At 73.8% G+C, this 56541-nt stretch carries 50 protein-coding genes and 1 pseudogene (1 of these 51 only partly in view); 29 read left to right on the forward strand and 22 right to left on the reverse strand.

Annotated features, from left to right (window positions below):
* Positions 1–112: 112 nt before the first annotated feature.
* The gene (locus ACGFIG_RS01865; protein ID WP_392998227.1) at positions 113–1774 is read right to left on the reverse strand and encodes a family 10 glycosylhydrolase; all 1662 of its coding nucleotides are present in this window, start codon (positions 1772–1774) and stop codon (positions 113–115) included.
* A 311-nt stretch (positions 1775–2085) separates the two neighbouring features.
* Between ACGFIG_RS01865 and ACGFIG_RS01870 the strand changes: the two genes are divergently transcribed.
* The gene (locus tag ACGFIG_RS01870) at positions 2086–3594 is read left to right on the forward strand and encodes an amino acid permease (RefSeq protein ID WP_392998229.1); all 1509 of its coding nucleotides are present in this window, start codon (positions 2086–2088) and stop codon (positions 3592–3594) included.
* 121 nt (positions 3595–3715) lie between these two features.
* Here the strand turns inward: ACGFIG_RS01870 and ACGFIG_RS01875 are convergent, their stop codons facing one another.
* From ACGFIG_RS01875 to ACGFIG_RS01885, 3 genes are all read right to left on the reverse strand, one after another.
* Positions 3716–4441: a methyltransferase domain-containing protein gene (locus tag ACGFIG_RS01875; RefSeq protein WP_392998231.1), complete on the reverse strand. Its 726-nt coding sequence runs from the start codon at positions 4439–4441 to the stop codon at positions 3716–3718.
* A 254-nt stretch (positions 4442–4695) separates the two neighbouring features.
* Positions 4696–5013, reverse strand: a complete 318-nt coding sequence (locus ACGFIG_RS01880) for a hypothetical protein (protein ID WP_392998233.1) — start codon at positions 5011–5013, stop codon at positions 4696–4698.
* Between the two features lie 38 nt (positions 5014–5051).
* On the reverse strand, positions 5052–6689 hold the full coding sequence (locus tag ACGFIG_RS01885) for an ABC-F family ATP-binding cassette domain-containing protein (protein ID WP_392998235.1): 1638 nt from the start codon (positions 6687–6689) through the stop codon (positions 5052–5054).
* Between the two features lie 241 nt (positions 6690–6930).
* On the opposite strand from ACGFIG_RS01885, the gene ACGFIG_RS01890 reads away from it, so the two are divergent.
* From ACGFIG_RS01890 to ACGFIG_RS01900, 3 genes are all read left to right on the forward strand, one after another.
* Positions 6931–7701, forward strand: a complete 771-nt coding sequence (locus ACGFIG_RS01890; RefSeq protein ID WP_392998237.1) for an ROK family protein — start codon at positions 6931–6933, stop codon at positions 7699–7701.
* 190 nt (positions 7702–7891) lie between these two features.
* Positions 7892–8260: a tetratricopeptide repeat protein gene (locus ACGFIG_RS01895; RefSeq protein WP_392998239.1), complete on the forward strand. Its 369-nt coding sequence runs from the start codon at positions 7892–7894 to the stop codon at positions 8258–8260.
* Between the two features lie 171 nt (positions 8261–8431).
* Complete coding sequence (locus ACGFIG_RS01900) at positions 8432–8686, forward strand: Smr/MutS family protein (protein WP_013736060.1); 255 nt, start codon at positions 8432–8434, stop codon at positions 8684–8686.
* Positions 8687–8775: 89 nt separating this feature from the next.
* On the opposite strand, the gene ACGFIG_RS01905 is transcribed toward ACGFIG_RS01900, so the two are convergent.
* On the reverse strand, positions 8776–9675 hold the full coding sequence (locus ACGFIG_RS01905) for an SdrD B-like domain-containing protein (protein ID WP_392998241.1): 900 nt from the start codon (positions 9673–9675) through the stop codon (positions 8776–8778).
* A gap of 146 nt (positions 9676–9821) precedes the next feature.
* A complete protein-coding gene (locus ACGFIG_RS01910) occupies positions 9822–12197 on the reverse strand; it encodes a M28 family peptidase (protein WP_392998243.1) in 2376 nt (791 codons plus the stop codon).
* Between the two features lie 262 nt (positions 12198–12459).
* Here ACGFIG_RS01910 and ACGFIG_RS01915 point away from each other — a divergent pair, with 262 nt between their 5' ends.
* The 7 genes from ACGFIG_RS01915 to ACGFIG_RS01945 all read left to right on the forward strand — a co-directional run bounded on the left by ACGFIG_RS01915 (position 12460) and on the right by ACGFIG_RS01945 (position 21246).
* The gene (locus ACGFIG_RS01915) at positions 12460–13677 is read left to right on the forward strand and encodes a PP2C family protein-serine/threonine phosphatase (RefSeq protein ID WP_392998245.1); all 1218 of its coding nucleotides are present in this window, start codon (positions 12460–12462) and stop codon (positions 13675–13677) included.
* On the forward strand, positions 13674–15431 hold the full coding sequence (locus ACGFIG_RS01920; RefSeq protein ID WP_392998247.1) for an ATP-binding protein: 1758 nt from the start codon (positions 13674–13676) through the stop codon (positions 15429–15431). The genes ACGFIG_RS01915 and ACGFIG_RS01920 overlap by 4 nt, the downstream gene beginning before the upstream one ends.
* On the forward strand, positions 15428–15880 hold the full coding sequence (locus ACGFIG_RS01925; RefSeq protein WP_311413128.1) for a response regulator: 453 nt from the start codon (positions 15428–15430) through the stop codon (positions 15878–15880). Before ACGFIG_RS01920 ends, ACGFIG_RS01925 begins: the two co-directional genes overlap by 4 nt.
* Positions 15873–16685, forward strand: a complete 813-nt coding sequence (locus ACGFIG_RS01930; protein ID WP_392998249.1) for an inositol monophosphatase family protein — start codon at positions 15873–15875, stop codon at positions 16683–16685. The genes ACGFIG_RS01925 and ACGFIG_RS01930 overlap by 8 nt, the downstream gene beginning before the upstream one ends.
* A gap of 192 nt (positions 16686–16877) precedes the next feature.
* Positions 16878–17921 carry a coiled-coil domain-containing protein gene (locus ACGFIG_RS01935; protein WP_392999386.1) on the forward strand — a complete coding sequence of 348 codons (1044 nt, stop codon included), beginning with the start codon at positions 16878–16880 and terminating at the stop codon, positions 17919–17921.
* Positions 17922–17957: 36 nt separating this feature from the next.
* Positions 17958–19511, forward strand: coding sequence for a fused MFS/spermidine synthase (locus ACGFIG_RS01940; RefSeq protein ID WP_392998251.1), 1554 nt, complete (start codon positions 17958–17960; stop codon positions 19509–19511).
* Between the two features lie 70 nt (positions 19512–19581).
* The gene (locus ACGFIG_RS01945; RefSeq protein WP_392998253.1) at positions 19582–21246 is read left to right on the forward strand and encodes a protein kinase; all 1665 of its coding nucleotides are present in this window, start codon (positions 19582–19584) and stop codon (positions 21244–21246) included.
* An 11-nt stretch (positions 21247–21257) separates the two neighbouring features.
* Here ACGFIG_RS01945 and ACGFIG_RS01950 read toward each other — a convergent pair whose 3' ends face one another.
* Positions 21258–21926: a potassium channel family protein gene (locus ACGFIG_RS01950; RefSeq protein WP_392998255.1), complete on the reverse strand. Its 669-nt coding sequence runs from the start codon at positions 21924–21926 to the stop codon at positions 21258–21260.
* The gene (locus tag ACGFIG_RS01955; protein ID WP_392998257.1) at positions 21916–23250 is read right to left on the reverse strand and encodes a TrkH family potassium uptake protein; all 1335 of its coding nucleotides are present in this window, start codon (positions 23248–23250) and stop codon (positions 21916–21918) included. The genes ACGFIG_RS01950 and ACGFIG_RS01955 overlap by 11 nt, the downstream gene beginning before the upstream one ends.
* Positions 23251–24011: 761 nt before the next feature.
* Between ACGFIG_RS01955 and ACGFIG_RS01960 the strand changes: the two genes are divergently transcribed.
* From ACGFIG_RS01960 to ACGFIG_RS01985, 6 genes are all read left to right on the forward strand, one after another.
* Positions 24012–25211, forward strand: a complete 1200-nt coding sequence (locus tag ACGFIG_RS01960) for a substrate-binding domain-containing protein (RefSeq protein ID WP_392998259.1) — start codon at positions 24012–24014, stop codon at positions 25209–25211.
* A 6-nt stretch (positions 25212–25217) separates the two neighbouring features.
* Entirely contained in the window at positions 25218–25961 is a 744-nt protein-coding gene (locus tag ACGFIG_RS01965; RefSeq protein ID WP_392998261.1) for an ABC transporter ATP-binding protein, read from the forward strand.
* A gap of 55 nt (positions 25962–26016) precedes the next feature.
* A complete protein-coding gene (locus ACGFIG_RS01970; protein WP_392998263.1) occupies positions 26017–26784 on the forward strand; it encodes an ABC transporter ATP-binding protein in 768 nt (255 codons plus the stop codon).
* Positions 26784–27674 carry a branched-chain amino acid ABC transporter permease gene (locus ACGFIG_RS01975; RefSeq protein ID WP_392998265.1) on the forward strand — a complete coding sequence of 297 codons (891 nt, stop codon included), beginning with the start codon at positions 26784–26786 and terminating at the stop codon, positions 27672–27674. Before ACGFIG_RS01970 ends, ACGFIG_RS01975 begins: the two co-directional genes overlap by 1 nt.
* The gene (locus tag ACGFIG_RS01980; RefSeq protein ID WP_392998267.1) at positions 27671–28798 is read left to right on the forward strand and encodes a branched-chain amino acid ABC transporter permease; all 1128 of its coding nucleotides are present in this window, start codon (positions 27671–27673) and stop codon (positions 28796–28798) included. Before ACGFIG_RS01975 ends, ACGFIG_RS01980 begins: the two co-directional genes overlap by 4 nt.
* 94 nt (positions 28799–28892) lie before the next feature.
* Positions 28893–29639, forward strand: coding sequence for an SDR family NAD(P)-dependent oxidoreductase (locus tag ACGFIG_RS01985; RefSeq protein ID WP_392998269.1), 747 nt, complete (start codon positions 28893–28895; stop codon positions 29637–29639).
* Positions 29640–29731: 92 nt separating this feature from the next.
* Here ACGFIG_RS01985 and ACGFIG_RS01990 read toward each other — a convergent pair whose 3' ends face one another.
* Positions 29732–30574: a hypothetical protein gene (locus ACGFIG_RS01990; RefSeq protein WP_392999388.1), complete on the reverse strand. Its 843-nt coding sequence runs from the start codon at positions 30572–30574 to the stop codon at positions 29732–29734.
* Positions 30575–30724: 150 nt separating this feature from the next.
* On the opposite strand from ACGFIG_RS01990, the gene ACGFIG_RS01995 reads away from it, so the two are divergent.
* A complete protein-coding gene (locus ACGFIG_RS01995) occupies positions 30725–32881 on the forward strand; it encodes a DEAD/DEAH box helicase (protein ID WP_392998271.1) in 2157 nt (718 codons plus the stop codon).
* Positions 32882–33257: 376 nt separating this feature from the next.
* Entirely contained in the window at positions 33258–34262 is a 1005-nt protein-coding gene (locus tag ACGFIG_RS02000; RefSeq protein ID WP_392998273.1) for a hypothetical protein, read from the forward strand.
* Positions 34263–34339: 77 nt separating this feature from the next.
* Here ACGFIG_RS02000 and ACGFIG_RS02005 read toward each other — a convergent pair whose 3' ends face one another.
* The 3 genes and pseudogenes from ACGFIG_RS02005 to ACGFIG_RS02015 all read right to left on the reverse strand — a co-directional run bounded on the left by ACGFIG_RS02005 (position 34340) and on the right by ACGFIG_RS02015 (position 38002).
* On the reverse strand, positions 34340–34756 hold the full coding sequence (locus ACGFIG_RS02005; protein ID WP_091627481.1) for a helix-turn-helix domain-containing protein: 417 nt from the start codon (positions 34754–34756) through the stop codon (positions 34340–34342).
* A gap of 237 nt (positions 34757–34993) precedes the next feature.
* Positions 34994–36148, reverse strand: a pseudogene (locus tag ACGFIG_RS02010) (class I SAM-dependent methyltransferase); the annotation flags it as partial.
* 183 nt (positions 36149–36331) lie between these two features.
* Positions 36332–38002 (reverse strand): DEAD/DEAH box helicase, encoded by a 1671-nt coding sequence (locus ACGFIG_RS02015; protein ID WP_392998275.1) that lies wholly within the window; start codon positions 38000–38002, stop codon positions 36332–36334.
* Between the two features lie 315 nt (positions 38003–38317).
* On the opposite strand from ACGFIG_RS02015, the gene ACGFIG_RS02020 reads away from it, so the two are divergent.
* Positions 38318–38995, forward strand: a complete 678-nt coding sequence (locus ACGFIG_RS02020) for a ferritin-like fold-containing protein (RefSeq protein ID WP_392998277.1) — start codon at positions 38318–38320, stop codon at positions 38993–38995.
* A gap of 60 nt (positions 38996–39055) precedes the next feature.
* Here ACGFIG_RS02020 and ACGFIG_RS02025 read toward each other — a convergent pair whose 3' ends face one another.
* Positions 39056–39283, reverse strand: a complete 228-nt coding sequence (locus ACGFIG_RS02025) for a DUF3107 domain-containing protein (protein WP_088960194.1) — start codon at positions 39281–39283, stop codon at positions 39056–39058.
* A gap of 65 nt (positions 39284–39348) precedes the next feature.
* Entirely contained in the window at positions 39349–39987 is a 639-nt protein-coding gene (locus tag ACGFIG_RS02030; protein ID WP_392998279.1) for a TetR/AcrR family transcriptional regulator, read from the reverse strand.
* 145 nt (positions 39988–40132) lie between these two features.
* On the opposite strand from ACGFIG_RS02030, the gene ACGFIG_RS02035 reads away from it, so the two are divergent.
* The 6 genes from ACGFIG_RS02035 (at position 40133) to ACGFIG_RS02060 (ending at position 48283) form a co-directional block, all read left to right on the forward strand.
* The gene (locus tag ACGFIG_RS02035; protein WP_392998281.1) at positions 40133–43138 is read left to right on the forward strand and encodes a hypothetical protein; all 3006 of its coding nucleotides are present in this window, start codon (positions 40133–40135) and stop codon (positions 43136–43138) included.
* A gap of 23 nt (positions 43139–43161) precedes the next feature.
* The gene (locus ACGFIG_RS02040) at positions 43162–44136 is read left to right on the forward strand and encodes an alpha/beta fold hydrolase (RefSeq protein ID WP_392998283.1); all 975 of its coding nucleotides are present in this window, start codon (positions 43162–43164) and stop codon (positions 44134–44136) included.
* 5 nt (positions 44137–44141) lie between these two features.
* The gene (locus ACGFIG_RS02045; RefSeq protein WP_392998285.1) at positions 44142–45149 is read left to right on the forward strand and encodes a DUF3152 domain-containing protein; all 1008 of its coding nucleotides are present in this window, start codon (positions 44142–44144) and stop codon (positions 45147–45149) included.
* 197 nt (positions 45150–45346) lie between these two features.
* Positions 45347–46072 carry a DUF3152 domain-containing protein gene (locus tag ACGFIG_RS02050; protein WP_392998287.1) on the forward strand — a complete coding sequence of 242 codons (726 nt, stop codon included), beginning with the start codon at positions 45347–45349 and terminating at the stop codon, positions 46070–46072.
* A gap of 110 nt (positions 46073–46182) precedes the next feature.
* Entirely contained in the window at positions 46183–47364 is a 1182-nt protein-coding gene (gene moeZ, locus ACGFIG_RS02055; protein WP_392998289.1) for an adenylyltransferase/sulfurtransferase MoeZ, read from the forward strand.
* A 28-nt stretch (positions 47365–47392) separates the two neighbouring features.
* Positions 47393–48283 (forward strand): prenyltransferase/squalene oxidase repeat-containing protein, encoded by an 891-nt coding sequence (locus ACGFIG_RS02060; RefSeq protein ID WP_392998291.1) that lies wholly within the window; start codon positions 47393–47395, stop codon positions 48281–48283.
* 84 nt (positions 48284–48367) lie between these two features.
* On the opposite strand, the gene ACGFIG_RS02065 is transcribed toward ACGFIG_RS02060, so the two are convergent.
* The 8 genes from ACGFIG_RS02065 to proB form a co-directional block, all read right to left on the reverse strand.
* The gene (locus tag ACGFIG_RS02065) at positions 48368–48883 is read right to left on the reverse strand and encodes an SUKH-4 family immunity protein (protein WP_392998293.1); all 516 of its coding nucleotides are present in this window, start codon (positions 48881–48883) and stop codon (positions 48368–48370) included.
* A 36-nt stretch (positions 48884–48919) separates the two neighbouring features.
* A complete protein-coding gene (locus ACGFIG_RS02070) occupies positions 48920–49543 on the reverse strand; it encodes a hypothetical protein (RefSeq protein ID WP_392998295.1) in 624 nt (207 codons plus the stop codon).
* Positions 49543–50127: a hypothetical protein gene (locus tag ACGFIG_RS02075; protein WP_392998297.1), complete on the reverse strand. Its 585-nt coding sequence runs from the start codon at positions 50125–50127 to the stop codon at positions 49543–49545. Before ACGFIG_RS02075 ends, ACGFIG_RS02070 begins: the two co-directional genes overlap by 1 nt.
* Positions 50120–50614 (reverse strand): hypothetical protein, encoded by a 495-nt coding sequence (locus ACGFIG_RS02080; protein ID WP_392998299.1) that lies wholly within the window; start codon positions 50612–50614, stop codon positions 50120–50122. Before ACGFIG_RS02080 ends, ACGFIG_RS02075 begins: the two co-directional genes overlap by 8 nt.
* A 25-nt stretch (positions 50615–50639) precedes the next feature.
* On the reverse strand, positions 50640–50966 hold the full coding sequence (locus ACGFIG_RS02085) for a WXG100 family type VII secretion target (RefSeq protein WP_392998301.1): 327 nt from the start codon (positions 50964–50966) through the stop codon (positions 50640–50642).
* Between the two features lie 2 nt (positions 50967–50968).
* A complete protein-coding gene (locus tag ACGFIG_RS02090) occupies positions 50969–51367 on the reverse strand; it encodes a YbaB/EbfC family nucleoid-associated protein (protein WP_392998303.1) in 399 nt (132 codons plus the stop codon).
* Between the two features lie 152 nt (positions 51368–51519).
* Positions 51520–52764, reverse strand: coding sequence for a glutamate-5-semialdehyde dehydrogenase (locus ACGFIG_RS02095; protein WP_392998305.1), 1245 nt, complete (start codon positions 52762–52764; stop codon positions 51520–51522).
* Positions 52765–52775: 11 nt separating this feature from the next.
* Positions 52776–53933 carry a glutamate 5-kinase gene (gene proB / locus ACGFIG_RS02100; RefSeq protein WP_392998307.1) on the reverse strand — a complete coding sequence of 386 codons (1158 nt, stop codon included), beginning with the start codon at positions 53931–53933 and terminating at the stop codon, positions 52776–52778.
* A 13-nt stretch (positions 53934–53946) separates the two neighbouring features.
* Here proB and ACGFIG_RS02105 point away from each other — a divergent pair, with 13 nt between their 5' ends.
* The 3 genes in view from ACGFIG_RS02105 to ACGFIG_RS02115 are tightly spaced (at most 32 nt apart) and all read left to right on the forward strand, a layout consistent with a single transcriptional unit that may run on beyond the window.
* Positions 53947–54261: an MGMT family protein gene (locus ACGFIG_RS02105; RefSeq protein ID WP_392998309.1), complete on the forward strand. Its 315-nt coding sequence runs from the start codon at positions 53947–53949 to the stop codon at positions 54259–54261.
* A 32-nt stretch (positions 54262–54293) separates the two neighbouring features.
* Positions 54294–55715, forward strand: coding sequence for an MFS transporter (locus ACGFIG_RS02110; protein WP_392998311.1), 1422 nt, complete (start codon positions 54294–54296; stop codon positions 55713–55715).
* 28 nt (positions 55716–55743) lie between these two features.
* Positions 55744–56541 carry the 5' portion of a pyridoxal phosphate-dependent decarboxylase family protein gene (locus tag ACGFIG_RS02115; RefSeq protein WP_392998313.1) on the forward strand. 696 nt of this gene lie beyond the right edge of the window, so the window shows 798 of its 1494 coding nt (coding positions 1–798); the start codon lies at positions 55744–55746; its stop codon lies off the right edge, out of view.

Below are 56541 nucleotides of genomic sequence, written 5' to 3' on the forward strand. Positions count from 1 at the left end.
AGTGTCGATCATGAATACGTGGGGGATACGGTGCCCGCCGACATTTGGTGGCAGGTGTCGAAACAGACGAATGCCCCGGGTGCCAGGGGCACCCGGGGCATCCGGTGGAACGTCAGCTCACGAACGCCGGCGGGCTGGCCGGGCTCTCGTTCGCCACTCGGTCGAGCGCGGTCACGTAGTAGGTGTACCGCTTACCGGCCTCGGCGGTGGTGTCCACCCAGGACTGCGTCCCGGTGCCAACCGCCCGGACCGTGTCGACCAGGTGCGCCCCGTCGGCGAAGTCGCACCGGCCGGCCAGGCCGACGCCGTCGAAGCGGTAGATCGCGTACGACGCGGCGGTGCCGAGCGGGCCCAGGCCGTCGGCCGGCTGGAGCCAGTTCAGCCGGACCCCGTCGGCCTGCCGGGCGGCCTTCGTGACGACCGGCATGAGCAGCGGCTTCTTCGGCAGGTGCGACATGGTCGGGATCAGCGCCGGGCGGGAGTAGTGCTCGGCGGCGTAGATGTCGGTCGCGCCGAGCCGGTTGGCCCGTACCTGCACGGCCGAGAAGTGGATGTTGCCCTGGACCTCCGGGTACGCCCGGTTGAGCGTCAGGTGGTTGGACAGCTCCTGCGGGTTCATCCAGAACGAGCCGTAGGCGGGGTCACCGCTCTTGTAGTCGGCCTGCCCGATGTAGAGCTGCACCTTGGTGCCCTTCACCACGTCCGCCCACCACGGCACGAGCCGGGTGTAGTCGGCGGCCGGGTACTGGCCCATGTACCAGTAGAGCTGCGGCACGATGTAGTCGATCCACTCCTCCTTCACCCACTTGCGGGTGTCGGCGGAGACGGTGTCGTACGCCTGGCTGCCGGTGGTGTCCGAGCCCAGCGGGTCGGCCGACTGGTTGCGCCAGATGCCGAACGGGCTGACGCCGAACTTCACCCACGGCTTCGCGGCCTTGACCTTGATGCCCATCTCCTGGATCAGCAGGTTGGTGTTGTCCCGCCGCCAGTCGGCCTTGTCGGTGAAGCCCCGGTTGTGCGCCGCGAAGGTGGCGTCGTCGGGCACCTGGTGGGTGCCGCTCGGGTACGGGTAGAAGTAGTCGTCGAAGTGCACGCCGTCGACGTCGTACCGCTTGACGGCGTCCATCATGGCCGTCTGCACGAACTCGCGGACCTCGGGGTTGCCGGGGTTGTAGTAGAGCCGGCTGCCGGCGACCCCGGCCGGCGGGTAGGCGAAGACCCAGTCGGGGTTCTGGCGCGCCGGGTGGTTCGGCGCGAGCAGGTTGATGTCGCCGCCGGCGCCGCCCGGGGCGGGCATGGAGACGCGGTACGGGTTGAACCAGGCGTGGAACTCGAGGTTCCGCTTGTGCGCCTCGTCGATGACGAACTTCAGCGGGTCCCAGCCCGGGTCCTGCCCGCGGACCCCGGTCAGGTACTCGGACCAGGGCTCGTAGGGCGACGGCCAGAACGCGTCCGCGGTCGGCCGGATCTGGACGACCACGGCGTTGTGGTTGAGCCGCTCGGCGAGGTCGAGCAGCTGACGGTATTCGGCCTGCTGGGTGGCGATGCGGTCCGGCGAGGTGTGGGATGCGCTGCTCGGCCAGTCGATGTTGACGACCGAGGAGATCCACATGGCCCGGAACTGCCGCTTGGGGGTGGCCGGGTTGGTGACGCAGGTGGTGGTGGAGGCGGCGGTGGTCGCCGTGTCGGGCGTCGCGCTCGCCGGGGTCGCGGCGACGAGCGCGCCGAGCAGTGCTGCGGCCAGCCCGGCGGCTCCGAGCCGAGTTGCCTTCATGCGGTGTGTCCCTTCGTTGGGGCTCCCGTGTCAGGGGTTCATCGCGGCGCAGACGGCAAGATTCGCCGTTGACAATCTTCCGCAGGTAGGAAATTTTCACACCTCACGGTTCTGCGCAAGAGTCTGAGCGGGATCCATCCGTCCGTCCATGCCGGCTCGTCCCTGTGGCCGGGGCCACGGGGCGCACCGTGCTGGAGCACACACGCCAGGTGGTGACCCGAATGACCTGAAGCGTGGTGATTGAGCAGGGTCCGCCCTGGGTAGCAACGCCGGTCACCGGTCGCCACGGAGGTGGTCCGGACGGTGGGGGGGTGACGGCCGTGTCCGTGCTGCGTACCAAGCCGATCGGCGACGTGATCGCGCAGAGCGAGGCCGACGGTGCCGACGGCGGACCGGGCCTGAAGCGGCGGCTCGGCGCCCGTGACCTCACCGGCTTCGGCATCGGCATCGTGATCGGCACCGGCATCTTCACGCTCACCGGCATCGAGGCACGGGACAGCGCGGGGCCCGGGGTGGTGGTCTCGTTCGCCATCGCCGGCCTGGTCGCCCTGCTCGCCGCCCTCTGCTACGCCGAGCTGGCCTCCAGCGTGCCGGCCGCCGGCAGCGCGTACACCTACGCGTACGCGACCATGGGCGAGATCGTCGCCTGGATCATCGGCTGGGACCTGCTGCTGGAGTTCGCCCTCGGCGCGGCGGTGGTGGCCCGCGGCTGGTCCGGATACCTGGCCGAACTCGTCGGCCTGCCCACCGCCTGGTTCGGCGAGGAGGGCAGCGTCGTCAACGTCGGCGCGATCGGCATCGTGCTGCTGCTCGGCGTCGTGGCGATCGTCGGCATCCGCGAGTCCGCCCGGGTGACCAACGTGCTGGTGCTGGTGAAGGTCGCCATCTGTGTCTTCATCGTGGCCGCCGGCCTGTTCTTCGTGAAGGCCGCCAACCTCACCCCGTTCGTCCCGCCGGCGGAGCCGGCCGGCGGCGGCGAGGACGGCATCAAGCAGCCCGTCACCCAGGCGCTCTTCGGGCTGGAGCCCTCGGTGTTCGGCTTCGTGGGCGTACTCAGTGCCGCCGCGGTGGTCTTCTTCGCGTACACCGGCTTCGAGGCGGTGGCCAACCTCGGCGAGGAGACGAAGCGGCCCCGCCGGGACCTCACCCTCGGCCTGCTCGGCACCCTGCTGATCTCCACCGTGCTGTACGTCGGCGTCTCGCTGGTCCTGGTGGGCATGGTGCCGTACGACGAGATCGACCGGGGCGCCCCCATCGCGGCGGCCTTCAACGCGGTCGGCGCCGAATGGGCCGGCATCCTCGTCTCCATCGCCGCCGTCGCCGGCCTGACCAGCGTGATCCTGGTCGACCTGGTCGCCATGGGGCGGATCGGCTTCGCCATCAGCCGGGACGGGCTGATCCCGCCGTCGATCGCCAAGGTGCACCCGCGCTGGGGCACCCCGTACCGGATCTCGGCCGTCATGACGGTGGTGGTCGCGCTGCTCGCCGGCTTCCTGCCGCTGTCGGCCCTGGCCGACCTGGTCAGCATCGGCGCGCTCGCGGCGTTCGTGCTGGTCTCGGTCGCGGTGCCGGTCCTGCGCCGCAAGCGCCCGGACCTGGACCGGCCGTTCCGGGTGCCGCTCTCCCCGGTGCTGCCGATCGTGTCGGCGCTGGCCTGCTTCTACCTGATGCTGAACCTGTCGGTGGAGACCTGGCTGCGCTTCGCCGCGTGGATGCTGCTCGGCGTGCTGATCTACCTCGGCTACGGCTACCGCCGCAACCGCCTGGCCCAGCGCCCCAGCCAGGCGGCGGCCCGCCCAACCGAACCCGCCTCCCCCTAACTGCTCCCCTCCCACCCTCCCCCGGGTTGCCCTCGGCTCCGTTGATCATGAAGTTGTTGCGCTCCGCCCCGGTGTGTCGCGACAACAACCTCATGATCAACGAGGAGGGGCGGGCAGGGGGTCAGGCGAAGAAGCGGGCCAGGTGGGTGGGGGTGGGGGGATCCGCGTCCGGGGGGAGGGGGGTCAGGTCGGCGAAGATGGAGGCGCCGTCGCAGCCGGCGTGCAGGGGATGCCAGCGCGGGGTGCCCGGCGGGCGCTGCACGCAGACCCCCTTGATCGTCTGTACGTCGAGCAGCCGGACGTGCGTCGGATCGGCGACGGCGTTCACGTGCCCCCACCACGGGCTCATCACGTGCAGCACCCCGCCCGGCCGGAGCACCCGGTGGCATTCGTCCACCAGCGGCAGGAAGTCGATCAGGTGCTCCAGGATGTGTACGGCGAAGAGCACGTCCACCGAGTCGTCGGCCAGCGGCAGCGAGCCGGAGAGGTCCGCCACCGCGTCCACTCCCGGGGCCGGGAAGATGTCCAGCCCCAGGTTGCCCGGCCACTGCTTGGTGGCACCGCAGCCGAGGTCCACCACCACGGGCGCCCGCCCACCGACCCCGACCCGGCACCACACCCCGAAGACTCCGGCCAGCCGGCCGACCAGTTCGCGGACCAGGCGCAGCTGCGCCGGATCGGCCACCTCGCCGCTGACGTGGGCCACCCCGCGATCGAAGCGCACCTCGACCGCGAGATCGCGTAGCCGGGCGTCGTGCCGGACCTGGTCGGCCCACGCCTGCGCGAGGAACTCATCGACCGCCCGCAGCCGCTCGGCCGAGGGCGAAGCCTGCGTCAACGCGACCATCGGCCCACCTCCCGCCGCCCGTTACCCGGATCCCCGTCCGGTATGCCTCCAATTGCGCGAGGCGCGTCAGGCTGGCCGCGCGGGCGAGGGCCCGGAGCCGGCGACTCAACCGGCGATCGTGGCCAGGCGGGCCACGGCGCCGGACGGTCCAGGTCCGGCCGAAGAAGGCCGGTCGGGGCCAGGCCAGGCGGGTCGGGCCAGGCCGGTCGGGGCCAGGCCACGCCGGGGCCGGGGAGGGCCGGGAGGCGGGACGGTCAGCCGGTGATCGTCCGCCGGGGGCGTCCGCCGCCACGCATCCGCTGCCGGGGCGGCGGTGCGGCCGGCTTGGGCCGCTTGAGGTGGTAGCGGTGCAGCTCGTTGTTGCCGGGCAGGGACGGGTCCTCGCTCATCGCGACCAGCTCCCAGCCCTGGTCGCCGGCCCGGTTGAGGTGGGCCAGCGCCGTGTCGCCGTAGGGCGTCACGTCGACCATCGAGCCGTCCGGGCCGTACCAGACGAAGACGACCTCCCAGCCGAGGTCGTTCGTGGCCGGCTGGCGGCGGCGGACCAGCAGCGCGTACTCCCACTTGAGCATGCCGTCATTCTCACCCGCCGCGCGCGGGTCGGCACGGATCAGTCCTCGGCGATCCGCCCGGCGTCCACCCGCAGCCGGCGGTTGGTGGCGACCGCGTCCAGCATCCGCCGGTCGTGGGTGACCAGCAGCAGCGTGCCCGGGTAGTTGGCCAGCGCCGACTCGAGCTGTTCGATGGCCGGCAGGTCCAGGTGGTTCGTCGGCTCGTCCAGCACCAGCAGGTTCACCCCGCGCCCCTGGAGCAGCGCCAGCGCCGCCCGGGTCCGCTCACCGGGCGACAGGGTCGCCGCCGGCCGCAGCACGTGCCCCGCGCGCAGGCCGAACTTGGCCAGCAGCGTCCGCGCGTCCGCCGGCGACAGGTCCGGTACGGCGGCGCCGAACGCGTCGATCAGCGGCGCGTCGCCGAGGAACAGCCCCCGGGCCTGGTCCACCTCGCCGACCACCACCCCCGGGCCGAGCGCGGCGTGCCCGGAGTCGAGGGGAAGCCGGCCCAGCAGGGCGGCGAGCAGGGTGGACTTGCCGGAGCCGTTCGCCCCGGTCACCGCCACCTTGTCGGCCCAGTCGATCTGGAGGGTCACCGGGCCGAGGGTGAAGCCGCCCCGGCGTACGACGGCGTCGCGCAGCGAGGCCACGACCGCGCCGGCGCGGGGCGCGGCGGCGATCTCCATCCGCAGCTCCCACTCCTTGCGCGGCTCCTCGACCACCTCCAGCCGCTCGATCAGCCGCTCGGTCTGCTTGGCCTTGGCCGCCTGCTTCTCGGTCGCCTCCGCGCGGAACTTGCGGCCGATCTTGTCGTTGTCGGTGGCCTTGCGGCGGGCGTTCTTCACGCCCTTCTCCATCCAGGCGCGCTGGGTGCGGGCGCGTGCCTCCAGGCCGGCGCGGGTGTCGGCGTACTCCTCGTACTCCTCGCGGGCGTGCCGGCGGGCCACCTCGCGCTCCTCCAGGTAGCCCGCGTATCCGCCGCCGTAGTGCCGGACCTGCTGCTGATGCAGGTCCAGCTCCAGCACCCGGGTCACCGTGCGGGTGAGGAACTCCCGGTCGTGGCTGACCAGCAGCGTGCCGGCGCGCAGCCCGGTGACGAACTGCTCCAGCCGCTCCAGGCCGGCCAGGTCCAGGTCGTTGGTCGGCTCGTCGAGCAGGAAGACGTCGTAGCGGCTGAGCAGCAGCGAGGCCAGCCCGGCCCGGGCCGCCTGGCCGCCGGAGAGGCCGGTCATCGGGTGGTCGAGGTCGACCGTGAGGCCCAGTTCGGCGGCCACCTGCTCGGCCCGTTCCTCCAGGTCCGCGCCGCCGAGGGCGAGCCAGCGCTCCAGCGCCTCGGCGTAGGCGTCGTCGGCGCCGGGCGCGCCGTCGGTGAGGGCCGCCGTCGCCGCGTCCAGCGCGGTCTGCGCGGCGGTGACCCCGGTGCGTCGGGCCAGGAAGTCGCGCAGGGCCTCGCCGGGGCGCCGCTCGGGCTCCTGCGGCAGGTGCCCGACGCTCGCCGTGGGCGGGCTGAGCGTCACGCTGCCGGCCTCCACCGGCAACAACCCGGCGAGGGTACGCAGCAACGTCGACTTGCCGGCCCCGTTCGGCCCGACCAGCCCCACCACGTCCCCGGGTGCGACCACCAGGTCCAGTCCGGCGAACAGCGCCCGGTCCCCGTGCCCCGCGGCCAACCCCTTGACGATCATCGTCGCGCTCATCAGTCCCCGACCCTATCCCGCCCCCGTGCCCGCCCGGCCCGCCCCCGCGCGTGCCCCCACCGCTGCGCGCTCCTGCCTTCGCCCGCCTGCCCGACCGCGCGCCGAGATGCCCGCCCCCGCGCCCCACCGCTGCGCGTTCCTGCCCTTCGAGTCCGGATGAAAGGGGCGAAGGGTGCGGCTGCCGGACTGGAAGTGCAAGATCGGTGAACGGAGTCCGGTCGGCACGCGGCACACTGCTCGGGTGGTGACCACTCTGGCGATCGACTGTGGCGGCGGCGGGATCAAGGCATCGGTGCTGGACGAGGCGGGCACGATGCGCGCCCGGCCGCTGCGGGTGCCCACGCCGTACCCCCTGCCGCCCTCGCTCTTCGTCAAGACGCTGCTGGAACTGGCCGGCCGGCTGCCCGCCGCCGACCGGCTCACGGTCGGCCTGCCGGGCATGATCCGGCACGGGGTGGTGGTGGCCACCCCGCACTACGTGACCCGCTCCGGTCCCCGCTCGAAGGTCGACCCCGGGCTGGTCGCCCAGTGGGCCGGGTACGACGCGCGGACCGCGCTCGCCGAGGCGTTCGGGGTGCCGGCGCTGGTGCTCAACGACGCCGAGGTGCACGGCGCCGGGGTGGTCGCCGGGACCGGCTGCGAGCTGGTGCTGACCCTCGGCACCGGGCTGGGCAGCGCACTCTTCGACGGTGGGGTGCTCGCCCCGCACCTGGAGCTGTCCCACGCCCCGGTGCGCTGGGGCACCACCTACGACACGTACGTGGGGGAGCCGGAGCGGCGCCGCCTCGGGGACGCGTTCTGGTCCCGCCGGATCCGGCAGGTCGTGGAGGGGCTGCGCCCGGTGTTCCGCTGGGACCGGCTCTACCTGGGCGGCGGCAACTCCCGGCTGATCCGGCCCGAGCAGCTCGCCCGGATGGGCGACGACGTGGTGGTGGTGCCCAACACCGCCGGCATCGTCGGTGGCGTCCGCGCCTGGGAACTGGCCGCCGGCCGGCAGGGCGCCACCACCTGACCCCGCCCGCGCGTTCCGTGCCCCGGCTCCGGCGAGGGGGCGCTGGCCGTCCGGGCGTTCTGCCCCGCCGGCTCTGCTGGCGCGGCGATGGCAGCCTGGGGTCGACGCGGTTCCCGGCCGGGAAGAGTCGCGGTACGGCGGGTGTTGTGCCAGCGTCGGGACAGTGGTGCGACACGAGGGGGTGGGTCGGATGGATCTTCTGGCCGAGTACCGGCGGGCGACCATGTTCTTCGAGGCCGGTGACCCGACCGGCGCCGCCCGGCTGCTCGAACCGATCGTGGAGGCCGAGCCGGGCAACGCCTCGGTACGGCAGCTGCTGGCCCGGGCGTACTTCCAGTCGGCCCAGCTCAGCCGGGCCGAGGCGCAGCTGCGGGAGCTGGTCGACCGGGACCCCGCCGACCACTACGCCCACCACGTGCTGGGCCGTACGCTGGAGCGGCTGAACCGGCACGCCGACGCGCTGCGGCACCTGCGCATCGCGGCGGCCATGCACAGCGGCAACGACGACTACCGCACCGCCCTGCACCGGGTGGAGACCCGGGTCGCGGGCGGCCGCTGACGGCACCCGCCCGAGTGCTCGCCGCCGGGAGACGGGCGGGGTGATCAGGACGCCATGGACCCTAAAACTGCCACGTAGGGTCCATGCCGTCCTGATCACCGGCCGTCGCCGTGGACGCCGCGGGACGCCTACCATCGGCGTCATGGGACGTGAGCTGCCGGCGGGTACGCGATGAAGCTGAAGCTGGACCTGCACGACATCTTCAACAAGGGCCACGACATCGACCGGGCCCTGCGCGGGATCATGGACGAGGCGGTGGCGAAGAAGGCCACCCTCGTCGAGATCATCCCCGGCAAGGGCTCCGGCCAGCTCAAGAAGCGGGTGCTGCGCTTCCTCGACCAGAAGGACGTCAAGCAGCTCTACCACCGGGTCGAGAAGGACTCGAAGAACTTCGGCCGCCTCTTCGTCCACTTCCGCTGGAAGTAGAAGCCCCGGCCTGGCACCGATCCGGTGAGTCGCGCCCCCGCCCGAGTCGCCTCGGACGGGCGGCTTGCCTCGGGCGGGCGGCGACGGGCTCAGCTCTGGGGGATCAGGCCGGCGTCGACCACGTACTCGCCGCCGTGCGCGGCGTGGAACTCGGCGCTGCCGACGAGCAGGGTCGGCTCGAACTGGTACGACGTCACCATGTCCGAGTCGGTGGCGTCGTCACCCGAGTCGGCTACGGTCCGACCGTACGCACTCGACGCCTCGAGCCGGACCTGGTACAGCAGTTCGGTGCGGGCGGTGATCGACCAGGTCCCGTCCGGGTTGACGGTCGTCGAGCCGCCGCCGATGGCCTGTCCCTGCCGAATCCACAGACTCACGTTCAACACGCCGTCCGGGCCGCCGGCGACGGCCGGCTCACCCTCCTCACGCTGCCCGTCCCGGTCGAGGTCGTGCCAGACGGTGCCCCGGATGACGCACGTGCCCGAGATCGCCACCGTGACGGAACCGGTGTTGTTGCCGGTGTTCGCCTCACGGCGCTGCGGGGTGATGCTCGTGGTGACGGGGACCGCGCTGCCCGGTGCCGCGCCGGCCACGACGAACGGCACATGCAGCCGGAACGCGCGACCGCCAGCCGCCAGTTCCGGATACGAGCAGGTGTAGCTCGTCGTGCTCGCCGTCGCGCAGGTCCAGCCGGCGTCGGGGGCGGGGGTTGTGGTCTGCAACCCCGGAGGCACCGAGACGGTCAGCGTCACCGGGTCCGATGCCCCGTTGCCGTAGTTCCGGACGTCGATCTCGGCGTAGAAGGTCTCGCCCTCCGCCGGGTTCAACACGTTGGTCATCATCAGGTCGACAGCCAGGTCGGGCTGGAGTTTTCCGGCCGCCACCGCGTCGGCCGGAGCGAGTGCCGCCGCGCCGCCGACGAGGGCGAGGGTGGCGAGAGAGTTGGCAAGGGTACGTCGGATCGAGCGGGACGGAGAACGAGGTCGCATAGCGTCCTTACGTCGCAGGTGACGGCTCGCCGTGACGGCGAGGGCACAGCCAGGTGTCAGCTGTCTCCACCTATCCGGCGTCGTCGATGTGGCTGGCGTTACGCACGCGGCGACTCGATGGAGAACATGCCCGCGACGGGGACTGGCTAGAGCGGATAGGTGCGTGCCACGGCCAGCATCTCCGAGGTGTGTGAGCCCTTGATCCCCACGTCGGGCGGGCGGGGCCGGAAGCCGGGCAGGGCGTCCAGGCCGTCGCTGGCGTCCATCGCGCGCAGCGCCACCTGGCCCGCCTTCGGGGCGACGGTCAGCGTCACCTCGATCCCCTCCGGCGGCGGGGCGTGGAAGACCAGGCCGAAGCCCCAGCGGCCCGCACCGGCCTCCACCGGCACCGGACGGCCGGCCACCTCCGCCCGCAGCACCGTCGCCGTCGCCGCCTCCACGTGCAGGGTCGTCAGCCGGACCTGGCGCTGGGGGACCAGCCGCAGACGCAGGGTGCGCTCGGCGCCGGTGGTGGTGTCGGCGAGCACCTCCAGCTTCGGGGCGGGCAGGTTCGCCGCCTGCGCCGGGCCGGCACGCAGTTCCGCGTCGCCCAGGCCGGGGAAGTCGGCCACCTCGGTCACCCCGTCGACGTAGCCGTCGGTCCAGGGCTGCGGATCCTCCTCGCGGCTGAGCCAGCGGGCCTGCCCGGTGCCGGCGTCGAGGGCGTACATCAGGTGGGTGGGGGCGGGGTGCGCGGCGTCGAAGCGGTCGACGGCGAGCCCGACCCCGGTGAGGACCACCGCCGTCAGGGCGGTGGCGGCGGCCGGCAGCGCGCCGAGCCGGCGCGCGCGCAGGGCGACCATCCCGCGCTGCCCGCCGGCCTGCGGGTGCAGCAGGTCGACCACCGGCAGCGCGGCCAGGCCGAGCAGCACCGCGACCAGCGCCGCCACCCCGCCCATCGCCATGCCGAGCGCCGGGAAGAGCAGGACCACCGTGGGCAGCAGGATCACCACGGCCACCGCGGCGGCCAGGGTCACCGCGACCACCGGCCACGGTCCGTCGATCCGCGTGGCCAGCGCGACCAGCCCGGCCAGCGCGCCGGCCAGGGCCGGGAGGGTGACGAGGTACGCCCCGCCGGGCACCAGCACGGCGAGCAGCACCCCGAGCACGGCCAGCCAGCCCAGCCCGCCGATGGCGAGCGCAGCCGGGCCGACCCGGCGGCGGGTGAGCGCGTACCAGGTGAACAGGACGGCGGCGGCGAGCGCCACCACGGCCAGCCGGTACCAGGTGGGCCGGTACGGGTCGAGCAGCTCGGCGTAGCCGGGCCGCAGCGCGGTGACCGCCGCCCAGAGCAGCTGCGCGGCGAGCGGGGCGAGGACGAGCGGCAGCAGCACCAGCCCGAACCCGGCGGCGAGCCGGCCGGCGGTGACGCGGCCCCGGCGCAGGGCGAGCCAGCCGAGGGCCGCCACGGCGGCGAGCGCCAGCAGCGCCAACGGCAGCACCAGCCAGCCGGGGTAGCGGACCAGCCCGCCCGGGACGGGGAAGTAGGTGGCGTCGTGCCCGGAGTCCAGCGCGGTCAGGTCCACCCGGCCGAACTCACGGGCGAGGCCGAGGGCGTTGTCGCCGTGGTGCTGGAGGCTGGCCCGGTCCATGGCGGCGGGGGTGTCCAGCGGGGTGTGGTAGATCGCCCCGCCGTCGATGTACGCCGAGTTGAGCCCGACGAAGTCGTTGTCGAGGAACGCCGTGAAGTCCGTGTCGTTGGGCATCGCCCGGTAGATCTCCACGGCGAACGAGGTGCCCACGGCGTGCGGCGCGGCCCGGCCGAAGACGTCCACCAGGGCGGCGTTGTTCCGCGACGTCTCGAACATGATCACCGGGCCGGTGGAGCCGCGCGCCTCCAGGTTGAGCACGACGCCGCCGTCGGCGGCCAGCGGGTGGCTGGACGCGAACGCCGCCGCCCCGCACAGGCACGCCTCCTCGGCGTCGGTGAGCACGAAGACGATGTCGTTGCGCGGCCGGGGGCCGGTGGCCAGCGCGCGGGCCACCTCCAGGATGGTCGAGGTGCCGGCGGCGTCGTCGTTGCCGCCCGGCCCGGACTGCACCGAGTCGTAGTGCGAGACGAGGAAGACCTTCCCGGTGGGGTCCGTGCCGGGCAGCCGGGCCACCACGTTGCGTACCCGGGCCAGGGCGGCCCCGCCGGCCGCCCCGCTGAGCTGGCCGGCCTCGGGCGCGACGGTGTCCTGCACCTCGGTCTCCAGGCCGAGACCGCGCAGCACCCCCTCGACGTGCGCGCGGACCTGGTCGTTCGCCGGGCTGCCCGCCACGTGCGTCCGCGCGGCGACGACGCCGACGTGCTCGTACGCCCGGGCGGCACTGAACTCGCCGGGCGGCGCGTCGGCCGGGCGCGGCGTGGGGGTACGCAGGTCGAGCAGGCTGCCGGCGCCGACGGCGACCAGCGCGGCGAGCGCCGCCACGGCGGCGGCGATCCGGCGGCCGGGGCGGGCCAGCGCGCGGTCGGCGGGGCGGATGGGGGGTGCGCCCACGGGGTCTCCTCGGGTCTCAGGTGGGCACCATCCTGCACCCCGGGGGCCGCCAGCGGGACTCCCGGTGGCGGCCGGAGGGCACACCCGTCCGTTTTGCCCGCCGGCGCGTAGTGATCAGACCCATGCCCGCGCATACGGAGCCCGTCGTGTTGTGTGCGAACGTTGTCTAATACAGGATCAGCAGGGCACTCGGAAGGAGCCCGACATCACCAGCGAACTCCCACGTCTCGCGGCGGTGACCCGGCCGTACCGGGGGACCGGCATGGCCGGTTCCTCCGTCGGACCGTACCCGCACGGCGGCATGGGACGGCATCCCAACCTGCCGCCGGGCGAGCGGCTGCGGGTGCTGCTGGTCGAGGACGACGAGGGCGACGCCTTCCTGGTCGGCGAGCTGCTCGCCGAGACCAACTCGATGATCAACCTGCTGGTGGCGACCAGCCTCAGCGAGGCGCGGCAGCGCGTACTGGGCGTCGACTGCGTCCTGCTCGACCTCGGCCTGCCCGACGCGCAGGGCCTCGACGGGCTGCGCCAGGTGCTGGAGATGGCCAGCGGCGCCGCCGTCTGCGTACTGACCGGCCGATCCGACGAGCACCTCGGCATCGTCGCGGTCGCCGAGGGCGCCCAGGACTACCTGGTCAAGGGCCAGGTCGACGGGGTGCTGCTGACCCGGGCGCTGCGCTACGCGGTGGAGCGCAAGCGCGCCGACGAGAACGCCCGGCGGCTGCGCGAGGTCGAGCTGCGCCAGGCCGAGTCGGCCCGACTGGAACGGGGCCTGCTGCCGCAGCCGCTGATGACCACCGACGTCGTCGCGGTGCACACCTTCTACCGGCCCGGCCGGCACGCCGCCCTGATCGGCGGCGACTTCTACGACGTGGTGCAGACCCGACCCGACCGGCTCGACCTGATCATCGGCGACGTCTGCGGGCACGGCGTGGACGAGGCGGCCCTCGGCGTCGAGCTCCGCGTCGCCTGGCGGGCCCTGATCCTCGCCGGCGTACCCGACGACGAGGTGCTCCCGGCGCTGGAACAGGTGCTGATGAGCGAGCGCCGCCTCCAGGAGATCTTCGCGACCGTCGCCACCGTGCGGCTGGACCTCGACGCCAACCGGGGCACCGTCCGGCTGGCCGGGCACCCGCCGCCGCTGCTGCTCGCCGGGGGCAAGGTGGTGCCGGTGCCGGCACCCGGCGGTCTGCTCCTCGGCGTACGACCCCGCCGGCCCGTGGCCTACGACCTGGAGTTCGACACCGATGACTGGTCCCTGTTGATGTACACCGACGGCCTGATCGAGGGCCGGATCGGCGAGGGCGACGAGCGCCTCGACGTACCCGGCCTCAGCGGACTGCTCGCCGACCCGGCGACCCTCGCCGTGCCGCTGTCCGAGCTGCCGGCCTGGCTGGTCGGGCGCGCCGAGCAGCTCAACGGCGGCCCGTTCGCCGACGACGTCGCCATGCTGCTGGTCAGCCGGGGCGGTGGCCGGTGACGGCCGTACGCGACTGGACCCTGCGCCGGAGGGTCGTCACGCTGCTCGTCGTCGTCGCCGTCCTCCTGCTCGGCCTGGCCGCCGGCGAGGTGGCCCTGGCGGCGAAGAACCGGTCGCACATCGACGCGATCCTGAACAAGACCGGCCCGCTGCGGGTGCAGGCGCAGGAGCTGCTGAACGCGCTGCTGGACCAGGAGACGGCGGTGCGCGGCTACGCGGTCAGCGGCAACCCGGCCGACCTGGCGCCCTACGACGCCGGGCGCAAGCGCGAGCAGGACCTGGTCGCCTCGATGCACCGGCTCGTCGCCGACTACCCGGAGCTCCGGCAGGAGATCCGGGTGGTGGAGGAACGGGCCGAGGTGTGGCGCCAGGCGGTGGCGGTGCCGGTGGTCACCACCACGGATCAGAGTGGCACCAGCGCCGCTCAGGCGCTCATCACGGACCAGGCCCGGGAACAGTTCAACGACGTCCGGGACGCGCTCGACCATCTCCAGCAGGAGATCTTCGAGACCCGGCAGCGCAGCGCCGCGGACGTGGAGCGGACCAGCAACCTGCTGGTCGTGCTGCTGATCGTGGCCGTCGGGGTGGTCATCGTCGCCGGCAGCATGCTGCTGGTCTCGTTGGACAAGATGGTGATCCGCCCGCTCACGGGGCTCGCCGACCAGGTCCGGGAGGTGGCCGAGGGCGACTACCAGCACGGCATTGTCGGCGCCGGCCCACCCGAGTTCATGCGGCTCGCCGAGGACGTCGACGCGATGCGGCGCAAGATCGCCAAGGACCTGGCGGAGGTACGGGAGGCCCGCGAGCGCATCGAGTGGGTCAACAGCCAGCTCCAGAAGCAGGCCGAGGAGCTCACCCGCTCCAACCGTGACCTGGAGCAGTTCGCGTACGTCGCCTCGCACGACCTCCAGGAGCCGCTGCGCAAGGTGGCCAGCTTCTGCCAGCTCCTCCAGCGCCGCTACGCGGGGCAGTTGGACGAGCGGGCCGACCAGTACATCGCGTTCGCGGTCGACGGCGCGCAGCGGATGCAGCGCCTCATCAACGACCTGCTCGCCTTCTCCCGGATCGGCCGGCTCACCACGGGTTTCACCGAGGTCGACATGAACAAGGTCATGGGCGACGTGGCCGGCCAGACCGAGGCGGCCCGCCAGTACGCCGACGCGGAGCTGACCTGGGGCGAGCTGCCGGTCATCCGCGGCGAGGAGCCGCTGCTGACCAACCTGCTGGCCAACCTGGTCAGCAACTCGGTGAAGTTCCGCCGCCCCGACGTGCCGCCGAAGGTGCACATCTCGGCCCGCCTCGTGGGCGACGAGTGGGAGATCAGCTGCCAGGACAACGGCATCGGCATCGAGCCCGAGTTCGCCGACAAGATCTTCGTCATCTTCCAGCGGCTGCACGCCAAGGACGCGTACCCGGGCACCGGGATCGGGCTGGCGATCGTCAAGAAGATCGTGGAATACCACGGCGGCCGGGTCTGGGTGGACACCGACGTCGAGGAGGGCACGGCGATCCGCTTCACCCTCCCGGCGCTGCCCGAGGACGTCGAGGCGGCGGCCGAGTCGACGGACGGGCCGGCCGACGAGCCGGCGGCCGACGAGGCCGTGACCGGGGACGGCGACGAGCCCGCCACGGAGGCCGGTACCGCCGCCCCGGCGCAGGTAGGCGGGCGTGCCGACGGGCCGGACGCCACGGATGGGCCCGACCGGGCACCGGAAGACGGTAGAACGGGTGACATGAGGGAGACGGTGGGATGACCGCGCCGGCGGACGGCAAGAGCCCGATCGAGGTCCTGCTGGTCGAGGACGACCCGGGTGACGTGTTGATGACCCAGGAGGCGTTCGAGGAGCACAAGCTCCGCAACCGGCTGACCGTCGTCTCCGACGGCGCCGAGGCGCTGGCCTACCTGCGGCGGGAGGGCCAGTACGCCGACGTGGTGCAGCCGGACCTGATCCTGCTCGACCTGAACCTGCCCCGCCGCGACGGGCGGGAGGTGCTGGAGGAGATCAAGAAGGACGAGCAGCTCTGCCGGATCCCGGTCGTGGTGCTGACGACCTCCCAGGCCGACGAGGACATCCTGCGCAGCTACCAGCTGCACGCCAACGCGTACGTGACGAAGCCGGTGGACTTCGAGCGCTTCATCTCGGTGGTCCGGCAGATCGACGAGTTCTTCGTCAGCGTGGTGAAGCTGCCGCCGCGTGGCTGACACCCTGCTCGACGACGTCGGTGGTCTGCTGCGCGAGACCGCCGACCAGGTCGTGCTTCCGCTGTTCCGCAAGCTCGACGACGCCGACGTCAGCGAGAAGGCGCCGGGTGAGCTCGTCACCGTCGCCGACCGCCGTGCCGAGGAGATCATTTCGGCGGCCCTGCGCCGGCTGCGCCCCGGCTCGCTGGTGGTCGGCGAGGAGGCGGTGGCCGACGATCCGACCCTGCTTGACCACCTGCGCGGCGCCGGCGACGTGTGGCTCGTCGACCCGGTCGACGGCACCTCGAACTTCGCCGCCGGCCGGCAGCCGTTCGCGCTGATGGTGGCGTTGCTGACCGACGGGGAGCCGGTCGCCGCCTGGGTGCTCGACCCGCTCGCCGGGACGCTGGCCGTCGCGCGGGCCGGCGAGGGGACCCGGCTCGACGGCCGGCCGCTGTGGACCGGCGACCGGGCGCCCGCGCTCGACGCGGTACGCGGCGCCGCGATGTCGCACGCGCTGCCGTCCGCGTCGCGGGCGCTGGTCGAGGCCGGCGGCGCGCGGCTGGGCGAGCTGCTTCCCGGCCAGCACTGCGCTGGGCGCGAATACCTGGACGTGCTGACCGGGGATCAGGACTTCGTGCTCTTCTGGCGGACCCTGCCCTGGGACCACGCCCCCGGCAGCCTGCTGGTGCGTGCGGCGGGCGGGGTGGCCCGGCGCTTCGACGGCACGGACTACCGTCCGGCGGACGAGGGCCACGGCCTCCTGGTGGCCGCGAGCGAGGAGATCTGGGCGCAGGTACGCGAGACGCTGCTCGGCGGTGCGTGACGCCGACGCGACACTGCGTCGACGTTGGCCGGCCCCGGCGTTCGCGGGCCTGGTCAATCGTGCTCCGTCCGGTATCCTGACCGCCGGTCTCTGCCAGCAGGCCGCCGACCGGCGCCCGGCAGGGGTCGCCGCCGCGCCGTGCTGTCGTCCGGGGCCGGTGGCCGACGGAAGGATGCTTTCGTGCGCAGGACCATGCCCGTCGGGCGTCACGGCCGCCCCCAGCTGACCGCCCCGTCCACCGGTGGGCGCGTCCGCCGCCCGCTGACCGCCCTGCTCCTCGCCGTGACGATGTTCTTCGCCGGCGGCGCGGTGCCCGCGTACGCGGAACCCAACGAGGGCGGCACCAAGAAGCTCCGGGACGCCCTGGAGGCCACCGCCAAGGCGCACATCGAGGCCAAGGGGAAGCTGGACAACTCCAAGGCCCGGCAGAAGCAGCTGGTCAAGCAGCTGGGCGAGGTGGAGGTCCGGCTGGTCGAGCTGACCGCGCAGGTCGGCGAGGTGGCCGCCCAGTCGTACCGGCTGGGCCGGTTGACGCCCACGTCGATGCTGCTCAACAGCGCCTCGCCGGAGGCGTTCCTGGAACGGGCGGCCAGCCTCGACATGATGGCGCAGCGCGACGGCAAGCGGCTGCGCAGCCTGACCGAGGCACGCGAGCAGGCCCGGCAGGCGAAGATCGCCATCGACACCGAGGTCCGTGAGCAGCAGAAGCAGCTCGCGGTGATGGCGAAGAAGAAGAAGGAGGCCGAGGCGGCGCTAGCGGCGGTCAGCTCGGGCAGCAGCGGCGGCTTCAGCGGCGCCAGCTCGTCCTCGGCGAAGCCGGCGCCCCGCAACTCGGACGGCTCCTGGCCGTCGGAGTCCTGCTCGGTCAACGACCCGACCACCTCCGGCTGCATCACCCCGCGCACGCTCAACGCCCTCAACCAGACCAAGGCCGCCGGCTACAAGCGCTACGTCTCCTGCTACCGCAGCGGCGGCTCCGGCGAGCACCCCAAGGGGCGGGCCTGCGACTTCTCGGCCGCCGCGGGCGGGTTCGAGGACAAGACCGCCACGGGCGGCGACAAGGCGTACGGGGACAGCCTGGCCGCCTGGCACGTGCGCAACGCCAGCCGGCTGGGCGTGCTCTACGTGATCTGGTACCGGCAGATCTGGCACCCGGGCACCGGTTGGCGGGCCTACAGCGGCAGCGGCAGTCCCGCCGCCGACCACACGAACCATGTTCATCTCTCGATGTACTGACCCGCGGGCCCAGTTTTCCTGCGTACCATCGCGCGGGTGAGCTCCGCATCCTCCGACGTCACGGTCCCGCCGGCCACGCCGCTGGCGACGACCGCCCGGGCCCTGCCCAACGGCCTCGCCGCGTTCCTGGTCTTCTTCTCCAGCGGCGCCGTCCTGGTGCTGGAGACCGTCGCGCTGCGGCTGGTCGGACCGTACGTCGGGGTGACCCTTCAGGTGACCAGCTCGGTCATCGGCATCGCCCTGGCCGCCATCGCCTACGGGGCCTGGACGGGCGGCTGGCTGGCGGACCGGCGCAACCCGCGCGTCCTGCTGGCTCCGGCGCTGGTGCTGGCCGGCATCGCCACGGCGGTCACCCTGCCCGTCGTCCGGTACGCCGGCGAGGTGCTGCGCGGCGGGGCGGCCTCGGCCATCCTGCTGCTCGTCGCGCTCGCCGTCTTCGTGCCGGCGGCCCTGCTCGCCGCGGTCACGCCGCTGGTGGTCAAGCTTCAGCTCGCCGACCTGCGGCGCACCGGCCAGGTGGTCGGCCGGCTCTCCGGCATCGGCACGCTGGGCGGGATCACGGCCACCCTGGGCACCGGGTTCGTGCTGGTGGCCGCGCTGCCCAGCACGGTCATCCTGTTCGCCCTGGCGGCCTCGCTCGGGCTCACCGGGCTCGGCCTCGGGGTGTGGCTGCGCCGCCAGGACCGCGCCGAGCTGCCCGGCCCCGCCCGCGCCAAGGCCGCCCTGGCGGTGCTGGGGCTCGTCGGCGCCGGGCTGACCACGGTCGCCCCGAACCCGTGCGACATCGAGACCGCCTACCACTGCGCCAGCGTGGAGGCCGACCCCGGCCGCGAGTCCGGCCGCACCCTACTGCTCAACTCCGCCCAGCACTCGTACGTGGATCTCGCCGACCCCACCCACCTGGAGTACGCGTACACGCGGTGGATCGGGGCGGTGGCCGACGTGGTGGCCCCGAAGGGGCAGCGGCTCGACGCGCTGCACCTGGGCGGGGGCGGGTTCACCGTGCCCCGCTACCTGACCGCCACCCGTCCCGGCACCGACAACGTCGTGTTCGAGATCGACGGCGGGCTGGTCGAGCTGGGCGAGCGCCAGCTCGGCGTACGCCAGGGGCCGGACCTGCGGGCGGTGGTGGGTGACGCCCGGCTGCTGGTCGCGGCGGAGGCCAGCGACAGCCGCGACCTGGTGGTCGGCGACGCCTTCGGGCACCTGGTGGTGCCCTGGCACCTGGCCACCCGGGAGATGGCCGCCGAGGTCCGCCGGGTGACCCGCCCCGGCGGCGTCTACGTGCAGAACGTCATCGACTACCCGCCGCTGCGCTTCATCCGCAGCGAGCTGGCCACCGTCGCCGCCGAGTTCCGGCACGTCGCGCTGATCGCCCCGGCGGCGGCGCTGGCCGGGCGGGAGGGCTCGAACTTCCTCATCGTCGCCTCCGACGCCCCGCTGCCGCTGGAGGCGGTCCGCGCCCGGCTGGCCGAGCTGCGGGAGGACGCCAGTCTCCTGGCGGGCGCCGACCTCACCGGCTTCGTCGGCGAGGCGCTGGTGCTGACCGACGACTACGCGCCGGTGGACCAGCTCCTGGCCACCGCCTGAACGGGTGAATCGGTGACCGATTCCGACCCTTGATGTGTAGCCGGGGCGGTCCGGGGCAACAACGATCCCCATGGGTGGAGGGATCCGGGACGGCGCACAACTGCTGGGTGAGCGGTACCGGCTGATCGAGCAGCTCGGCGCGGGCGGCATGTCCGTGGTCTGGCGCGGCTACGACGAGGTGCTGGGCCGCCAGGTGGCGGTCAAGGTACTCGCGTCGCGGCTGGCCAGCGACCGCGCGTTCCGGCACCGCATCCGGATCGAGGCGCAGGCCGCCGCCCGGCTGTGCCACCCCAACATCACCAACGTGTACGACTACGGCGAGTCCGAGCAGGTCGGCCTGACCGTCCCGTACGTCGTCATGGAGCTGGTCGACGGCGAGTCGCTGACCGGCCGGCTGCGCCGGGGCAGCCTGCCCTGGCGGGACGCGGTGACGATCGGCGCGGAGGTCACCTCGGCGCTCGCCACCGCGCACGCCCGTGGCGTGGTGCACCGCGACGTGACCCCGGGCAACATCATGTTGACCGCCATCGGCGTGAAGGTGGTCGACTTCGGCATCTCGGCGCTGGTGGGGGAGAAGGAGAAGGGGCCGGACGGTGCCCTGCTCGGCACGCCCGCGTACCTCGCGCCGGAGCGGCTCGACAACGGCCAGGTCTCCCCGGCCACCGACGTGTACGCCGTCGGCCTGCTGCTCTACCGGATGCTGACCGGCCGGCTGCCCTGGCAGGCGAGCACCACCACGCAGATGCTGCGCGCGCACATGTACAACGAGCCGGATCCCATGCCGCCGGTGCCGGGGCTGCCCGACGAGGTGCGCGAGCTGGTGGGCCGCTGCCTGGCCAAGCGCCCCGAGGACCGTCCCGCCACCGCCGAGGTCGCGCGGACGCTCGCCGAGGCCGCCGGCATGATCGCCCCGGTGCCGGTCTCTCCGGCGGGGCCCGTGGACGAGGCCGCGTTCGCCGCCGCCGGCACCACGATCCTGCCCTGGTCCGCCGCGACCGACGCGCTGCCGTTCTCCCGTACGCGCAACCGGCGCGCGGCGACCCGACGCCGGCGGATCGAGGCGGGGGTGGCCGCCGCCGGGCTGGTGGCGGTGACGGCGGCGTTGTGGGGGGTGACCTCGCACAGCCCCGCCAGCGGGGGCATCGACCAGCAGACGCAGGCGCGGATGGGCGCCCCGGTGCCGACGGCGCCGCCCTGCCGGGTCGCGTACACGTTGCGTAAGGACTCGGGCAAGGACTTCGCCGCCGAGCTGACCCTGACCAACGCCGGCACGCGGGAGTTGCGCGACTGGCGGCTCAGTTTCACCTTCCCGGGCCAGCAGACGGTGACGAAGGCGACGCCCGTGCCGGTGCGCCAGCAGGGCCGTACGGTGCTCGTGGCGGCCGGCCCGGAGCGGGCCGCGCTGGCGCCCGGCGCGTCGGAGAAGCTCACCCTGACCGGCCGCCACACCGGCGTGAACCCGCTGCCGCTGGAGTTCCGCCTCGGCGAGGAGACCTGCGGGGCGCAGGTCTCCGGGGTGGCCGGTGCGGCACCCAGCGTCGCACCCAGCAAGGCACCGTCGAAGGCGCCGGCCAAGCCCAGCGTCAAGACCCCGGCGAAGAAGGCCGGCACGTCCGCCGGCAAGGCGGGCGGCAACTCCGGCGGGCCGAAGGCCAAGTCCGACAACTCCGGCAAGGGAAAGGGGGCGGGTGGGGCAAAAAAAGCAAGCGAGGAAAGGGACGAGGACGATGACTGATCCTGCCGGGGTCAGCTGAGTTCCGCGAACCGTTGCACCTGCCCGATGTCCCCTTCGACGATCAGCATGCTGCCCGGCGCGATCACCGTGGCGTCCGTGGCGTAGCGGAAGCGTTCTCCGGGCAGTTTCACGCCCACCACCCGCACCCCGTGCTGCTCGGTGGGGGTCAGCTCCGCGAGCGGTCGGCCGACCATCGACTCCGGGCTGCACACCTTGGCGATGGCGAAGTCGTCGCCGAACTCGATGAAGTCGAGCATCCTGCTGACGATCAGGTGGGCCACCCGCTCGCCGGTCTCCGCCTCGGGAAAGATGACGTGGTGCGCGCCGACCGAGTCCAGGATCTTGGCGTGCTTCGTCGAGGTGGCCCGTGCCCAGATCTGCGGTACGCCCAGGTCGGCCAGCGCCAGCACCGTCAGCACGCTGGCCTCCAGCGAGGCGCCGATGGCGACCACCGCCCGGCCGAATTCCGCCACGCCGAGTTGGCGCAGCGTCCCCTCCTCGGTGGCGTCGGCCTGCACGACGCGGTCGAGCTGCGCCGACCACCGCTGCACCCGCTCCGCGTCGCGGTCGACGGCCAGCACCTCGTGGTTCAGCGCGGTCAACGCGCGGGACAGGTAGCAGCCGAACCGACCCAGTCCGATGACCAGGACGCTGCCCTCGTCCGTCTTCCTAGCCGACAATGGGTTGCTCCTCCGGGTAGCGGTACAGCCGCCGCCGGGTGTTCAGGGCGATCGCCGACCCGAGGGTCAGGGGCCCGATCCGGCCGACGAACATGAGGATGATCAGGGCGACCTGGCCGTTCTCCGGCAGCGACGCGGCGACCCCGATGCTGAAGCCGGTGGTGGTGAGCGCCGAGGTCACGTCGAACAGCGCGGCGTAGAGGGGGACGCCCTCGGTGAGGAAGATCAACAGCATCGTGCCGCCGGCCAGCAGCGCGACGCTGAGCAGCGCGATGGTGAGGGCCTGCCGCTGGCTGGCGGTGGCCACCCGGCGGTGCCCGACCGTCACGTCCGGCTCGCCCCGCAGTTCGGCCCACAGGACGAAGGCGAGCAGGAAGAAGGTGGCCACCTTGATCCCGCCGGCCGTGCTGGCGCTGCCGCCGCCGATGAACATCAGCGCGATGACCAGGGGGTAGCTCTCCTCTTCCATGCTGTTCACGTCGATGACGTTGAAGCCACCGGTGCGGGTGAACGCGTTCTGCGTGAACGCCACCAGGAGCTTCTCCGACCAGGCGTGGATGCCCAGGGTGCGGGGGTTCTCCCACTCGATCACCAGCAGGCCGAGGAAGCCCACCGTCAGCAGCGTCAGGCTCCCCCACACGGTCAGCTTCGTGGCGACCGCCCAGCGGGCCGGCTGTCGCCACTCCCGGACCGCCTCGAACAGCGCCGGGAAGCCGAGCCCGCCGATGATGGTGCCGATCGAGAGCGGCAGGGTGAACCACGCGTCGGTGGAGAAGCCGATCAGGTTGTCGGTGTAGAGGGCGAATCCGCCGTTGTTGAAGGCCTGGACGGCGTGGAAGACCCCGCCCCACAGGGCCCGGCCGAACGGGTAGTCGTAGGCGACCCACAGCCGGGCGGTCAGAATCGCGGTGATGAGCGCCTCGCAGACCAGCGCGAGGCCGGCGATGCGCAGCAGCAGCCGGCGTACGTCACCGAGGCCGAACTCGGCCGTCTCGGCCTGCACCAGCAGCCGGCTGCGCAGTCCCAGTCGCCGGGCCACCACGAGGATCACCAGGGTCGCCCCGGTGACGATGCCCAGGCCGCCGACCTGCGTGAGCACGGTGATCATCGCGAGACCGAACCCGTTCCAGTAGTGCGGGGTGTCCACGATCGTCATCCCGGTCACCGACACCGCCGAGGTGGCCGTGAACAGGGCGGTCAGGAACGGGGTCTGCCGGTACTCGCTGGTGGCCCAGGGCAGCATCAGCAGCCCGGTACCGACCATGATCGTCACCAGGAATCCGAACGGCACCAGCCGTACGGGGTGACGAAGGAGCCGGCGCACCAGACAATCTTCCTTTTCCACCGCGATCCGGGTGCGAGAACCGGCATCCCGCACGACTTCATCCCGCGTCAGACGCAGGCGATTCGGGGTGTGCCCGGATGGCTGCGCGGACGCTGTCGAGCTGATGTCGTAGACGATTCAGGCGTGCCGGAGTGCACCGCGCGGACGCTGTCGAGCTGCCCGTATATGGGGGGCGGGTCGAACCCGACGACGTCGTCATCCCGGCCGGCAATCAGCGGTGTGTCAGCCGGCGAACCCGGAGACCTTGGTACGAAACGGCCCCTTGAGGGGCACTTTCCTACCGAGATCTCCCGAGCGGTCCCGGTGTGCCGACAGAGGTGGCGTGGCGGTGCGGTTCGGCGTGGCGGCGGAAGCGCCTACGCGGTGGGCGGCTGCCCGGTGGGCCGGCTACGCAGCGGCGGCTGCCGAGGGCCGGCTAGGCAGCGGGCGGCTACGGTGACGGGGCCCGGTGTGCCGCCGAAGTGGCCGTGACGGACGCCGCCGCCCCTGGTGTTCCCGGCCGCTGGGTCTGTCGGCGGAGTCCGTTTGCGGTGTCCCCGTCAGACACACGAGGCGAGCCGGCGATGGTGGGTAGCGCCACCGTCGCCCCGTGCTTTCGGCGTCGCGTGCCGACGGCTGGTACGGGTGACCACCCCACCCCTGTTACTTGTGTGTTTCGGCCACATAGCCCGTGGGTGACGTCACTTCTAGCGTGGGCCGTCATATGAGTTCCTACCTCCGAGTCCTCACGTGGAGTCGCAATGACGGTCCGGACGACGCGGCGGGTGTTCCTGTCCGCCGCCACGATGATGGCCGCGGCGCTCGCCGCCACGGCCTGTGGTAGCCCGCAGGACACCGCCTCCGGCGGCGGCGACAGCGCCGCACCGGTGAAGGTTGGCCTGGTCTACTCCCAGTCGGGAGCCCTCGCCAGCTACGGCAAGCAGTACATCGAGGGATTCAAGGCCGGCCTCGACTTCGCCACCAAGGGCACCAACAAGGTGGGCGACCGGGCGATCGAGGTCACCGAGGTCGACGACGCGGGCGACCCGGCCAAGGCGGTCTCCGCGGCCAAGGACCTGATCGGCAAGGGCAACAAGATCATCGCGGGTTCGACGGCCTCCGGCGTGGCCCTCCAGGTCGCCCCGATCGCCGCGCAGAACAAGGTCCTCTTCATCTCCGGCCCGGCCGCCACCGACGCGGTGACCGGCGCGAACAAGTACACGTTCCGCTCCGGGCGGCAGTCGTACCAGGACGTGGTGACCGCCAAGTCGTTCATCGGCGACCCGGCCGGGAAGAAGGTCGTGGTCTTCGCCCAGGACGGCGCCTTCGGCGACGCCAACGAGGCGGCCGTGAAGGCCGTCATCGGCGGCGCGGGCGCGGCCGTCAGCAGCGTACGGGCGCCGGCCAGCGCCACGGAGTTCACCCCGTTCGCCAGCCAGATCAAGTCCGCCAAGCCGGACCTGCTCTTCGTCGCCTGGGCCGGCACCACCGCCCCCGCGATGTGGCAGACGCTCGACCAGCAGGGCGTGCTCTCCTCCACCACGGTCGTCACCGGCCTGGACATCCGGGCCTCGTGGCCGACCTTCGGCGCCGCCGGCACCAAGATCTCCTTCCTGTCGCACTACTTCGACGGGGCCTCCGACAACGAGGCCGTGCAGGCGCTGAAGGCCAAGGTCGGCACCGTCGACCTGTTCCACCCGGACGGCTTCGCCGCCGCCCAGATGGTCGTCCGCGCCATCGCCGAGGGCGGCGACGACGTCGAGAAGATGATCACGGCGCTGGAGGGCTGGAGCTTCGACGGGGTCAAGGGCAAGATGACCATCCGGGCCGAGGACCACGCGCTGCTCCAGCCGATGTTCCAGGCCAAGCTGTCCGGCAGCGGCACCGCGTTCACGGCCACCGCCCAGAAGGCGCTCACCGGGGACGAGTCCGCGCCGCCTGCCGTGGCGATGAAGGGCTGACAGCAGATGCTCACCACCCGCGGTCTGACCTGGCGGATCGGTGAGGTCGCCATCGTCGACGGCGTCTACCTCGACCTGGCGCCCGGGGAGTTCCTCGGCGTCATCGGGCCCAACGGCGCCGGCAAGACCTCACTGTTCAACCTGATCACCGGCGTACGCCGGGCCACGGAAGGTCGGATCACTCTCGACGGGCAGGACATCGGCTCCCTCCCGCCGCACAAGCGGGCCCGCCTCGGGCTCGGCCGTACCTTCCAGGCATCCTCGGTCTTCGGCTCGCTCAGCGTGCGGGAGAACGTCCGGCTCGCCGTGCAGGCGCACCGCGGGGGCTCGATGAAGCTGTGGCGGCGGGCGGCGGCCGACCGTGAGGTCGCCGCCGCCGCCGACGCGGCGCTCGACCGGGTCGGCCTCGCCCACCGGGGTACGGCGCTGGCCGGCACCCTCGCCCACGGCGAGAAGCGGAAGCTGGAGATCGCCCTGCTGCTGGCCGGGGAGCCCCGGGTCATGCTGCTCGACGAGCCGATGGCCGGGGTCAGCGCCGAGGACGTGCCCGAACTGGTCTCGGTGATCCGCTCGCTCACCGGCGACAGCGGCCGGTCGGTGCTGATGGTCGAGCACCACATGGACGTCATCCTGGAGCTGGCCGACCGGATCGCCGTGATGCACCACGGCGCGCTGCTGGCCTGCGACACCCCGGAGACGGTGATGGCCAACCCCACCGTGCAAGAGGCCTACCTGGGGGAGGCTCTGTGAGCGCGAGGAATGAGCCGGGTTTGCGAGTCCCGCAGTCGCGAACGAAAGGCGGCTCATGATGGAACCCATTCTCAGCGTGGAGAACCTGTCGGTCCGCATCGCCGGGCTGCACATCCTCCAGGGGGTGTCCTTCACGGTCGCCCCGACCGGCGTCACGGTCCTGCTCGGGCGCAACGGCGTGGGCAAGACGACCACGCTGCGCGCCGTCGTCGGCCTCACCCCGCCCGCCGGCGAGGTGCGCGGAACCGTCCGCATGGGTGCCCAGAGCCTGCTGGCCCGGCCCACCCACCGGCTGGTCCGCGGCGGGCTCGGCTACGTGCCGGAGGACCGGTGCGTCTTCGCCGGGCTCACCGTCGCGGAGAACCTCCGGCTCGCCGAGCGGCGGGGCAGCGTACCGGCGTACGACAAGGTCTTCGCGCTCTTCCCGGAGCTGGACCGGCGCGGACGGCAACGGGCCGGCTCGCTCTCCGGCGGGCAGCAGCAGATGCTCGCGATCGGCCGGGTGCTGCTCAACGACAACCGGCTGCTGCTCGTCGACGAGCCGACCAAGGGGCTTGCGCCGAAGGTGGTGACCGAGGTGGCCGAGGTGCTGGAACGGGTCGCCGAATCCGTGCCGGTGCTGCTGGTCGAGCAGAACCTGGCCGTGGTCCGGCGGCTCGCCCGGGACGCGGTCGTGCTGGCCGCCGGCCAGGTCGCCTGGACCGGCAGCGCGCAGGAACTGCTGCTGGAGACCGCCCTGACGAAGTCGCTGCTGGGCGTCGGCTCGGCGGAGGGACACCACCCCGCCGGTACGCCGGCCGCCGCGCGGAAGGACCAGCACTGATGGACACCGTCATCCTGTTGACGCTGACCGGGCTCGGCCTGGCGGCGCTCTACTTCCTGGTGGCCAGCGGGCTCTCCCTGGTCTTTGGCCTGGCCGACGTGCTCAACTTCGCGCACGGCGTCTTCCTCGGCGTCGGCGCGTACGGGACCTGGTGGGCGGCGCACAACCTGCCCGGCGCCGGCTCGGACGGCTTCGGCTTCGTGCTCGCGGTCGCCTTCGGGGTGGCCGCCGGCACGCTCGTGGCGGTGCTCGTCGAGCTGGTGCTGATCCGGCCGCTCTACTCCCGCACCATCGAGCAGGTGCTCGTCACCGTCGGCCTCTCGCTGGCCGGCGTGGCGCTGCTCCAGGCCACCTGGGGTGCGGACGCCCGGCCGTTCCCACGGCCCGAGTGGAGCCGGCAGGTCACCTCGATCCTCGGCGCGAACGTGCCCAACGGCGGCCTGTTGCTGATCATCGCCGCGGTGCTGGTGCTCGGCGCGATCCTGGCCTTCCTCCGCTGGACCCGCTACGGCCTGATCATCCGGGCCGGCGTGGAGAACCGGGAGATGGTCACGGCGCTCGGCATCGACGTGCGCAAGGCGTTCACCCTGGTCTTCGCGATCGGCGGGGCGGCGGCGGCGCTGGCCGGCGCGCTCGGCGGCGTCTACTTCGGCACCGTCTCGCCCGGCCAGGGCGGCTCGCTGCTGATCTTCGCGTTCATCGTGGTGGTCATCGGCGGGATGGGCTCGGTGACCGGGTCCGCGTACGCGGCCGTCGCGGTCGGCCTGACCCAACAGTTCGTCAACTACTACGGCACCTCCGGGCTGGGCGACATCTGCGTGGTCGCGCTGCTGGCCGTGGTGCTGCTGCTGCGCCCGCAGGGCATCGCCGGAAAGGTGGCAACGGCATGACCGAGGTCAAGAGCCCCGAGGTTCCGGCGCCGGCCGCGGCGGTACCCGACGAGCTGACGCCGGGGCGCCGACGGTGGCACGGGCTGCGCCCGTACCTGCCGCTGGTCGCGCTGGTGGTCGCCCTGATCCTGCCGTACTCCACGCTGCACCTGCCGGGCATCTTCGAGGGGGCGCTGAACTCCCCGGGCACCCTGCAACTGCTCGCCGTCTGCCTGGTCTTCGGCGGCCTGGCGGCCGGGTACGACCTGCTCTACGGGCGGACCGGGATGCTCTCCTTCGGCCACGCCCTCTACTTCGCCGCCGGCGTCTACGGCACCGACATCCTCGTCACCAAGGCGGGGCTGCCGCTGTGGCAGGCGGGACTGCTCGCGGTCACCGGCGGGACGATCCTCGCCGCGCTGATCGGCGCGGTGGCGCTGCGTACCGTCGGGATCGCGTTCGCCATGGTGACGCTCGCCTTCGCCCAGGTCGGGGCGATCCTGGTGGCCCGCGACTTCGGCGGGCTCACCGGCGGCGAGGAGGGGCTGCCGCTGGACGTGTCCGGGCTGCCCGAAGGGCTGGTCGGGGTCACCAACACCGTCAACCTCTACTGGTTGGCGCTGGCGTACCTGGTCGTGGTGGTCCTGGTGGTGCACCGGGTCTCCGGCTCGCCGACCGGGCGGGTGCTCGCCGGCCTGCGCGACGACGAGCGGCGCATCGGGGTGCTCGGGCTCGACCCGTACCGGTTCAAGCTGGTGGCGTTCACCCTGGCCGGTGGGCTGGCGGCGGCCGGGGGCGTGGTCTACGTCCTGATCGTCGGCGGCGCGTCGCCGCACATCACCTCCTCCGAGTGGACCCTGGCGCTGCTGGTCATGGTGGTGCTGGGCGGTCCGGGCACCCGGTGGGGCCCGGTGATCGGCGGGATCCTCTACATGTACCTGGACCACCGGCTGGTCGCGTTCGGCACGTCCGACGCGGTGGAGGCCCTGCCGGCATTCCTGAGCAACCCGCTGTCGCAGCCGCTCTTCGTGCTCGGCACGGTCTTCATCCTGGCCGTCTACTTCTTCCCCGGCGGCCTGGCCAGCCTCGCCCCCCGGGTGGCGCTCCTGCGGCACTCGCTGCGTCCCCCGTCCCGCCGTCCCTGACCGCGCAGGCCCTCCCGGCCCCGCCGATACGCAGTTGCCGCCACCTGGCGACGGCTGCATGATCGGCGGGGCTGCTGCGTGGAAGGGGATCACCATGGGTGAACGGCTGGCGGTCGTCAGCGGCGGGGGAACGGGAATCGGCGCGGCCGTCGCCCGGGCGCTGGTCGCCGACGGGTGTGCCGTGCTGATCGTGGGGCGGCGGGCGGACGTGCTCGCCGCCGCCGCCGAGCGCATCGGCGCCGAGTGCGGGCGGCCGGACGCCGTACGCGCCGTCGCCGCCGACCTGACCGATCCCGGGCAGGTGACCCGGGTGGTCGACGCCGTCGACGGGCGGGCGGTCGACGTGGTCGTCAACAACGCGGGCGGCTACCTGGGTGGTGACACCGGCACCCTGGCTGGAACGGCGGCGCACTGGCGGGCCAACCTGGACGCCAACGTGCTCACCGCCGTACTGCTCACGGAGGCGCTCCGGCCCGCCCTGCGCCGCCCCGGTGGGCGGGTCGTCCTGGTCAGCTCGATCGCCGCCCAGCGGGGTGGCGCCGGGGCGTACTCGGCGGCGAAGGCGGCGCTGCACGGCTGGGCGTACGACCTGGCGGCGCAGCTCGGACCGGAACAGATCACGGTCAACGTGGTCAGCCCCGGCTACGTCGCCGACACCGAGTTCTTCGGCGACCGGATGACCCCGGAGGGGCACGCGAAGCGGGTGGCGGCGACCCTGGTCGGCCGCGCCGGCATCCCGGAGGACATCGCCGAGGCGGTCCGCTACCTGGCCGGCCCGGCGGCCGGCTACGTCACCGGGCAGGTGCTCGGGGTCAACGGCGGCTCGGTCCTCGGCCGCTGAGCCGGGGCAGGCGGGAAGCGGCGGGGGCGTACGTGCCGGGGTCGCGGCCGTCTCCGCGCCGGCCGCGACCCCCGTCCCCGGTGTCCCCGCCGTCAGCCGTTCAGCAGCTCGTACGCCGAGGCCGGCGCCTTCTGCACCTGGCTGCCCGTCGGCTCGGTGACCTTCGGGGCCTTGCCGAAGTCGAAGTACTTGACGACGTACTTCGTGGCCTTGCGCTTGCCGACCGCCGGGATCTGAAGGGTGAGCGAGGTGAGGTTCCCGTCCGCCCCGACGACGGCCGTGAACGGGACCGCCTTCGCGGCCTCCCCGAGCGCGTCTACGTCCACGCTGTCCGTCATGGCCTGGCGTACGTGCTCGCCGTCGGTCAGGTCCACGGTGCCGGTGTAGGTCCCGTGCTGCTCCGTCACGGTGTCTCCCGCCGCCCGGAGGATCGCGCCGGTGTTGCCCGGGTCGGCGCCCTCGTAGTGCGGCACGCTGGCCGGGTCGGTGAGCTTCGCGTGGTCGAGTTCCATCCAGTTCTTCGGCAGCTTCAGCAGGCTGCTGAGATCGTCGGCGCCGTCGAAGCTCACCTTCATCCAGGAGCGCTGCTCGATCAGGCGGAAGGACAGCTTCATCGTGAAGTCGAGTTCCTCGTCCTTCTCGGTGACGGTGAGGTCCATGCCCTTGCCCGCCGGGTCCACCACGCCGGTGACGACGCCGGTCGGGTCGCTGCCGCTGAACCGGAAGGCCGGATCCTCCTCGGTCGGCACCGCGGCCAGGAGCGTGCTCTTCGGGTTGGCCGACGGGGACGCCGAGGGGGCCGGGGAGGAGGCCGCCGGGGCGTCCCGGGCGTCGTCGTTCCCGCACCCGGCCGCCAGGGAGGTCGCGGCCACCAGGGAGACGGTTGCCGCCGCGACCCGCCGGACCCTTCCGGCAGTGCCGATCTGCTGCGTGATTCGCATGGTTCTCTTTCGTAGCCGGACTGTTGCCGCCGCAGATCCTGGCACGCGACCGTGCCGGCGCGTTGCCCCCTGAGGCCCCGCCCGGACCGGTCCGCCGTGCTCGCGGGAGCGGGTGGTGTCCGGCGTAGCTGGTAGAAATGCCGGATGAGCCAGGATCGGACGGCGGTACGGGAGCGGGCCGAGGCTGTGCTGCGGCGGTTGGCCGGCGAGCACGCCCGGCTCCGGGAGGACCAGTGGCGGGCGATCGAGGCGCTGGTGGTCGACCGCCGTCGGGTGCTTTGCGTGCAGCGCACCGGTTGGGGCAAGTCGGCCGTCTACTTCGTGGCCACCGCCCTGCTGCGCGAGCGCGACGAGGGCGCGGCCTCCGCGTTGCCGCATGGGCCTGACGGCGTGGCCGGCCCGACCGTGATCGTCTCGCCGCTGCTGGCGCTGATGCGCAACCAGGTCGAGTCGGCGGCCCGCGCCGGCATCCGGGCCCGCACCATCAACTCCGCCAACCTCGACGAGTGGGACGAGATCACCGCCGAGATCCACGCCGGTGCCGTGGACGTGCTGCTGATCAGCCCGGAGCGGCTCAACAACCCGGACTTCCGGGACACCGTGTTGCCGAAGCTGGCCGCCACCACCGGCCTGCTCGTCGTCGACGAGGCGCACTGCGTCTCCGACTGGGGGCACGACTTCCGGCCGGACTACCGCCGGCTGCGTACGTTCCTCGGCAACCTGCCTGAGCGCACCCCGGTGCTCGCCACCACGGCCACCGCCAACGCCCGGGTCACCGCCGACGTGGCGGAGCAGCTCGGCGACGCCCTCGTGCTGCGCGGCAGCCTCGACCGCGAGTCGCTGCGCCTCGGCGTGGTCGAGCTGCCGAGCCCGGCGCACCGGCTGGGCTGGCTCGCCGACCACCTGGACCGGCTGCCCGGCTCGGGCATCGTCTACACGCTCACGGTCGCCGCCGCCGGGGAGACCGCCGAGTTCCTGCGCTCCCGGGGCTACGCCGTCGCCTCCTACACCGGCCAGGCCGAGGACGCCGACCGGCGGGCCGCCGAGCAGGACCTGCTGGACAACAAGATCAAGGCGCTGGTCGCCACCAGCGCGCTGGGCATGGGCTTCGACAAGCCGGACCTCGGCTTCGTCGTGCACCTCGGCGCGCCGCCGTCCCCGATCGCGTACTACCAGCAGGTCGGCCGCGCCGGGCGCGCCGTCGCGCACGCCGAGGTGCTGCTGCTGCCCGGCACCGAGGACGCCGCCATCTGGCGCTACTTCGCCTCGCTCGCCTTCCCGCCAGAGGAGCAGGTCCGCGCGGTGCTGGTCGCCCTGCACACCGACCGCCCGCTCTCCACCCAGGCCCTCGAACCGATCGTCGACCTGCGCCGGGCCCGGCTGGAGCTGATGCTCAAGGTGCTCGACGTCGACGGCGCGGTCCGCCGGGTGCGCGGCGGCTGGCTCGCCACCGGCGAGCCCTGGGTCTACGACGAGGCCCGGTTGCGCCGCGTCGCCGAGGCGCGCACCGCCGAGCAGCAGGCCATGCGGGAGTACGCGAGGACGCCCGACTGCCGGCTGCGCTACCTGCGCGAGTGCCTGGACGACGCCGGGGCCGCCGACTGCGGCCGGTGCGACCGCTGCGCCGGCCCGCTGTTCACCGCCGACGTGTCGGACGTCGCGCTGACCGCCGCGCAGACCTTCCTCGGCCGGCCCGGGGTGGAGATCGCGCCGAAGAAGCTCTGGCCGACCGGGCTGGAGGCGGTGGGCGTACCGCTGAAGGGACGCATCGCCCCGGCGGAGCAGGCGCTGCCGGGGCGCGCGGTGGGGCGGCTGTCCGACCTGGGGTGGGGCGGGCGGCTGCGCGACCTGGTCGGGCCGGAGGCGGCGGACGTGGCCGTCCCCGACGACGTGGCCGCCGCCGTGGTCGAGGTGCTCAAGGCGTGGGCGCACGGCGACGAGCGGTGGCCGCGCCGCCCGGTCGGGGTGGTCGCGGTCGGCTCGCGCCGCCGGCCCCGGCTGGTCGGCTCGCTCGCCGAGCGGATCGCCGCCGTGGGTCGGCTGCCGCTGCTCGGTGCGGTGACGCCGACCGGCGCGCCGGCCGGCGGCGCGCGCGGCAACAGCGCCCAGCGGGTACGCGCCCTGCACGGCGCCCTCACCGTGCCGGACGAGCTGGCCGACGCCCTCGCCGGGCTCGACGGGCCGGTGCTCCTCGTCGACGACCTGGTCGACTCGGGCTGGACGATGACGATGGCCGCCCGGGAGCTGCGCCGGGCCGGCGCCCCCGACATGCTCCCCCTCGCGCTGGCCGTGGCCGGCTGAGCCACCTGCCGGGCCACCCCGGGGACCGGGCTGCTGCGGAAGACTCCTGGCATGGTCGGCGGTCCTGCCCGGCCAGTGGGGGCGTGGGCCAGCCCGCCGGCGGGAGCGGTCTGCCGGAGCCCGCCGGGCCAGGGCCGCCAGCGCCCGGAAAGTTCCCGGCGGGGCGCGACTGCGAGCGGCGCCACGCCGCACCACCGGCGGGCCGGCGCCGTCCGGAGGGGCGGTAGCGTGGGTGACATGACCGATGAGCTGGCCGGCCGTGAGCGGGACGGCGGCGGTGCCTGACCAGGCGCCGGCCGCCACCGGACACGTGCCGCCGGGACCGGAACAGGGGCCGCCCGAGCGGGTCCCGGCCGCACCGGAGCAGGTGCCGCCGGTGTCCGAGCAGGGACCGGCCGCACCGGAGCAGGTGCCGCCGGCTTCGGAGCACGGGTCGGCCCTGCCCGAGGGTGTCGCCGGCGCACCGGAGCAGGTCTCGGCCGTGCCGGACGGGAGCACGGTCCGGCTGGCGCTGGTGGTCGGCGGGTTGGTGCTCGCCGTCCTGCTCGGCTTCGGCCTCGGCCGGCTGGACAGCGGCGGCCCGTCTGTGGCGGCGGGAGCCGACAGCGCCCTGACCGGGCACAGCCACGCGCCCGGAACGGGCGCCCACGAGCACGGCGCAGACCAGGCCGCGGCGGCGCAGGCCGGCGGCCTCTCGGTCAGCTCGGCGGGCTACACGCTGACCCCCGTGGCCGCCGCGTTCACCGCCGGCCGTGACGGCGAGCTGCGCTTCCAGGTACGGGACGCGCAACGCCGCCCGGTGACCCGGTTCGCGATCGTGCACGACAAGCCGATGCACCTGATCGTGGTGCGGCGCGACCTGACCGGCTACCAGCACCTGCACCCGACGATGGCGGCCGACGGCACCTGGTCCGTGCCGCTGACCCTGCCGCAGCCCGGCGTGTGGCGGGCGTACGCGGACTTCACGGCGCTCGCCGACGACGGCCGGCAGACCCCCGTGACCCTCGGGGTCGACCTGGCCGCGCCGGGCGGCTACCAGCCGAAGCCGCTGCCGGCGCCGGCGACCTCGGCCACGGTCGACGGGTTCACGGTCAGCTACCAGGGAACCCCGCAGGCCGGCGTGACCGTGCCGTTCACCTTCCGTGTCGACTCGGCCGGCGGGCGGGCGACGCTGGAGCGCTACCTCGGCGCGTACGGGCACCTGGTCGCCCTGCGCGAGGGGGATCTCGGCTACCTGCACGTCCACCCCGAGCCGCAACCGGTCGACGGCGCGGTGACGTTCTGGGTGACCGCGCCCGACCCGGGCCGGTACCGGCTCTACCTGGACTTCCAGGTCGCCGGCGTGGTGCGGACCGCCGAGTTCACGCTCACCGTCCCCTGACCCGGCCGGGCACCGTTTTTGTCCGGGCGAATACCAAGCCACGGCGGGACACGCCCAACCCGACGCGGGTGGGATGCTCAGCCGGCGCGGCGGATCGGGCGGCGGGCCAGGTAGCGCAGCAGGTCGCGGATGTGGTGCTTCTCCTCGGCCGGCACGGTGGGGTCGGCCAGCCGTTGCAGGATCACCCGGACGTCCGCCTCGACCGGGCCGTCGTCGACGCGCCGGCGTGGCGCGGGACCGGCGTCGGGCAGGCCGAGCGCGCGGAACGCGGCCGCGACCGGCAGATCCAGCGCGGCGCAGAAACCGCGCACCTTCGCCAACTCCGGGTAGTCCTGCCAGTCCCCGGCGAGCCAACGGAAGACGGTCGACCGACCGACGCCGGTGTGGGACGCCAGATCGGTGACGGTCCAGCCGCGTTCCTCGCGGGCGTCGTCGATGGCACGCCGCACGAAACGTGCGAAGGCCATCTGCGGCGAAACCTCTACGGAACCCATCCTGCGGGTCTTCCCTCCGACCGGCACCGGCGGTGCGACTCCGAGGGTAGTACGGAAAGCTAAGGAAAAGATTGACTGATCCACCAGACCGTCCCGTCGACGGGACCGGGTGCCCTAGTGAGCCGCCGCCACCTCGCCCGGCACCGGCCCCGAGTCGGGCTTCGGCGCCGGTCCGGCGTCCGGTTCCGGCACCGGCACCGGCACCGAGTCCGGCTTCGGCATCGGGCCGGCGTCCGGCGCGGGCGCCGGTGGCAGGAGTGCCTCCAGCCGTGGGGCGACCGCCCACTGGTCGACCAGTGCCCGGTACTCCGCCCGCTGGGCCACGGTCGGGGCGGCGCCGGTGCGGCGGGCCCGGATGAGCAGGTTGCGCGGGGTGTGCCGGGAGTCGACGAACTCCACCACCTCCGCCCGGTAGCCGTGCAGCCGGAGCAGCCCGGCCCGCAACGCGTCGGTGAGGACGTCCGCGAAGCGCTCGCGGAGGATGCCCTGCCGGGTCAGCAGCTCGTACGGGGCCGGGGCCGGGGCCGGCGCGGCTCGCAGCTGGGCCGCGACGTCGTGGTGGCAGCAGGGCGCGGCGAGCACCCAGCGGGCCCCCCAGCGCACCGCCCGGGCCAGCGCCTCGTCCGTGGCGGTGTCGCAGGCGTGCAGCGCCAGCACCAGGTCGGGAGCCGGCTCGACGACCGCGTCGGCGATCGTGCCGGCCACGAAGCCGACCCGGTCCGCCCAGCCCAGCCGCTCGGCCAGCTCGGTGTTGCGCCGCCGCTGGTCCTCCCGCACGTCGACGCCGACCAGCTCGACGTCGAGCCCGCGCCGGGCGAGGTAGCGATAGGCGGCGAAGGTCAGGTACGCGTTGCCGCAGCCCAGGTCGACCACCCGCAGCGGGCCGGTCAGGTCGTCCGGCAGGGTGGCCGCCAGGGCCCGCAGGAACGCGTCCACCTGGCGCCGCTTCGCGGCCGAACCGCCGATCTCGGCGAAGATCGGGTCCCCGGGGTCGAGCAGGTACTCCTTCGCCCGGTCGTGCCCGTCCGGCTCGGCGACCGGCCGGGTCGCGGCGGCCCGGTGCACCTGCGCCTCGCCGGACTTGGTGACCCGCAGTTGGATCGTGGCGTCGGCCGTCTCCACGTGCCAGTTGCCGAACGGTTCGGCCAGCAGCGCGTCCACGGCCGCGTCCGCCTCCGGTCCGGGGGCGACGTTACGGGTGTACGGGCGGGAGCCGTCGGAGGTGGAGATCTGCAACCGGGGGCCGGCCTTGAGCGCGACCGGCCGCAGTTCGGCGCGTACCACCGAGGGGCGGTGTCCACGTCGGCGTCCGGCGGCCACCGCACGGGTGAGCGCCGGGTCGAGCAGCAACGCCCGGACCTCGGTCAGGGCGGCGTCCAGCGGTTCGGGCATTGCTCCATCTTCCTGGTCGACGGGCGGCCCCGGGCACGCGGCCCGACGGGCGGTGCGCCGGGCGCGCCCCGGAGCACCCGCTCCGTCTCCTCGACGTGCCGGGTTCGTCCGGGAGCGGCCCCGACGAGGAGATCCCCCGCACCGGGTGCACCGGTCCGGGGGATCTCGGGTGACGTTTGTCGGTCAGTCGGCGGTCGCCTCGGCCGGCGTACCGGCGGTGGAGCCACCACGACGGCGCCGGCGGCGACGGGGCTTGGACGCCTCGCCCTCGGCGGCGGCCGGGGCGTCGGTGGCCGGAGCGGCGGTGGCCTCACTCGTGATCACCGTGGTCGGCTCGCCCGAGACGGTCTCGCCGGCGCGGCGACGCCGGCGGCGACGCGGGACACGCGGGCCCTCCTCCGTGGCGTCGGCCGGGGCGTCGGCCGGGGCGTCGGTCGCGCCGGTGGCGCGGCCCGAGCGGCGGTCGCCGCGCCCACGGCTCTCGCCGCGCTCACCGCGCCGGGAGCCCCGGCCACCCTCGCCCCGACGGGAGCGCCCGCCGCCGAGGTCCTCCTCGACCTCGGCGGACAGCCCCGCGCGGGTGCGCTCGGCGGTCGGCAGGGTGCCGCTGACGTCGGTGGGGATGTGCAGGTCGGTGTAGAGGTGCGGGGACGTGTGGTACGTCTCCAGGGGCTCCGGCATGTCCAGGCCCAGCGTCTTGTCGATGATCCGCCAGCGGGGCATGTCGTCCCAGTCGACGAAGGTCACCGCGACGCCCGTCGCCCCGGCCCGGCCGGTACGACCGATCCGGTGGGTGTAGGTGTCCTGGTCCTCGGGGCAGTCGTAGTTGATGACGTGGGTGACGCCGCTGACGTCGATGCCCCGGGCGGCCACGTCGGTGGCGACCAGAGTGTCGATCTTGCCGGCCCGGAACGCCCGCAGCGCCCGCTCCCGCGCGCCCTGGCCGAGGTCACCGTGCACGGCGGCGACCGCGAAGCCCCGGAAGTCGAGGTCCTCGGCGACCCGGTCGGCGGCCCGCTTGGTACGGGTGAAGATCATGGTCAGCCCGCGCCCCTCGGCCTGGAGGATTCGGGCCACGATCTCGATCTTGTTCATCGAGTGGGTGCGGTAGGCCAGCTGCTCGGTCTGCGGCGACGGGCCGGTCTCGGCGGTGTGTCCGGCGTGGATCGTCACCGGGTGGCGCAGGAAGCGCCGGGAGAGGGTGACGATCGGGTCCGGCATGGTCGCCGAGAAGAGCATGGTCTGCCGGTCCTCCGGCAGCATCGCGAGGATCCGCTCGACGTCGTCGAGGAAGCCCAGGTCGAGCATCCGGTCGGCCTCGTCGAGGACCAGCGCGTGCACCCGGTCCAGGCGCAGGTGCTTCTGCTTGGCCAGGTCCAGCAGGCGGCCGGGCGTGCCGACCAGGATCTCGACGCCCTTGCGCAGCGCGTCGATCTGCGGCTCGTACGCCACACCGCCGTAGATCGGCAGCACGCGCACGCCCCGGGTCCGGCCCGCGGCGTCGAGGTCCTTGGCCACCTGGATGCCCAGCTCACGGGTGGGTACGACGACCAGCGCCTGCGGCACGCCGTCGCTGCCCTCGCCCGGCGCGAAGACCCGCTCCAGCAGCGGTACGCCGAAACCGAGGGTCTTGCCGGTGCCGGTGGGCGCCTGGCCGATCAGGTCGGTGCCGCGCATCGCGATCGGGAGCGCGTACTCCTGGATGGCGAAGGCGCGGGTGATGCCGGCGGCGGCCAGCGCGTCGACGGTCTCCTGACGCGCGCCCAGCTCGGCGAAGGTGGGCGCTTCCGGGCGCACCGGAGCGGTGGCGGCCAGTTCCTGGCCGTCCATGAGGTCTTGAGTCAGCTCGCTCATATGGATTTGGGGGTGCCCTCTCGTGGGTGCGCCCCGTCATGTCCTCAGGGCGCGGTCGGTGTGGCGCGGGCCACACGGTCGGCGGCAGACTGCCGAGCCGGACCGGGCCGCACGCGCGCCGCGGGCCTCACACTTCGACCGGGTCGGCTGATCGCTCGGATCGAACTGGCCAGGTCGGCGCCCACGGCAACTGCTCCATGCTACCTGAACCGACCCGGGCACGTCCTGATTCCGTGCGCACGCGCCACGCCGGGGCCGGTAGCTGTGATCTGCGTCACTTCTGACGCGTTTGTCGATGAGCGGTAACCTGCGCTCGTGCCCGCGACCGATCCGTCCGACCACGCCGCCGTCGACCTGCCCGACCATGCCGTGGTCGACCTGCTCGGCCTGGTGGCCCTCGGTGAGCTGCTCGCCTTCGAGCGGATGGCCGCCGACGCCCGGCTCGCCCCCGATCTGCGCCGCCGGGCGGCGTTGAGCGGGATGGCCGCCGCCGAGATCGGCAACTACCGGCGGGTGGCCGACCGGCTCGCCGCGCTCGGCGTACTGCCCGACGACGCCATGGCGCCGTACGTCGGGCCGCTCCAGGCGTACCACGACTCGACGGAGCCGCGGGACTGGGCGGAGGCGGTGACGAAGGCGTACGTGGGTGACGCCATCACCGACGACTTCCTCCGGGAGATCGCCGTGGCCCTGGCCGAACCGGACCGTCAGCTCGTCCTCGACGTGCTGCACGACTCGTCGTACGCCGCGTTCGCCGTCGCCGAGATCCGGGCCGCCGTCGAGGCCGATCCGAGAGTGGCCGGCCGGCTCTCGATGTGGGCGCGGCGGCTGGTCGGCGAGGCGCTGTCACAGGCCGGCCGGGTGGCCGCCGCCGAGCGGGGGGCCCTCACCGGGCTCGTCGCGCGCAGCGGGCGGGTGGACGTGGAGGGGCTGTTCCAGCGGCTGACCGTGGCGCACTCCGCGCGGATGGCCGCCGCCGGGCTGAACAACTGACCGCGACCGGCGGTCCGCGACGGGCGATCGTCCGTCACCCGTCGCGGCCGACCGGACCAGTCAGCGGACGGTGAACCCGACCGCGCGCGGCGACGCCTCGGCGATCTCGACGTAGGCGACCTTGTTGACCGGCACGATCACCCGCCGGCCCTTCTCGTCGGTCAGGGAGAGGGTGCCCTCGTCCTTGCCGAAGGCGTCGGTCACGATCTGCTCGATCTCGGCCGGCGACTGCGCGCTCTCCAGGACCAGCTCGCGGGGCGCGTACTGCACGCCGATCTTGACCTCCACTGTGCCTCCTCATTCGGGCGAAAGAGCCGCCGATGGGAAGGCTATCCGATCTCGGGGCCGGATGTTCAGGCTGACTCGCCTTGCAGCGGGAAGCTGGCGATGCCCCGCCAGGAGAGCGCCGCGACGAGTGCCTCCGCCTCGGCCTTGGGCAGCTGCCGGCCGCCGGCCAGCCAGAACTGCGCGGCGGTCTCGGCCGCGCCGACCAGGCCGGAGGCGAGCAGCTCGGCGTGCGCCCGGCCGATCCCCGTGTCGGAGATGATGGTGTCGGTGATCGCCGCGATGCAGCCCTGCTCCACCCGCGCGACGCGCTGGCGCACCGCCGGGTCGTTGCGCAGGTCCGACTCGAAGACGAGGCGGAACGCCTCGCTCTCGTGGTCGACGAAGTCGAAGTACGCGCGCACCGACGCGCTGACCCGCTCCTTGTTGTCGTTGGTGCCGCGCATGGCGTCGTCGACCTTCGCGAGGATCGCGTCGCAGTGCGTGTCGAGCAGGGCGAGATAGAGCTCCATCTTGCCGGGGAAGTGCTGGTAGAGCACCGGCTTGGAGACGCCCGCCCGCTCGGCGATGTCGTCCATCGCGGCCGCGTGGTAGCCCTGGGCGACGAACACCTCCTGGGCGGCGGCGAGCAGCTGCTTGCGGCGCGCGGAACGGGGCAGGCGGGTGGGCCGGCCGGCGGTCTGGGCACCGTTCCCCACAGCGGTCATGGGAACCTCCGAGTTCTTCGTACGAGCCGGCATTTCACCCGAACCGGTCGGGGCCCGGGACCCGTCGCGGAATTGGCCCGCCGCCGTAACCTATCGCCACTGTCACCACACGGTAGCCTCAGCGGGGGCGACCAAGGAGCGCGCGGTGAGTGAAACAGGGCAACCCGGTGCCGCCACCCCGGGAGAGCACGGCGACGGAACGGGTCCGCAGGACGACCTGGCCCGTCCCGGCGGCGGGTGGGCGCCCCAGGCGGCCGGTTGGCCGCGGGGCGGGGAGATCTCCGACCCCCGCGAGCAGGCCTCGTCGTGGGGGCCGCCCGAACCGGCGCCCGGCTGGGCCGCCTCGTCGCCGCGACACGGCGACCTGCCGCCACCGCTGCCCGGCGGGGTCGAGCCGCCGGCCCGGGTCAACGGCCACCGCACCAACGGTGTCGACCACGGCACGGCGGCCGGGCCGTCGTCGCGGGACGACGCGCCGCTCCACCGCCAGTCCCCGGTGAGCGCCCCACCCGGCGCCCTCGGCGAGCAACGCCGCGACCCGGGCAACGACCGGCTGGTGGTGCCGGCGCAGCGGCCGGCGTCGACGGCCGAGCAGCCGCCGCAGCACGGGTTCGCCGAGCCGGAGTCCGGTTCGGTCCGGCGCTCCGCCGACAACCCGTCGACCGGCCGCCAGCCCCGCTGGTCGGATTCCGGCGTGCCGACGTCGGCACCCCCGACGGTCCAGGTTCCGCCCGTGGGCACCGCCGCCAGCGGCTTCGAGGTGCCGCCCGGCTTCCACGCGCCGGCGGTCGACCGGGCCGCCGCCGAGGAACCCCCGCCGGGCGCCGGCACGGCGCACGGCTGGAGCGACCGCTTCCCGCCGGAGCCGCCGGCCACCGACCGGACCACCGCGGACCGTCCCGCCGACGCGGGCGACCGGGTTACCGCCGGCGACCGGGTGGCCGGCGTCGATCGCGCGCTGGGTGCGGACCGCGCCTACCGCGAGGACCGGGGACCCGACCCCGCCGCCGGCGCGGACAGCGCGGTGGGCGAGTTCGGCCAGGACCGCGCGCCGCGTGCCGCCGGGCACCGGGGGGCCGGGCGGGGCTTCGGCGCGGACCCGGGACCGGCTGCGGACCGGGGCGACGAGCCGGCACCCCGCGCGGAGCAGGTCGCCGGCGTCGACCGGGAACAACCGGCCGATCCGGCGCCGGGCGGCCCCCGCCGTTCGGCCGCCGAGTGGCCGCCGTCGGCCGAACCGGACTGGAGCGGCCCGAACTGGAACCGCCCGAGCTGGGGTGCCGCGTGGGCGCCGCCCTGGTCGCGGGAGGAATCCGAGCCGGCCGGCCACCGGTCCCGCGAGGAGGCCGAGGCCGAGGCCGTCGGTCGCCGGTCGCGGGAGGAGCCCGAGCCCGCCGGTCGCCGGTCGCGGGAGGAGCCCGAGCCCGCCGGTCGCCGGTCCCGCGAGGAACAGCAGCCGGCCTGGGCCGGTGAGCCGCACCGACCGTACGAGCCGCCGCGCGCCGAGCCCGGCCGGCCCTACGACCCGCCCCGCGAGCCCGGCCGCCCCTACGACGCCCAGGGCGCACCGGTGCCCCCGCCGTCGTACGAGCGACCGTCGACACCCGTCGACCGTCCCACAGCACCCGAGGCGGCACCGTCGGCTCCGACCGAGCGGCCTGCCTGGGCGGCGGGCGGAGCGGTCCCCGCGCCGGCCGGTGCACCCCCGCTCGCGTACGCCCCGGAGGCCGCGCCCCGCGCCGAGGAGACCCCGGACCGGGCCACCCGGCCGTTCCGGCTCCGGCCCGAGAACTCGGAGCCGGCATCGGGTCCTCCGGCCGCCCCGCAGACCACCCCCGGCACCGGGTCGGCCCCCCACGGGTTCGGGCGGCGTGACCGTGACCCCTCCGCGCCCGCCCCGACGAGCGCTCCCCCCTACGCGGCCCGCCGATCCGCCCCCGAGCCGGCGCCGGCGGCCCCGTCATCCGCCGGCCAGGCGCCGGACCCCGCGTCGGCGGTCCTGCCGCAGCGCGTCCCGGCCGAGCCGGACGTGCCCGTCGTGCCGGAGCCGCCAGCCGTGGAGCCACCCGCCGAGACCCCCGAACTCGCCCGCATCGCCACCCACCTGCGTCGCGACGACGAGCCCGCGCCGCTGCGGGAGCGCCCGGAGGGCTTCGACGTCAACGCCATCCTCGACGCCGTCCGCGGTGTCGCCGGCGTCCGCGACGCGGCGTTGCGCCGCACCCCGGCCGGCGCGCACAGCCTGCGGCTCGACCTGGCCGACGGGGCGGACCCGGCCGAGGTGAGCCGGCAGGTCGCCCGTCTGCTCCAGGACCGGATGGGGCTGGCCGCCGCGCCGCAGAACCTGCCCGGCATGCCGGCCGCGCCCCCTCCGCCGGTGCGCCGCCGGTCGGCGGAGTCGCGCGGCGCCGACCTCAGGTCGCCGGGTTCCGCACCGCGCGCCGCCGAGCCCCCCGCCGCCGAGTCCAGGGTGCCCGGCGGCAGGCTGGCCGGCGGCCCGTCGGAAGCCGCGCCGGACCGCCCCGAGGCGACGCCCGAGACCCCGCGCCGACGCCGGCAGCCCGCCGCCCCGCACCGGGGCCGGGCCACGGTGGAGGAGCCCGGCTCGGTCTCCGCCGCGCCGGCCGGTGCCTCCACCGGTGCCTCGGCGACCGTCGGCACGTCGTACTCCGGTGGGCAGGTGACGACGACGGAGAGCGCGCCGTCCCGGCCGCTGGACACCGGCGGCGCGGCGGGCCCCCGGGTGGTGATCGACCACGTCCAGGTGAGCACCTTCGGGCTGGACGCCACGGTGGAGGTACGCCTGCTCGCCGGCGCGGAGAGCGCCGCCGGCTACTCGACCGGGCCGGCCGTCGACGGTTACGTGCTGCGGCTCTGCGCGGTGGCCGCCGCGGCGGCGGTGGACGAGCTGCTGCGCGGCGGCGAGCGCGTCGCCGACGCCGGCCCCGACCGGGGGCGCTGCTTCGTCGAGCACGCCGCCGTGGTGCCCTTCGGCAACTGCGACGTGGCCACGGTCGTGGTGCTGCTGGTCTGTGACGGCTGGGTCGAGCAACTCGTCGGCTCCGCGCTGGTCGCCGGTGACCCCCGGCAGGCGATCGTCCGGGCCACCCTGGCCGCCGTCAACCGCCGGATCGAGGCGCTGCTGGCCTGAGCGGCCTCGGGCAGACTGGAGCCATGAAGCGCGCCACCCTCCGGCCGGACCACCTCCTCCCCGCGCACTCCGTGCCGCCGCCCTGGCCGGGGCGCGAGGTACGCCTCGACGGCACGGTGACGTACGTCCGGGACACGCCAGCCACCGCGCCCGGCGCGCAGCCGGCGCTCTACGTGCACGGGCTCGGCGGCTCGTCGCAGAACTGGACGGACCTGGCGTACCTGCTCGCCGACCACCTCGACGGGCAGGCCATCGACCTGCCCGGGTTCGGCCGCAGTGAGCCGGGTCGCCGGTACACCGTCCCGGCCTTCGCGGAGCGGGTGATCCGCTGGATCGAGCACTCCGGGCGGGGGCCGGTGCACCTGTTCGGCAACTCGCTGGGTGGGGCGGTCTCGGTGCAGGTGGCGGGGGTACGGCCGGATCTGGTCCGGAGCCTGACCCTGATCTCGCCGGCGCTGCCGTTCCTGGACTTCCGGCGGTCGTTGCAGGGCCGGATGCTGCCGCTGCTGGCGATCCCCCGGGGCGAGCGCCTGGCCGCCTGGCGGCTGGCCCAGGTGGCGCCCGAGGTGATGGCCGAGCAGGTGATGCAGGCGTGCGTCGCCGACCTCGACCGGATCTGCGACCAGCGCCGGCAGGAGGCGTTGGAGGAGATCCGGCTGCGGCACGAGGCCCCGCACCACGCCGCCGCGTACGTCCGGACGTTCCGGGGGCTGGTCTCCAGCTTCCTGCGGTCGTACCTGCCGGGGTCGGGGTCGCTGTGGCGGCTCGCCGCGACGGTCGCGGCGCCCACCCTGGTCGTGGGCGGGCGGGCCGACCGGCTGGTGGACGTACGGGTGGCCCCGCAGACGGCCCGCGTCGTCCCGGACAGCCGGCTGCTGATGCTCGACGGCGTCGGCCACGTGGCGCAACTGGAGGTGCCGCGCCTGGTGGCGCGGGCCGTGCTGGGCCTGCTCACCGAAACGGGGGACACCGCCGAGCGGTCCGACATGGCAGGCTGACCGGGATGTCCCCTGCCCGTCCCCCCGACCCGGCCCGCCCGGCGCCCGCCGAGGGCCCTGGCGCCCCGGCCCGTTCGCCCGCCTCGGACAGCGGCGGAGACCTGCCCGGTGTGCGGCACCGTCCGGCGCGACGGCGGTGGCTCCTCAAGCTCGTCGCGCTGGGCCTGACCGGCGCGGCGGCGGTGGCGGTGATCGCCGACCGACGCGCGAACATCGAGGCGGCGGCGCTCACCGCCGAGAAGTTGGCTTCCGCGCCGGAGGCCGTCTCGCCGCCGTCCTCCGCCGCCACGCCCCTGGCCGCCGGGACGCCGTCCTCCGCCGGGACGCCCGCGCCCCTCGCGACGCCCCTGGCCGCCGGGACGCCGTCGCCCGCCGAGACGCCCTCGGCCGCCCTGCTTCCGCCGGCGGTGCTCCGGTTGCCCGGGCCGGTGCCGTCCGCGGGCCGGGGCAGCTTCGGCTACGACGACCGGACGGGTCCGGTGCTGGGCGACGCGGGCACGCTGCGCCGTTACCGGGTCGCGGTGGAGTCGGGCGCCGGCGAGGACGCGGGTGAGTTCGCCGCCGCCGTCGAGCGGGCGCTCGCCGGGCCGGGCAGCTGGATCGACGGCGGGTTGCGGTTGCAGCAGGTCGGCGCCGCCTCCCGGCACGACTTCACGGTCTACCTCGCCACGGCCAGGACGGCGGGCCGCATGTGTGCCGCCGGTGGGGTGAACATCCGGGTGGGCGGTAAGCCCTACACGTCGTGCCGGGCACCCGGCAAGGTGATCATCAACCTGGACCGCTGGCGGCTCTCGGTGCCGCACTTCGTCAGCGCGAAGGTGCCGCTCTCGGTCTACCGGACCTACGTGGTGAACCACGAGGTCGGGCACCAGTTGGGGCACCGGCACGAGCGCTGCCCCGGCCAGGGCCGGGTGGCGCCGGTGATGATGCAGCAGACGCTCTTCCTGAAGGGCTGCGTGGCCAACCCCTGGCCGTACGTCGATGGTCGGCGGTACGCGGGCCCGCGGCTCTGACCGCCTGGGCCGGAGGTCGGGCCCGGCCGGAGAAGGGGCGGGGGGCGAGTCTTATTCGCGTTTTTCGCGGCGTAATGCCCGATTGGCATGAGATTCTTGATCCATGACGTCGTCGTCCCCTTGCGACCCCGCCTGGCCCCGCCCGCCGCCCGTCACCCCGGCGGTGGCGACCGCCGGCTCCGCTGCGGGACCGGCGCGTGGTCGGGCTCGGCGTACTCCTGCTGGTCGCGGCCACCGTCGCCGTGACGCTGGCCAAGGCCGGCGGCCCCGAACCCGTGCCGGGCACCGACGACGGGCGCCGGACGTCGTACGCGGCGGGCGCGGGCGAGCGGCAGCCCACTCCCACCTACCCCCACACGGGCACGGGCGACTTCACCACCGCTGCCGGCGACTCCCCGCTGCTGGGGACCGGCGGGCCGCTCCGGCACTACCGGGTGGCCGTCGAGGAGGGCACCGGCCAGGACGTCGCCGCCTTCGCCGCCACCGTCGACGAGGTGCTGGGCGACCCCCGCAGCTGGATCGCCTCCGAGGAACTGCGGCTGCGGCGGGTGGCGGAGGCGGACGACGCCGACTTCACGGTCTACCTCGCCACCCCGGACACCTCCGAGCGGATGTGCGCCGAGGGCGGGCTCAGCACCGAGGGCTACACCTCCTGCCGGCTCCCCGGGCAGGTGATCGTCAACCTGGCCCGCTGGCTGGAGGCGGTGCCCGACTACGGGGCGCCGCTGGCGGTCTACCGCGCCTACGTGGTCAACCATGAGGTGGGTCACGAACTGGGCGAGGAACACCAGGCCTGCCCGGGCCCCGGCGAGCCGGCGCCGGTGATGCAGCAGCAGACGTACGGCCTGGATGGCTGCGCCGCCAACGCGTGGCCGTACGTCGACGGCTCCCGGTACGACGGCGAGCCCGTCGCGGGCTTCTGAGTTATTCCCCTTCCCGCAGTTCGGGCGACGTGTCACTCCTCATGGCCGATCGGCCCTGGTGCGAGCGACAATGGCCCGGTTCGCCCACAGCCGATCCCGGGGAGTCCACCGTGTCGTTGCCCCCGCTCGTCGAGCCCGCCGCCGAGCTGACCGTTGACGAGATCCGCCGCTACTCGCGCCACCTGATCATCCCCGACGTGGGGGTGGAGGGGCAGAAGCGGCTGAAGAACGCCCGGGTGCTCTGTGTCGGCGCCGGCGGCCTCGGCTCACCGGCGCTGATGTACCTCGCCGCCGCCGGGGTCGGCACGCTCGGCATCATCGACTTCGACACCGTCGACGAGTCGAACCTCCAGCGCCAGATCATCCACGGCGTCTCCGACGTCGGCCGCTCCAAGGCCGAGTCGGCCGCGGCCTCGATCCGGGAGATCAACCCGCTGGTCCAGGTGGAGATCCACAACACCGCGCTGGACCGGGAGAACGTACGGGACATCTTCTCCCGCTACGACCTGATCGTCGACGGCACCGACAACTTCGCCACCCGCTACATGGTCAACGACGCGGCGGTGCTGCTCGGCAAGCCGTACGTCTGGGGCTCGATCTACCGCTTCGACGGCCAGGCGTCGGTGTTCTGGGCCGAGCACGGCCCCTGCTACCGGTGCCTCTACCCGGAGCCCCCGCCGCCCGGCATGGTCCCCTCCTGCGCCGAGGGCGGCGTGCTCGGCGTGCTCTGCGCGTCGATCGGTTCGATCCAGGTCAACGAGGCGATCAAGCTGCTCGCCGGCATCGGCGAGCCGCTCGTCGGCCGGCTGATGGTCTACGACGCCCTGGAGATGAGCTACCGCAAGATCAAGGTGCGCAAGGACCCGAACTGCGTGCTCTGCGGCGAGAACCCCACGGTCACCGACCTGCTGGAGGACTACGAGGATTTCTGCGGCGCGGTGTCGGTGGAGGCCCAGGAGGCGGTGGTCGACGCGACCATCACCGCGCTGGAGCTGAAGGAGTGGCAGGACGCGGGCAAGGACATCTTCCTCGTCGACGTCCGCGAGCCGGCCGAGTACGAGATCGTCCGGATCCCCGGCGCGACGCTGATCCCCAAGGGCGAGATCATCTCGGGCGAGGCGCTCGCCAAGCTGCCGCAGGACCGGCAGATCGTGCTGCACTGCAAGTCCGGGGTCCGCTCGGCCGAGGCGCTCGCCGCGCTCAAGGCGGCCGGCTTCCGCGACGCCGTGCACGTGCAGGGCGGCGTGCTCTCCTGGATCAAGCAGATCGACCCGTCGCTGCCCGCGTACTGACCGTGCCGTCGGCCGAGGTCGCGGGGGAGTGACGGGCCCCGCGACCTCGGCCGATTCGCCGAGGCGGGATCACGTTTGCGCAGGTAGCGTTGCTGCCGTGGTCGACATCGATGCGGCGGTCGGGTTCGTCGTGGCACACGGCGACGCGGTGGACCGCGCCCGGCTGTCCCGGCTGCGCACCGGCGCGTCACCACCCCCCGAGCTGCTCGACGACGCGGAGGCCGGCCAGACGCCCGACGGCGGCTGGCCGGCGACACTGGACGGAAAGATCTCCTCCGTGGACGCCACCTGCTTCCGACTGTCCGAGCTGGACGATCTCGGTGCGCTCGGCCGTCCGGCCGCCCGCCGGGCGCTGGACTGGCTGGCCGCGCGGCAGTTGCCCGACGGCGGCTGGGACGAGGACCCGGCGCTGGCCGACATCGCTCCCGAGTGGGCCCGACCGGGCGACCCCGAGGCGGGGTTCCACCTGACGGCGAACGCCGGGTTCTGGCTGACCGTCGCCGGCCTGGACGCGCGGGCCGCCGGTCCGCTCGACCACCGGGTCGGCGGCGCGTACGCGGGCGTCGTGCAGGCCGCCGCGCAGTCGCTCGTCGCCCGGCTGCGCCCGGACGGCGGGTGGCCGTCCTTCCTGCCCGCCGGCTGGCTCAGCGCGGCGGTCCTGCACCGGCAGGAGATGTTCCACGAGGCGGCGCGGATCCAGGTGATCCTGGCCGAGCGGGTGCCGGAGCTGTCCCCGGGCGACGTGGCCTGGCTGGCCGCGACGCTGCGCCGGGTCGGCATGGACGGGCAGGACTGGCTGCTCGGGCGGGCCCGGCGGCGGCTGGCCGAGACCCAGCGCAGCGACGGCGGCTGGGAGAGCGACGACGGGCGCCCGTTCGACGTGCACACCACGCTGAGCGTGATCCGGGCCTGCCGCTGAGGCTCCACCGCCCGGGCGCGGTCCGCCGGTCCCCGAGTCGCGGGGTCCGTCGGGACGCCGCGATCAGCCGGTCTGCGGGCGTCCCTACTTCAGTTGGCTGATGACCAGCGGCCACCAGGCGTCGGGGGCGAACGCGGCACGGTCGATGCTCTCCAGGACGGTACGCAGCGTCTCCGCCCGCTCGGCCCGGCCCGGCTTGCCCTCGTCGGCCTCGACGAAGAGCGCGAACTGGTAGAGGCACTCGACGAAGGTGCGGAAGTTGCTGTTGACGGCCTGGATGTCCTGCTGCTCCAGGTCGAACTGGAGGATCTCGCCCGTCTTCGGGTCGAGCACGTAGAGCAGGTCCGGGTTGTCGGCGACCGCGCCCACCACGATCAGCCGGACGTCCAGCGAGCCGTCCTCGGTGCTCAGCTGGATCGTGTCGAACAGCTCGATGTCACCTTCGAGGAACGCGGTGTAGACGACCGCCACGTCGAGCGGGATCTCGTCGCCGGCGGGCAACTGGTCGGGGTCGAATCCCCCCTCCAGCCAGGCCTCCCGGGGGTACGGGATGAGCTCGTCCTCGCTCCACAGTGAGCGGAAACGGGGGTCAGCGGCCATCGTTGGTCCTTCGCATTCTCGGCGTGACGGTAGGTGTCAGGCGACGATGCCCGCGGTCGCCAGCAGGCGTAGCCAGGTGTCCGCGTACTGCCCCTGGAACCGGCCCTTGCGTACCCGCTGCTCCCGGACGCCGGGCCCGAGGATCGTGTCGACCAGCTCGGGGTACTTGTCGCCCAGCACGTACTCGTCGAAGAACGTGACGATGTCGGGGGCGAAGACGTGGATGTCGACCTCCTCGTCCGGGTGCTCGTAGAGGAAGACGTAGTCGTCCGGGTCGATGTGATAGACATCGCCCTCTTCCAGGTCGAGCGAGACGCCCTCGCCGCCGTCGATCTCGTCGCGCAGTTGCGGCGGAACGCTGTGCAGCTCGCAGCCGATCGACACGGCGGGGCCGAGCGGATCGTGCGGGTTGTCCGGCTGGGCTTCGAGGGCGGCGGGGCTGCCGATCTCGGGCGGCTGCGCGAACCGGAAGTGGCTGCCCTCGATCCTGCCGATGATGCGGAAGACCTCGAACGCGCCCTCGGGTACGCCGGGGAAGGGCTCCAGCGGCACCCCGTCGGCGAGGACGACGCCGAATCCGTGCTCCGCCTCCAACTCCTTGAGCCGCGCGAACCTGGTGCGGATCCGGTCGAGCCTGGCCGCCGTCGCGTCATCCGTCACTAGATCACCTTCACTATGACCGGAGTCCCCTCGGGCACGTCCTTGAGCGCCAGGCCGATCTCCCGGCCGATCTCGCGGTTGGTCCAAGCATCCATCAACCGGAGGTTATCGTACGAATCCGCGCCGCCCAGTTGCAGCTCGTGCACGTGGTCGGGGTCGACCGTCACGCCAGGGCCGGTCACCGGGTGCTTCTTGGGGTTCTTGCCCCGGTAGAGGCTCTTGACCAGCTCCTTGTTGCTCACGTAGTTCTGGCCCTTGTTCAGCCGCCGGATGACGCGGTCACGGTAGACGGTGGTCAGCTTCCGGGTGCCCGGCTTCTGCGGGTCCTTGTGCTCCACCTGGGTGCGTTTCGGCTTGGTCTTGACCAGCTTGCCCTCCTGGCCGAGCCGCTCCAGGTCCCTCGCCTTGCGGTCGAAGTCCTTCTTGACGAAGTCGGGCCGGTTGCGCAGCACCAGGACGGCGGGCTCCTTGGGCTTGCCCCCCTTGGCGGTCCGGAAGACGTCCGCGTTCTCCAGGTAGGCCGAGACGATCTTGGCGCCCTTGGCCTGGGTCTGCCTCGGCGGGGCCGTCCGCCGCTTAGGCATTGAGCACCGTGTCCACGGCCATGCCGATGAGCTGGTCGATGATCAGCCCGGTGATCATCTTGAAGATCGGGATCTGGAGCAGGGACGCCCCGAAGGTGACCGCCGCCGTCATGATCGCCTGCGCGATCTGGATCGCCAGCAGGATCAGCTGGATGATCACCTGGATCTTCAGGGCCAGTACCACGCCCGCCGCGACCATCAGCCCGACGCCGATGACGGTCGCCGGGCGGGCGACGTCGGCGATGTTGCGTGCCGCCGACTCGCCGTCGTTCCACTCGCCGGCGAAGGCGGTGATGCTCTCGCCCCGGTTGTTGTCGAGCACCGTGCGGGCCGCCGACTCCAACTGCGCGACCGAGCCGGAGATCTGGCCGGCCATGCCGGTCCACTCCCCGGCGAGCTGGAAGATCGCCGTCTCGTCGGACTGCGGCCAGTCGTAGCCGAGCATCGAGAGCAGGGAGGCGAGTTCACCCGGAAGCGTCAGGCCCACCGCGACTCCTTTCCTAGGTCGGGGCTCAGCCGCCCAGCGAGCCGAAGAGCGAGCGGAAGGACGCGGCGGCCTTCTCCTCGGCGGCGCGGTAGCCGTCGGCCATCCCGCGTAGCCCGTCGACGTAGCTCTCCAGCTCGGTGACGTTGGTGCCGAGGCACTCGGACAGCGCGTCGACGCACGCCTGGTGGGCGATGCCCAGCAGCGAGCCGATGTCGTCGCCGCCGAAGGCGTCGGCGTAGCCGCCGACCGACGCCTGGAAACTCTCGAAGACCTGGCGGACGGACTCCTTGGCCTGTTCCAACTCGTTCGCGCCGCGCTCCAGCGCGTCGACGTCGACGTCGAGATTCTCCACGCTCAGCTCCGATGCAGTTTCCGCATGGTCTCGCTGACGGTCTGGCTGATCTCCCGCATCTGCCGCAGGCCCTGGTTCTGCAGGCGCTCGACGGTGGCGGTCAGCGCGGCGAGGTCGGGCATCGGCTCGGCGGTGGTGGCGTCGTCGTCCTGCCCGTCGAGCGCCGCGTTCACCGCGCGGCGCAGCTCGTCCGCCAGGTATTCCGAGCCCTCCCGGAGCACCCGCGGGTCGATGTCGACGGCACTGACCCGGCCGTCCGTGCCGAGCGTGACCCGGACCCGGCCGTCGGCGGCCTCGGCCGCCGTCTCGACGCGCTCCTGAGGTGCGGCGGAGCGGCTCACCTCACGCAGTGCGGCGCGTGCCTGCGCCAGTTGCTCCTCAAGGGCACTCTCGCCCAGCATGCCGCCTCCCCAGGACAAGCCGCGCCGAACCCGCTACAGCCTAACGGTCTCCCGCGATCCGGCGGTGCCCCGTCACGGGCCGTCAGCGACCACCGGCCCGGCCCCGGGCCCGCGAGGGCTCATCGGGGCCGTCCGGTGCGCACAGTGGAAGGTCAGCCGCGCAGGTGGCCGTCGCCGGTCACCACGTACTTGGTGGAGGTCAGCTCGGGCAGGCCCATCGGGCCGCGCGCGTGCAGCTTCTGTGTGGAGATGCCGATCTCGGCGCCGAAGCCGAACTCGCCGCCGTCGGTGAACCGGGTCGAGGCGTTGACCATCACGGCCGCCGCGTCCACCCGGGCCACGAACTCCCGGGCGGCGGTGGTCGAGTCGGTGACGATCGCCTCGGTGTGGCCCGTGCCGTACCGCCGGATGTGCGCGACCGCCGCGTCGAGCGAGTCGACGACGGCGACGGAGATGTCGGCGGAGAGGTACTCGGTGGCGAAGTCCTCGTCGGTGACGGGCCGCACGGCGGCGGAGTGGGCGGCCACCCGCTCGTCGCCGTGCACGGTGACGCCGGCCTCGGCGAAGGCGGCCAGCATCGGCGGCAGGAAGGCGTCGGCGACCGCCGCGTGCACGAGCAGCGACTCGGCGGTGTTGCAGGTGGACAGTCGCTGGGTCTTCGCGTTCAACGTGATCGCGACGGCCTTGCCGAGGTCGGCGGCGGCATCGACGTAGACGTGGCAGTTGCCCACGCCGGTCTCGATCACCGGCACGGTGGACTCCTCGACCACCGTGCGGATCAGGGACGCGCCGCCGCGCGGGATCAGCACGTCGACCAGGCCACGGGCGCGCATCAGCTCCTTGACCGAGTCGCGGCTGGTGGCGTCGAGCAGCTGCACCGCGTCCGCCGGCAGGCCGGCGTCGCCGACCGCGTCGCGCAGCACGGCGACCAGGGCGGCGTTGGAGCTGGCCGCCGACGAGGAGCCGCGCAGCAGCGCCGCGTTGCCGGACTTCAGGCAGATCCCGGCGGCGTCGACCGTCACGTTCGGCCGGGCCTCGTAGATGATGCCCACCACGCCGAACGGCACCCGGATCTGGCGCAGCTCCAGCCCGTTGGGCAGGGTCGAGCCCCGGACCACCTCGCCCACCGGGTCCGGCAGCGCCGCCATCTGCCGCAGCGCGTCGGCGATGCCCGCCACCCGCCCCGCGTCGAGGGCGAGCCGGTCCAGCACGGCCGCGCTCAACCCGGCCTCGCGCCCCGCCGCCAGGTCCGTGGCGTTCGCCGCCAGGATCTCCGGCGTACGCGCCACCAGCGCGTCGGCCATCGCCACCAGCGCGGCGTCCTTGGCCGTACGCGTGGCGACGGCCAGCGCCTCCGCCGCCGTACGCGCCCGCCGGGCCTGCTCGCTCACGCTCATCGCCGCACTCCTCACAACAGCACGAGGTCGTCGCGGTGGACGACCTCCCGTTCGTACGCCGGGCCGAGCGCCGCGGCGAGTTCCGTGGTGGACCGGCCGAGCAGCCCGGGCAGCTCGACCGCGTCGTAGTTGACCAGGCCCCGGGCGACCGGCGCGCCCTCGACGTCGACCAGGTCGACCGGGTCGCCGGCGGTGAACGTCCCGTCCACGGCCGTGATGCCGGCGGGCAGCAGCGACTTGCGTCGCCCGACCACCGCCGCGACCGCGCCCGGGTCGAGGTGCAGCCGCCCCCGGGGCGAGGTGGCGTGGGCCAGCCAGAAGAGCCGGGCCGTCGGCCGTCGCCGGCTCGGATGGAACAGGGTGCCGACGGCCTCGCCGGCCAGCGCCGGGGCGGCCAGCGGCGCGGCGGTCAGCACCACCGGGATGCCGAATCCGGTGGCGATCCGGGCCGCCTCCACCTTCGTCACCATGCCACCGGTGCCCACGCCGGCCCGGCCGGCGCCGCCGATGTCGACGCCGGTCAGGTCCCGCTCGTCGCGTACCTCGCTGATCCGGTGCGAGCCCGGGCGGGTGGGGTCGCCGGTCCAGAGGGCGTCGACGTCGGAGAGGAGCACCAGCAGGTCGGCGTGGACGAGGGCGGCGACGAGGGCGGCCAGCCGGTCGTTGTCGCCGAAGCGGATCTCCTCGGTGGCGACGGTGTCGTTCTCGTTCACGATCGGCACCGCCCGCAGGTCGAGCAGCTTGCGCAGGGTGCGGTACGCGTTGCGGTAGTGCGCCCGCCGGGTCACGTCGTCAACGGTGAGCAGGACCTGCCCGACGGTGCGCCCGTGCCGGGCGAAGGCGGCGGCGTACCGGCCGATCAGCAGGCCCTGCCCGACGCTGGCGGCGGCCTGCTGGGTGGCCAGGTCGCGCGGACGCCGGGACAGGCCCAGCGGCGCGAGGCCGGCGGCGATCGCGCCGGAGCTGACCAGCACGACCTCCCGGCCCTCGGCGGCGAGTGCGCCCAGGGTGCCGACGAGCGCGTCGACCCGCCCGTCGTCCAGCCCGCCCGAGGCGGTGGTCAACGAGGAGGATCCGATCTTGACGACGACCCGCCGGGCCGCCGTGACTACGTCGCGCACCTGCCCATTCTGCGTGGTCGGTCCCGGCGCACCCCGGCGCGTTCTCATATCGTGGCCGGTCGTGAGACCTGACGAGTATGTCGAGGCGGTCCTGGAGTTGGTCGAGCGGATCCCGCCGGGCCGGGTGATGTCGTACGGGGCGGTCGCCGACGCGCTGGCGGAGCGCTCGGGACGGGCCTCGGCCCGGCTGGTCGGCGCGATCATGGCCCGGCACGGCGGGGGAGTGCCCTGGCACCGGGTGGTGAACGCGGCCGGCCGCCTGCCACCCGGGCACGAGCGGGAGGCGCGGGAGCGGCTGCGCGCCGAGGGGACGCCGCTGCGCGGCGCCGGGGTCGACGTGGCGGCGGCGGGTTGGTCCCCGGAAGAGGGGATGTGACGCTGACCATAACGTGAGTAACATTCGGCCCCATGGACGCGCCGCCGGGTGGAGCCGGCTCACCGCTCGCCGCGCCGCCCGCCGCCGGTGCGCTCCCGCGCCGGGTGCACGGCGGCTACGCGCTCGGGTCGCTGGCCACCGGCGCCTTCGGCACCGTGCCCGGCCTGCTGCTGCTGCCGTACCTGACCGACACGCTCGGCGTCGCGGCGGGCGCGGCGGCCCTGCTGGTGCTCCTGCCGAAGGCGTGGGACGTGCTGGTCAACCCGGTCGCGGGCCGCATCTCCGACCGCACCCGGTCGCGCTGGGGCGCCCGCCGGCCGTACCTGCTGGGCGCCGGGCTCGCGCTCGGCGCGCTCTTCGGCGCCATCTTCGCCGCCCCCTTCGGCACCGGGCCGGCCGCCGGGGCGTACGTGGCGGTCGCCTTCCTCGCCACGGCCACCGCGTTCGCCTTCTTCCAGGTGCCGTACGTGGCGATGCCGGCGGAGCTGACCAGCGACTACGCCGAACGTACCCGGCTGATGAGCTGGCGGATCGCGGTGCTGGCGCTGGCCATCCTGGTCTCCGGCGCGGTGGCCCCGCTGGTGCGCGACGCCGGCGGCGGAGGCCTGCCCGGGCACCGCTGGATGGGTCTCTTCGTCGCGGGGCTGATCGTGCTCGGCGCGCTCGGGGCGTTCTTCGGCACCCGCGCCGCCCCCGAGGGCCTGGTGGGGGAGAGCGAGCCGACCCTGCGCGCCCAGCTCGCCGTCGCCGCCCGCAACCGGCCGTTCCGGGCGCTGCTGGTCTGCTTCGTGGTGCAGTCCGCCGGGGTGGCCACCGTCCTCGCCGGGGTCAACTACTTCGCCGACCAGATCCTGCGCGATCCCGAGGGCGGACCGACCATCCTGTTCGCCTGCTTCGTCGGGCCGGCGCTGCTGGTGATGCCGCTCTGGACCCGGGCCGGCGCGCGGGTCGGCAAGCTCGCCGCCCTGGTCGCCGCCTCGCTGATCTTCGCGGTGGGCGCGCTGGCCCTGGTCGCCGCCCCGGTGCTGCCCGCGCTCGCGGTCTACCTGCTGGTCGCGCTGATCGGCGTCGGCTACGCCGGGCAGCAGGTCTTCGCCCTCGCCATGCTCCCGGACTGCATCGCGTACGACACGGCGCGCACCGGCCGGCGGCAGGCCGGCGTCTTCACCGGGGTCTGGACGGCCGGCGAGACCTTCGGGCTGGCCCTCGGCCCGGGTATCTTCGGCCTGGTACTCCAGCTCAGCGGCTATGTCTCCTCGGACACCGGCACGTCGGCCACCCAGTCCGACACGACCCGGGCGGGCATCCTGCTCGGCTTCACGGTCCTCCCGGCCCTCCTGATGGGCCTGGCGGTCCTCTTCCTCCGCCCCTACGACCTGACCCCGGCCCGCCTGGCCGAGGCCCACACCCACCCCGCCGATCATGCAGTTGTGGTGGGGGATGAAAGCCACTGAACACCCATGGAAAGGGCACCACGACTCCATGATCGACGACGAAGCCGACCGGCGGGCGCTGCCCGGGAGCGGGTTGCCCGCGGAGCAGGTGCTCGCGGAGGTGCGGGCGCTGCGCGGCGCCGACCGGCCCACCCACGGCGGGCGGCTGTTCGCGTACGTCTACGACCCGGCGGTGCCGGGGCTGGACGAGCTGGCCGCCGCCGCGTACGCGGGCAGCGCGCACGTGAACGGGCTCGACCCGACCGCCTTCCCGTCGCTGCTCGCGATGGAGAACGCGCTGGTCGGTGCCGCCGCCCGGCTGCTCGGCGGCGGCCCCGGCAGCGCCGCGCCGGACGTCGTCGGCAGCGTCACCAGCGGCGGCACCGAGTCGCTGATCCTCGCCGTCAAGACCGCCCGGGACGCCCACCCGGAGATCGCCGCGCCCCGGATCGTGGTGCCCGCCAGCGCCCACGCCGCGTTCGCCAAGGCGGCGCACTACCTGCGGGTCGCCGTGGACACGGTGCCCGTGTCGGCGTCGACGCTGCGGCCGGCCGCCGCCGACGTGGCCGCCGCCATCGGCCCGGAGACCGTGCTGGTGGTCTGCTCCGCCCCCTCGTACGCGCACGGCGTCGTCGACCCGGTCACCGAGATCGCCGCCGCGGCGGCCGGGGCCGGGGTGCGCTGCCACGTCGACGCCTGCTTCGGCGGCTGGACCCTGCCCTACCTGCGCCGGCTCGGCGCGGACGTGCCGCCGTTCGACTTCGCCGTCCCCGGGGTCACCTCGATCTCGGTGGACCTGCACAAGTACGCGTACGCGCCGAAGGGCGTCTCGGTGCTGCTGCACCGC

Origin of the sequence: Micromonospora sp. NPDC049048 (assembly GCF_043197615.1) — a bacterium.
Taxonomy (GTDB): domain Bacteria; phylum Actinomycetota; class Actinomycetes; order Mycobacteriales; family Micromonosporaceae; genus Micromonospora.

Coding starts and splice junctions, on each gene's coding strand:
- ACGFIG_RS01865 (WP_392998227.1), bottom strand. CDS start 1,774: ATGAAGGCAACTCGGCTCGGAGCCGCCGGGCTGGCCGCAGCACTGCTC.
- ACGFIG_RS01875 (WP_392998231.1), bottom strand. CDS start 4,441: ATGGTCGCGTTGACGCAGGCTTCGCCCTCGGCCGAGCGGCTGCGGGCG.
- ACGFIG_RS01880 (WP_392998233.1), bottom strand. CDS start 5,013: ATGCTCAAGTGGGAGTACGCGCTGCTGGTCCGCCGCCGCCAGCCGGCC.
- ACGFIG_RS01885 (WP_392998235.1), bottom strand. CDS start 6,689: ATGAGCGCGACGATGATCGTCAAGGGGTTGGCCGCGGGGCACGGGGAC.
- ACGFIG_RS01895 (WP_392998239.1), top strand. CDS start 7,892: ATGGATCTTCTGGCCGAGTACCGGCGGGCGACCATGTTCTTCGAGGCC.
- ACGFIG_RS01900 (WP_013736060.1), top strand. CDS start 8,432: ATGAAGCTGAAGCTGGACCTGCACGACATCTTCAACAAGGGCCACGAC.
- ACGFIG_RS01905 (WP_392998241.1), bottom strand. CDS start 9,675: ATGCGACCTCGTTCTCCGTCCCGCTCGATCCGACGTACCCTTGCCAAC.
- ACGFIG_RS01915 (WP_392998245.1), top strand. CDS start 12,460: ATGGCCGGTTCCTCCGTCGGACCGTACCCGCACGGCGGCATGGGACGG.
- ACGFIG_RS01925 (WP_311413128.1), top strand. CDS start 15,428: ATGACCGCGCCGGCGGACGGCAAGAGCCCGATCGAGGTCCTGCTGGTC.
- ACGFIG_RS01935 (WP_392999386.1), top strand. CDS start 16,878: ATGCCCGTCGGGCGTCACGGCCGCCCCCAGCTGACCGCCCCGTCCACC.
- ACGFIG_RS01945 (WP_392998253.1), top strand. CDS start 19,582: ATGGGTGGAGGGATCCGGGACGGCGCACAACTGCTGGGTGAGCGGTAC.
- ACGFIG_RS01960 (WP_392998259.1), top strand. CDS start 24,012: ATGACGGTCCGGACGACGCGGCGGGTGTTCCTGTCCGCCGCCACGATG.
- ACGFIG_RS01965 (WP_392998261.1), top strand. CDS start 25,218: ATGCTCACCACCCGCGGTCTGACCTGGCGGATCGGTGAGGTCGCCATC.
- ACGFIG_RS01970 (WP_392998263.1), top strand. CDS start 26,017: ATGATGGAACCCATTCTCAGCGTGGAGAACCTGTCGGTCCGCATCGCC.
- ACGFIG_RS01975 (WP_392998265.1), top strand. CDS start 26,784: ATGGACACCGTCATCCTGTTGACGCTGACCGGGCTCGGCCTGGCGGCG.
- ACGFIG_RS01980 (WP_392998267.1), top strand. CDS start 27,671: ATGACCGAGGTCAAGAGCCCCGAGGTTCCGGCGCCGGCCGCGGCGGTA.
- ACGFIG_RS01985 (WP_392998269.1), top strand. CDS start 28,893: ATGGGTGAACGGCTGGCGGTCGTCAGCGGCGGGGGAACGGGAATCGGC.
- ACGFIG_RS01995 (WP_392998271.1), top strand. CDS start 30,725: ATGAGCCAGGATCGGACGGCGGTACGGGAGCGGGCCGAGGCTGTGCTG.
- ACGFIG_RS02005 (WP_091627481.1), bottom strand. CDS start 34,756: ATGGGTTCCGTAGAGGTTTCGCCGCAGATGGCCTTCGCACGTTTCGTG.
- ACGFIG_RS02015 (WP_392998275.1), bottom strand. CDS start 38,002: ATGAGCGAGCTGACTCAAGACCTCATGGACGGCCAGGAACTGGCCGCC.
- ACGFIG_RS02030 (WP_392998279.1), bottom strand. CDS start 39,987: ATGACCGCTGTGGGGAACGGTGCCCAGACCGCCGGCCGGCCCACCCGC.
- ACGFIG_RS02040 (WP_392998283.1), top strand. CDS start 43,162: ATGAAGCGCGCCACCCTCCGGCCGGACCACCTCCTCCCCGCGCACTCC.
- ACGFIG_RS02045 (WP_392998285.1), top strand. CDS start 44,142: ATGTCCCCTGCCCGTCCCCCCGACCCGGCCCGCCCGGCGCCCGCCGAG.
- ACGFIG_RS02065 (WP_392998293.1), bottom strand. CDS start 48,883: ATGGCCGCTGACCCCCGTTTCCGCTCACTGTGGAGCGAGGACGAGCTC.
- ACGFIG_RS02075 (WP_392998297.1), bottom strand. CDS start 50,127: ATGCCTAAGCGGCGGACGGCCCCGCCGAGGCAGACCCAGGCCAAGGGC.
- ACGFIG_RS02090 (WP_392998303.1), bottom strand. CDS start 51,367: ATGCTGGGCGAGAGTGCCCTTGAGGAGCAACTGGCGCAGGCACGCGCC.
- ACGFIG_RS02095 (WP_392998305.1), bottom strand. CDS start 52,764: ATGAGCGTGAGCGAGCAGGCCCGGCGGGCGCGTACGGCGGCGGAGGCG.
- proB (WP_392998307.1), bottom strand. CDS start 53,933: ATGAGAACGCGCCGGGGTGCGCCGGGACCGACCACGCAGAATGGGCAG.
- ACGFIG_RS02110 (WP_392998311.1), top strand. CDS start 54,294: ATGGACGCGCCGCCGGGTGGAGCCGGCTCACCGCTCGCCGCGCCGCCC.